Here is a 48117-nt window from a genome sequence, read left to right as displayed (position 1 = left end):
CGCCCGGTTACATTTCGAACCCGGAAGCTAAGCCTTTCAGCGCCGATGGTACTGCAGGGGGGACCCTGTGGGAGAGTAGGACGCCGCCGAACAATCTTTGTGGACCCTCGGTCCTGGCCAAAGCGCTGGGACCGGGGGTCCTTTTGTTTTTTAGCGTGGTGCACGGTTCGCGAACTGGTACGAGAGACTGGCACTACGGCAGCACAAACGACAGGAGTCACGTCGATGTCCAACTCGCCCGAGGAACGGCCTGATCGGCCTGAGCGGCGCGCTCCGCGCCAGGGCGGCGACCGGGGTGGATACCGCAGCGGCGGCCCCCGGCGCGAAGGCGACCGGGCCGGCGGCGGTTACCGCCGCGACGACCGTCCGCGTGGGCGGTCCGAGGACCGGGGTCGTGATGACCGTCGTGACGACCGCGGTGGGCCCCGCCGCGACGACCGGCCGCGCGATGACCGGCGCGATGACCGCGGTGGGTTCCGTCGCGATGACCGGCCGCGCTATGACCGTCCCCGTGACGACCGTCCGCGTGAGGACCGGCCGCGGTACGACAGGCCGCGGTACGACAGGCCGCGTGATGACCGTCGGGATGACCGCGGTGGGCCGCGTCGTGACGACCGGCCGCGCTATGACCGTCCCCGTGAGGACCGTCCCCGTGACGACCGTCCGCGTGAGGACCGGCCGCGGTACGACAGGCCGCGTGAGGACCGTCGGGATGACCGCGGTGGGTTCCGTCGCGATGACCGGCCGCGCTATGACCGTCCCCGTGAGGACCGTCCCCGTGTGGACAGGCCGCGTGAGGACCGTCGGGACGACCGCGGTGGGTTCCGTCGCGATGACCGTCCCCGTGAGGACAGGCCTCGTGTGGACCGGCCCCGTGATGACCGTGGTGGGTTCCGCCGTGACGATCGCCCGCGCTATGACCGTCCCCGTGAGGACCGTCCCCGTGAGGACCGGCCGCGTGATGACCGTCGGGACGACCGTGGTGGGTTCCGTCGTGATGACCGGCCGCGGTACGACCGTCCCCGTGAGGACCGGCCGCGTGATGACCGTCGGGACGACCGCGGTGGGTTCCGTCGCGATGACCGGCCGCGCTATGACCGTCCCCGTGAGGACCGTCCCCGTGACGACCGTCGGGACGACCGGCCCCGTGGGCCGCGCCGGGACGACGACCGTGGTGGCTACCGTCGGGACGAGCGTCCCCGCGGCCCGCGTCGTGATGACGATCGGGGCCAGGGCGGCGGCCGGCGGCCGTACGTGCAGGGGCGCGGGCGGTTCGAGAACACCCGGGGCCGTGACGAGCGCCGTGAGGAGCGGGAGCCGGTCAAGCGGCTGCCCATCCCGGACGACGTGACGGGTCAGGAGATCGACCCCAGCGTGCGGCAGGAGCTCATGAGCCTGCCGAAGACGCTCGCTGAGGACGTGGCGCGCAACCTGGTCATGGTGGCCCGGCTGCTGGACGAGGACCCGGACCTGGCCTACGGCTACTCCAGGGTCGCGCTGCGACTCGCGTCCCGTGTCGCCGCCGTGCGTGAGGCGGCCGGCTTCGCCTCGTACGCCACGGAGCGGTACGCCGAGGCGCTGGCCGAGTTCCGGGCCTGCCGGCGGATGACGGGCACGGTCGACCTGTGGCCGGTCATGGCGGACTGCGAGCGGGGCATGGGCCGCCCGGAGCGCGCGCTGGAGATGGCGGGCGCGCCGGAGGTGCACAAGCTGGACCGCGCGGGTCAGGTGGAGATGCGCCTGGTGGCCGCCGGTGCGCGGCGCGACATGGGCCAGAACGAGGCCGCCGTCGTCACCCTGCAGAGCCCGGAACTGGCGTCCAACGCCGTGCATCCGTGGACGGCGCGACTGCGCTACGCGTACGCCGACGCGCTGCTCGCGGCGGGCCGTGAGGACGAGGCCCGGGAGTGGTTCGCCAAGGCGCTGGAGGCCGACCAGAGCGGCAGCACGGACGCCTCCGACCGGCTGGCGCAGCTGGACGGCGTGGCCTTCGTGGACGCGCTGGACGAGGGTGCGGACGAGGGCGCCGGGGCCGGCGCGCCCGTCACGGCGGATCGGGACGACGACGGCGACGACTCCGACGACGCCGCCGAGGACTCCGCGGATGCCGAGGCCTCCGACGACGAGGAGCACGAGGACCACGAGGCCGGTGACGCCGGTGACGCCGGGGAGCCGGACGTCGACCTGACCGACGAGGCCGATCCGACGGCGTTCCTCGACGACCCGTTCAAGGAGCCCGCCAAGGGCACCGAGGACTGATCGCCGGAGCAAGGGGAAGGGCGGCATCCGCGCACGCGGATGCCGCCCTTCGCGTTGTGCGGCTTCAGGCAGGCGTGCCGTCGAGTTCCAGGCTGCGCAGCACCAGGCCGGTCGCCGGCTTCGGGCCGAAGGAGGTCGACTTGCGCGGCATCGTCACGCCCTGCTTGGCGAGGTCGTGCACGACGCTCTCGCGCACCGGGTGGATGAGCACGGCCGTGCCGCCGTACTGCTCGGCGCGCTCGACCGCGGCCTGGGTGTCGTGGATGTAGTGGATGTGCTCGGGGGCGTCGGGCACTTCCCAGATCCGGTCCAGGAGCAGGTTGTGCAGCACGGTGGCGTCCAGCTGCCGCCATTCCTCGGGCCGGTCCCCGGGGATGGCCCGGTCGAGGGCCTCGGTGTCCGGCCGGTCCAGGAGGTGGAAGCGGCCGTCGCCGGTGAGCAGGAAGGCGTTGCCCTCGGCCGCCGCGGCCTCCAGGGCGGCCAGGGCCTCCGGGAGGGGGCCGGGCAGCTCTTGTACGCGGAAGGCGTGGCCGGCCGCCTCGACGGCCCGCGCAGCGGGCAGTTGCGGCAGCACGCGGTGGATGGCGCGGACCCGCAGCGGGTAGCGGGCGGTGTCGACCAGCAGCACCAGGCCGTAGTCCCAGGGGCTGGGGGCCTCGTGCTCGGCCTGCAGCAGCAGGTACGTGGCCCAGCGGTGGTGGCCGTCGGCGATGACGGCCTGGTGCCGGGACAGGTCGGCGTCGACCGCGGCGATCGCCCCCGGGTCGGTGATCGCCCACAGACGGTGGTGGATGCCGTCCTCGGTCGTCGTGGCCAGCAAGGGCGGCCCCGCGACGGTGCGTTCGACGACCTCGGCCGCCTCCCCGTCGTCGCCCCGGTACGCCAGCAGCAGCGGTTCGAGGTTGGCGGCCGTGGCACGCATGAGCGCGGCGCGGTCGGCGACCGGGCCGGGCATCACGTCCTCGTGCGGCAGCACGATCCGTTCCTCGGGCGGGGTCAGGCGCAGGGCACCGATGAGGCCGCGCTGCACCTGATCGCCCTCGCGCTGCTCGTACACGTACAGGGCGGGCTTGGGGTCGAGGGCCAGGACGCCCTCCTCCTGCCATTGGAACAGCGCCCATGCGGCCTTGCGGTGCCGGCCGTCCGGGGGCTCGGCGGTGGGCAGGATGAGCCGCACGACGTTGTGCGGGTCGGCTGTCTCCAGGTGCCGCTGCTCCTCGGGCCGGACGACGACGTCGTACGGTGGCGAGGTGACCGCGGCCAGGCTGCCGACCCGCTCGGGGACGTAGCGGAGCGCGCGGAACGGCGCCAGCCGCAAGCCCCGTACAGCGGGTCCGGAATTGCTCATCCGGGCATGCTACGCGGGTCATGTCCGCGAAGTGTGCCGAGTGATCGACGACATACGAGGAGCGACCGCCCGATGACCCACAGGACCGGCCCGGCCGGCAGTGAAAGCCCCCTTGACCAGGCGTACGACACCGCCCTGCTCGACCTGGACGGAGTGGTCTATGCGGGTGGTGACGCGATCGCGCACGCCGTGGAGTCGCTCGGCTCGGCGCGGGCCCACGGCATGCGGCCGGCGTACGTCACCAACAACGCCGCCCGCACGCCGCGGACCGTCGCGGAGCACCTGACGCGGCTCGGCGTGCCGGCCGAGGCCGAAGAGGTCATCACCTCCGCCCAGGCGGTGGCCCGGCTGATCGCGGATCAGGTCCCGGAGGGCGCACGGGTGCTGGCGATCGGCGGCGAGGGGCTGGTGGAGGCGCTGCGTGAACGCGGGCTCCAGCCGGTCGCCTCGGCCGACGACGACCCGGCCGCGGTCGTGCAGGGCTACTCGCCCAAGGTCGGCTGGGAGCAGCTCGCGGAGGCGGCGTACGCGGTCAACCGCGGTGTGCCGTGGTTCGCCTCCAACACCGACCTGACCATCCCGACGGCCCGTGGCACGGCACCGGGGAACGGCGCGCTCGTCGAGGTGGTCCGGATCGCGACCGGTGGCGAACCGCAGGTCGCGGGCAAGCCGCTGCCGCCCATGCACCGGGAGACGGTCATCAGGACCGGCGCGCGACGGCCGCTGGTGGTCGGCGACCGGCTCGACACGGACATCGAGGGCGCCCACGCGGGCGGCGTCGACTCGCTGCTGGTGCTCACCGGGGTCACCACTCCCGCGCTGCTGCTCGCCGCTCCGCCGCAGCACCGGCCCACCTACGTCGACGCCGACCTGCGCGGCCTGCTCACCCCGCAGCCCGAGGTCACGGACGCCGGTGGGGGCGCGTACCGCTGCGGTGGCTGGACCGCCTCGGCGGGCGACGGGGCGCTGCTGCTGGACGGCGACGGCGAGCCCGTGGACGGACTGCGGGCGCTGTGCGCGGCGGCCTGGACACGGGCCGGGGACGGCTCCTGCGACCTGGACGCGGAGAAGGCGCTGGACCGGCTGGGGCTCTAGAGGAGCTTGCGCAGCCGCAGCAGGTCGCGGAAGCCCGCCTCCAGCTTGACCCTGCCGCTGCCCCACGCCTTGGCGAAGTGCAGCTTGCCGTCGACGAGCGCGACGAGGTCGTCACCGGCCATGGTCAGCCTTATTTCGGCGCGCTCGGCCGGCGGGCCCTGCACGGTGACCACGTCCTGGATGCGGCCGTCCACCAGACGTCCCACGAAGGTGACGTCGAGATCGGTGATGCGGCAGCTCAGCGAGCGGTCGAGCGCGGCCGCGCTGCGCAGGTCGCCCTCGGTCCCGGCGAGGTTCTCGGACAGCCGCTCGAGCGCGCTGCGGCACTCCTCGATGGTCGCCATGGGTGGTGCGTCTCCCGTTCGGACGTCGGCGCGTGCTGGTGTTGATCGACCGTACCGCAGGGGACCGTCGGGGAGACGCGGCGCCATAGGCGGTAGCGTCGTGACCGACGAACTCTGGGGAACTGGCGAAGGCGAGGAGTGAGGGCGTATGCGGGACGCGTTGCGGACCTGTCTGCAGATCGCGGGCGGCCTGACCGAGGCCACCCGGCGACGGGCGGTCGGTGCGGCCAAGGAACTGCTCGACCAGACCGGGATAGACGTCGACGCGGTCCAGCGGAGCATCGGCGAGCGGATCCCGCCCGAGGTGCAGACGCTCGCGGACGAGCTGATGGCGTCGGGACGGGCCAACCGCGACCTGCTCGTGGGTCTCATCCGCGAGGAGATCGACAAGGCGATGAGCCGGGTCGGGCGGCTCGCGGACGAGGTCACCAAGGTCGGCGTCGTCCTGGAGGCCCTGGAACGCCGCATCCGGAACCTGGAGGACGACGACCGGGAGCCGGCCGGGGCCGACATGACGGACGAGGAGCCGGATCCCGGTCTGTACGTGCCGCCGCAGCCGCCGGTGGAGCACGCACCGGTCGCCAGGTCCGCGCCCGCGCCCGCGTCCGCGAAGAAGCCCACGGGGACGGGCGCTGCCGCCGCCACCCCGGTGGCGCGCAAGAACGCCGCGCCGGCGCAGCCTCCCGCCACGCCTGAGGTTGCTGTGGTTCCGGAGCCCGACATGGCCCCGGGCACGGCTGCCGTGCCGGTCGCGCGGAAGAACGCGGCCCCGCCGAAGTCGCCCGCGGCGAAGAAGGCGACCCCTGCCGCGAAGCGGACCGCCCCGGCCAAGAAGGCGGCCCCGGCGAAGACCACGGCCGCGGCGAAGAAGGCGACCGCCTCCGGCACCGCGTCCGCGGCCAAGAAGACCCCGGCAGCGCCCGGCGCGGCTGCGGCTGCGCCTGCGCCTGCGAAGAAGACGACGGCGGCCAAGAAGGCCGCCCCCGCCAAGAAGACCGCCGCGGTGTCCGGCACCGCTGCCCCCGCCCCCGCGAAGAAGACGACGGCGGCCAAGAAGGCCACCCCCGCGAAGAAGGCGGCCCCGGCGAAGACCGCGGCCGCGGCGAAGAAGGCGACCGCCTCCGGCACCGTGTCCGCGGCCAAGAAGGCGACCCCCGCCAAGAAGGCTGCGGGCCGCACGCAGGAGGTGAGGGGACGTGACTGAGAGCGGGCTCGAGGGCGTGGCACCCGCGCCCGCACCGGAGGCCGCGGTCCCGGCGGAGGCGGTCGCCGACGCGGGGCCGCGTCCGCTGGGGGTCGTGCTGGACACCACGGGGAATACCGAGGTGGACGCCGTCCTTGTCCGCCTGCGGGATGCCGACCTGCTTCCCACCGAGGATCACGTCGAGGTGTACGAGGATGTACACCGTGGGCTGCGCGACACGCTCACGGGACTCGACGCCGACAACAGGAGCTGAACCTCACGTGGCACGACGCCGACTCGACGCCGAGCTGGTGCGCCGGAACCTGGCCCGCTCGCGGGAGCACGCCGGGCAGCTGATCACCGCCGGCCGGGTGACCGTGGGCGGGACGACCGCGACGAAGGCCGCCACGCAGGTGGAGACCAGCGCCGCGGTCGTCGTCGCCGATGACGCCTCGGACCCGGACTACGTCTCCCGCGGCGGCCACAAGCTGGCCGGGGCGCTGGCGGCGTTCGTACCCCACGGGCTGCTCGTGGAGGGGCGCCGCGCACTGGACGCCGGGGCGTCCACGGGCGGCTTCACCGACGTCCTGCTCCGCAACGGCGCGGCGCACGTCGTCGCCGTCGACGTCGGCTACGGGCAGCTCGCGTGGTCGCTGCAGAGCGATGAACGCGTCACCGTGAAGGACCGTACCAACGTCCGCGAGTTGACGCTCGAGCAGATCGACAACCAGCCGGTGGACCTTGTCGTCGGCGACCTGTCCTTCATCCCGCTCGGGCTCGTCCTGCCCGCCCTCGTACGCTGCGCCGCGCCCGACGCGGACCTGGTCCTGATGGTCAAGCCGCAGTTCGAGGTGGGCAAGGAGCGACTGGGCAGCGGCGGTGTCGTCCGCAGCCCTCAGCTGCGCGCCGAGGCCGTACGACAGGTCGCCGGACAGGCGGCCGTACTGGGACTGGGGGTGCTGGGCGTGACCGCGAGCCCGTTGCCGGGACCGTCGGGGAATGTGGAGTACTTTCTGTGGCTGCGCGCCGGGGCGCCCGAACTGGACCCGGCGGATGTCGACCGCGCTGTGGCGGAGGGGCCCCGTTGAGCGAGACGCACGAGACGCACGAGGTGCACGGGACGTCCGGCCGCACCGTCTTCCTCCTCGCCCACACCGGGCGGCCGGCGGCCATCCGCAGCGCCGAGCGGGTGGTCCAGGGGCTGAAGCGCTGCAACATCGGCGTACGGGTGCTGGCCGAGGAGGCCGAGGACCTGACGCTGCCCGGGGACGGCGGGGTGCAGCGGGTGCAGGAGATCGGCCCGGAGACCGTCGCGGACTGCGAGCTGATCATCGTCCTGGGCGGTGACGGCACGCTGCTGCGCGGCGCGGAGTTCGCGCGCGCCTCCGGGGTGCCGATGCTCGGGGTCAACCTGGGCCGGGTCGGCTTCCTCGCGGAGGCCGAGCGCGACGACCTGGACAAGGTCGTCGACCGCGTGGTCACCCGCGACTACGAGGTCGAGGAGCGCATGACGATCGACGTCCTGGTGCGCAACGATGGCCAGGTCGTCCACACCGACTGGGCGCTGAACGAGGCGTCGGTGGAGAAGCAGGCGCGCGAGCGGCTGCTGGAGGTCGTCACGGAGGTGGACGGCCGTCCGGTCTCCCGCTTCGGCGGCGACGGGGTGGTGATGGCGACCCCGACCGGGTCGACCGCGTACGCCTTCTCGGCCGGCGGGCCGGTGGTCTGGCCCGAGGTGGAGGCACTGCTGATGGTGCCGATCAGCGCGCACGCGCTCTTCGCGAAGCCGCTGGTGACCTCCCCGAAGTCGGTGCTGGCGGTGGAGGTGCAGCCGAAGACTCCGCACGGAGTGCTGTGGTGCGACGGGCGGCGCTCGGTGGACCTGCCGGCCGGCGCCCGCGTGGAGGTCCGGCGGGGCGCGGTGCCGGTGCGGCTGGCGCGGCTCCACCACGCCTCCTTCACGGACCGGCTGGTCGCGAAGTTCGCGCTGCCGGTGGCCGGCTGGCGGGGCGCGCCGCACTGAGTTTGCCCTCAGGGGTGAGGCCCGTCGCGCGGCGGCCCGCAAACCTCGTATGGTCGTATCCGTGTTGGAGGAAATGCGGATCCGGTCGCTGGGAGTCATCGAGGACGCCGTGGTGGAGCTGTCGCCCGGCTTCACCGCGGTGACCGGCGAGACCGGCGCGGGCAAGACCATGGTCGTCACCAGTCTCGGGCTGCTGCTGGGCGGCCGTGCCGATCCCGGTCTGGTCCGGATCGGTACGAAATCGGCGTCGGTCGAGGGGCGGATCACGCTGACGGCGGGCGCGCCCGCCGCCGTGCGGGCCGAGGAGGCGGGCGCCGAGCTGGACGACGGTGCGCTGCTCATCAGCCGTACCGTCTCGGCTGAGGGCCGCTCCAGGGCCTTCGTGGGCGGGCGCTCGGTCCCCGTGGGGCTGCTGGGCGAGCTGGCGGACGAGCTGGTCGCCGTGCACGGCCAGACCGACCAGCAGGGCCTGCTGCGGCCGGCCCGCCAGCGTGAGGCGCTGGACCGGTACGCGGGCGACGCCGTCGCCGTGCCGCTGGCCAAGTACGCGGGCGCCTACCGGCGGCTGCGCGAGGTCGCGGGCGAGCTGGACGAGCTGACCACGCGGGCCCGGGAGCGGGCCCAGGAGGCGGACCTGCTGCGCTTCGGCCTGGACGAGGTCGCCGCCGCGGAGCCACTGCCCGGCGAGGACGCCGACCTGGCCGCGGAGGCCGAGCGGCTGGGCCACGCCGAGGCGCTCGCGTCGGCCGCGACCCAGGCGCACGCCGCGCTCGCGGGGAACCCCGAGGACCCCGAGGGCGTCGACGCGGGCATGCTCGTCGCGGGCGCCCAGCGCGCGCTGGACGCCGTCCGCTCCCACGACCCGGCGCTGGCCGCGCTCTCGGACCGGATCGGCGAGATCGGCATCCTCCTCGGTGACGTCGCCGGCGAGCTCGCCGGGTACGCCGACGACCTGGACGCCGATCCCCGGCGCCTGGCGGTCGTGGAGGAGCGGCGGGCCGTCCTCGCCCACCTCACCCGCAAGTACGGGGAGTCCATCGACGCCGTCCTGGCGTGGGCCGAGCAGGGCGCGGCCCGGCTGGGCGAGCTGGAGGGCGACGACGAGCGGATCGGGGAGCTCACCGGGGAGCGCGACGCGCTGCGCGCCGAGCTCGGTGACCTCGCCCAGGCCCTCACCGACGCCCGGGGGGAGGCGGCGGACCGTTTCGCCGCGGCCGTCACGGCGGAGCTCGCGCAGCTCGCCATGCCGCACGCCCGGGTCGGTGTCGCCCTCCGGCAGACGGAGGACGAGGAGGGCGTCGAGGTCGGCGGCCGCCGGGTCGCCTACGGCGCGACCGGCGCCGACGAGGTCGAGCTGCAGCTCGCACCCCACCCGGGCGCCCCGGCCCGGCCGATCGCCAAGGGTGCTTCCGGCGGTGAGCTGTCCCGGGTGATGCTCGCCGTCGAGGTCGTCTTCGCCGGGTCGGACCCGGTGCCGACGTATCTGTTCGACGAGGTCGACGCGGGCGTCGGCGGCAAGGCGGCGGTCGAGGTCGGCCGGCGCCTGGCGCGTCTGGCGCGGACCGCGCAGGTCGTGGTCGTCACGCACCTGCCCCAGGTGGCCGCGTTCGCGGACCGGCAGCTGCTGGTCGAGAAGACGAACGACGGGTCCGTGACGCGGAGCGGGGTGCGCGTGCTGGAGGGTGAGGAGCGGGTACGCGAGCTGTCGCGGATGCTCGCGGGGCTGGAGGACTCGGAGCTCGGGCGGGCGCACGCGGAGGAGTTGCTGGCCGCGGCCCGCGAAGCGCGCTGACGCGCGCCGGGACCGGGGGTACCCGGTGTGCCACCGGGCCCGTGTGCCCGGTGGCGCGGCCGCTGTCGTGGGCCCCGGGCCGGGAGGGCCGTCGCTCCGGCCACCGGGTGTGCGGGTCGCGGGGCGGCTGCGGGGCGTGGCCGGGGTTCCGCGCTGGTGCGGTTCGTCGCCGGGAGGGCGTCTCGTCTTCGCCACTGGGGGTGCGGCCTTGCCGCGGCGGGTGGCCGACCGCCGTCCCCGGTGTGACGGGGTGCCCGTCCCGCCTGCCGGGCGCCGTCCGGCAGACCCCCGGGAGGTGTTCGCGCGCACCGCACCCGGGGCGGAGGCGGTCGGCAACGCCGCCGGCCGGTCCGTGGCTGGTCCGTCGGGGGCACCGCCGTCCCCAGCCGTGGCCGTGCGCCGGCGCGTCCCACGCCCGGGGGCGGGTACTCCCGCTTGCGGGTGCGGGGTCGGCGTGATGGGGGAGCGGGGGGCACTCGTAAGGGTGGTCCCGCGTACGTGTGGCCGGGTGGGGGTGGGGCATCGCTCCCTGGATGGCCTATCGGCCTGGCATCCTTGAGGGAGCAAGCCCCGCCGCCCTCCGCACGATGCCGAGTCAGGAGCCCTACCCCGCGTGAGCAGTTCACCGAGCCCCTTGCACGGGCAGCTGCACGCCGTCCACGTGCTGGGCGAGACGGCGCGGGCCCATGTCGCCTCCGTGGCGAGCGGGTTGGTGGCGCGCGGCGTGCAGGTGACGGTCTGCGGCCCGGCCGAGGCCGAGGAGCGGTACGGGTTCGGGGCGGCGGGAGCGCGGTTCGCTCCGGTCGAGATCACGCGGCGCGCGCAACCGAGGGCGGACGCGGCCGTGGTGACGGCGTTGCGGGCGGCCTGCGCCGGGGCGGACGTGGTGCACGCGCACGGGCTGCGGGCCGGGCTGCTCGCCACGATGGCGCTGAGCGGGCGCCGTACGCCGCTGGTGGTGACCTGGCACGGCGCGGTGCTGGCGGAGGGGGCGCAGGGGCGGGTGCTGCGGTTGCTGGAGCGCCGGGTGGCGCGGGCGGCGGCGGTCGTGCTGGGCGCCTCGTCGGACCTGGTGGACCGGGCCCGTACGGCCGGGGGCCGGGACGCCCGGCTCGGGCCCATCGGGGTGCCGGCGCCGCCGCGGGTCGCGCCGTCCCCGGAGGCGGTGGCGGAGGCGGAGCGGCGCCGGCACAAGACCCGGGACGAATTCGCCGTGGGGGAGCGTCCGTTGCTGCTCGCGGTGGGCCGTCTGGAGCCGCGCAAGGGATATCACCTGCTGCTGGACGCGGCCCACGGCTGGGCGGGGCTCGACCCGGCGCCGTTGCTGGTCGTCGCAGGCGAGGGCTCGCTGCGTACGGAGCTCCAGGAGCGGATCGACACCGAGGAGCTGCCGGTGCGGCTGCTCGGCCGCCGTGACGACGTGCCCGAACTCCTCGCCGCCGCGGAGGTCGTGGTGCTGCCCTCGCGCTGGGAGGCGCGGTCGCTGATCGCGCAGGAGGCGCTGCACGCGGGGGCGCCGCTGGTGGCGACCTCCGTCGGCGGTACGCCCGAACTCGTCGGCGAGGCAGCGGTGTTGGTGCCCTACGGCAATCCGAAGACGCTCGCGGACACCGTCACGCGTCTGCTGGGGGACCCGGCGCGGCGGGCGGGGCTCGCCGCGGCCGGTCCCGTGCAGGCCGCCACATGGCCGACCGAGGATGACACGGTCGCCCAAGTGCTCAGCATCTACGACGAGTTGACCTCGCCCTGAGGGCCGCTCCGCGGGCGGCGGCGGTGCGGTCAGCCGCCGTACGCGCCGCTCGCGGTGAGCCGCAGCGCCGTGTCGATCAGCGGCACGTGGCTGAAGGCCTGCGGGAAGTTGCCGACCTGCCGCTGCAGCCGCGGGTCCCACTCCTCCGCCAGCAGGCCGAGGTCGTTGCGGAGCGCGAGCAGCTTCTCGAAGAGCCTGCGGGCCTCGTCGACCCGGCCGATCATGGCGAGGTCGTCGGCGAGCCAGAAGGAGCACGCGAGGAAGGCGCCCTCGTCGCCGGGGAGGCCGTCCAGGTTCTCGCCGCCGGGCGGGGCGTCGGTCGGGTAGCGCAGCACGAAGCCGTCCTCGGTGGACAGTTCCCGCTGGATCGCCTCGATGGTGCCGATGACGCGCTTGTCGTCCGGCGGCAGGAAGCCGACCTGCGGGATGAGCAGCAGCGAGGCGTCGAGCTCGCGCGAGCCGTAGGACTGCGTGAAGGTGTTGCGTTCCTTGTCGTAGCCCTTCTCGCACACGTCGCGGTGGATTTCGTCGCGCAGGTCGCGCCAGCGCTCCAGCGGGCCGTCGACCTCGCCGGACTCGATGAGCTTGACGGTGCGGTCGACGGCGACCCAGGCCATGACCTTGGAGTGGACGAAGTGCCGGCGCGGGCCGCGGACCTCCCAGATGCCCTCGTCCGGCTCGTCCCAGTGGTCCTCCAGGTACTGGATGAGCCGGATCTGCAGGAGGGAGGCGTAGTCGTTGCGGGCCAGGCCGGTCATGTGCGCCAGGTGCAGGGCCTCGGTGACCTCGCCGTAGACGTCGAGCTGGAGTTGGTGGGCGGCGCCGTTGCCGACCCGGACCGGGATGGAGTTCTCGTAACCGGGCAGCCAGTCCAGCTCGGTCTCGCCGAGCTCGCGCTCACCGGCGATGCCGTACATGATCTGCAGGTTCTCGGGGTCGCCGGCGACCGCGCGCAGCAGCCACTCGCGCCAGGCGCGGGCCTCGTCGCGGTAGCCGGTGCGCAGCAGGGAGGACAGGGTGATCGCCGCGTCGCGCAGCCAGGTGAAGCGGTAGTCCCAGTTGCGGACCCCGCCGATGTCCTCGGGCAGGGAGGTGGTGGGGGCGGCGACGATGCCGCCGGTCGGCCCGTACGTCAGGGCCTTGAGGGTGATCAGGGAGCGGACCACGGCGTCCCGGTAGGGGCCGTGGTAGGTGCACTGGGCGACCCACTCGCGCCAGAAGTCCTCGGTGGCCTCCAGCGAGGCCTCGGGCTCGGCGAGCGGGGGCGGCTCCTTGTGCGAGGGCTGCCAGCTGATGGTGAAGGCGATGCGGTCGCCGGGCGAGACCGTGAAGTCCGCGTAGGTGGTGAGGTCCTTGCCGTACGTCTCGACATCGGTGTCGTGCCAGACGGAGTCCGGGCCGGCGACGGCGACGGTGCGCTCGCCCACCTTGTGCACCCACGGCACGACCCAGCCGTAGCTGAAGCGCATGCGCAGCGCGGAGCGCATCGGCACCCGGCCGCTGACGCCCTCGACGATCCGGATCAGCTGGGGGGCGCCGTCACGCGGCGGCATGAAGTCGATCACACGGACCGTGCCGCGGGGGGTGTCCCACTCGGACTCCAGCACCAGGGAGTCGCCCCGGTAGCGGCGCCGGGTGGCGGCCGGGGACGGGGTGCCGTTCGCGTGGGCGGGGCCGAGCCGCCAGTAGCCGTGCTCCTCGGTGCCGAGCAGGCCCGCGAAGATCGCGGGGGAGTCGAAGCGGGGCAGGCACAGCCAGTCGACCGTGCCGTCCCGGCACACCAGGGCGGCGGTCTGCATATCGCCGATGAGTGCGTAATCCTCGATACGCCCGGCCACGTAGGTCTCCCAGTCGAACGACGGCGGCGCCCCTTGGGACTGGGGCGGTGATTGCGGTCTGTGGATCTGTCGACGAGCTCTTTCCCGGGAGCGGGCGGGGTAGTGCCGTGCCGGTTCACTCGCATCGAATCGATGTGTCCGAGCAGGATACGACGACAACGCGGGCTGTGCGGAAGCGACGACCGCCCCCGCTGGGCCGGTCGGGTGCATTTTGTCGTACCAAACTCCCGGTGACCGCGTTTTTCGTCAGAGAGCCGCCCGCACCGTCTGGTGCGCGTCACTGATACCCTGGTAGCCCGTGGGCCGGTGGCCTGAACCACTGAACCGCCGCGACGACACCCCTCTTCATCACCATGGTGCCGTCCCGACCACCACCTCGCGACCACGGGAGCCCCCTGTTGGCACTGCCGCCCAAATCCACGACGACCAAGCACCTCTTCGTCACGGGGGGTGTCGCCTCCTCGCTCGGCAAGGGCCTGACGGCCTCCAGCCTCGGCGCACTGCTCAAGGCCCGGGGTCTGCGCGTCACCATGCAGAAGCTCGACCCGTACCTCAACGTGGACCCGGGCACGATGAACCCGTTCCAGCACGGTGAGGTGTTCGTCACGGACGACGGCGCCGAGACCGACCTGGACATCGGCCACTACGAGCGCTTCCTGGACGTGAACCTCGCCGGCTCGGCCAACGTCACCACCGGCCAGGTCTACTCCTCGGTGATCGCCAAGGAGCGGCGCGGCGAGTACCTGGGCGACACCGTGCAGGTCATCCCGCACATCACCAACGAGATCAAGTCCCGCATCCGGCGCATGGCGACCGAGGACGTGGACGTGGTGATCACGGAGGTCGGCGGCACCGTCGGCGACATCGAGTCGCTGCCCTTCCTGGAGTCGGTGCGGCAGGTCCGGCACGAGGTCGGCCGGGACAACGTCTTCGTGATGCACATCTCACTGCTCCCGTACATCGGCCCCTCCGGCGAGCTGAAGACCAAGCCGACCCAGCACTCCGTGGCCGCGCTGCGCAGCATCGGCATCCAGCCCGACGCGATCGTGCTGCGCGCCGACCGCGACGTGCCGACCTCCATCAAGCGCAAGATCTCGCTGATGTGCGACGTCGACGAGGAGGCCGTGGTCGCGGCGATCGACGCCCCGTCGATCTACGACATCCCCAAGGTGCTGCACACCGAGGGCCTGGACGCGTACGTGGTCCGCAAGCTGAACCTGCCCTTCCGCGACGTCGACTGGGCGCAGTGGGACGACCTGCTGGGGCGGGTCCACCAGCCCGAGCACGAGGTGAAGGTCGCCCTCGTCGGCAAGTACATCGACCTGCCGGACGCCTACCTGTCGGTGACCGAGGCGCTGCGCGCCGGCGGCTTCGCCAACAACGCCAAGGTCAACATCAAGTGGGTGACCTCGGACGAGTGCAAGACCGCGGCCGGCGCCGCCCGTCAGCTCGGCGACGTGGACGCGATCTGCGTGCCCGGCGGCTTCGGTGACCGCGGTGTGGAGGGCAAGGTCTCGGCGATCACCTTCGCCCGCGAGAACCGCATCCCGCTGCTGGGTCTGTGCCTGGGCCTGCAGTGCGTGGTCATCGAGGCGGCCCGCAGCCTGGCCGGCATCCCGGACGCCAACTCCACCGAGTTCGACGCCGCGACCGCCCACCCGGTGATCTCCACCATGGCCGAGCAGCTCGACATCGTCGCCGGTCAGGGCGACCTCGGCGGCACCATGCGGCTGGGCCTGTACCCGGCGAAGCTCGCCGAGGGTTCCATCGTCCGCGAGGTCTACGGCGGCGAGCCCTACGTCGAGGAGCGGCACCGCCACCGCTACGAGGTGAACAACGCCTACCGCGGCGAGCTGGAGAAGAAGGCCGGCCTGGTGTTCTCCGGCACCTCCCCGGACAACACGCTGGTCGAGTACGTCGAGTACCCCCGCGACGTGCACCCGTACCTGGTGGCCACCCAGGCGCACCCGGAACTCAAGTCCCGCCCGACCCGTCCGCACCCCCTGTTCGCGGGTCTGGTCGCGGCCGCCGTCGAGCGCCTCAAGGGTTGATCGATACGGTTGCGGGGGCGGGCCGGCGAACGGCCCGCCCCGGTACCGCGTACGGAGGGCAGCATGCTGAAGGACACTCCCGAGGAGTGGCGGGTCACCGCCACCGCCACCCCCTTCACCGGGAAGAAGACCAGCGTCCGCACCGATGACGTCGTCATGCCCGACGGCGGCGTCGCCCGGCGCGACTACCAGGTCCACCCCGGCTCGGTGGCCGTGCTCGCCCTCGACGACCGGGACCGGGTCCTGGTCCTCAAGCAGTACCGCCACCCCGTGCGGATGAAGCTGTGGGAGATCCCCGCCGGGCTGCTCGACGTCCCCGGCGAGAACCCGCTGCACGCCGCCCAGCGCGAGCTGTACGAGGAGGCCCACGTCAAGGCCGAGGACTGGCGGGTGCTCACGGACGTGTACACCACGCCCGGCGGCTGCGACGAGGCCGTGCGGGTCTTCCTGGCGCGGGGCCTGTCCGAGGTGGAGGGCGAGCGCTTCGAGGTGTCGGAGGAAGAGGCCGACATGGAGTTCGCCCGGGTCCCGGTGGACCAGCTGGTCCGCGGCGTCCTCGCGGGGGAACTGCACAACAACTGCCTCGTGGTGGGCGTGCTCGCGCTGCAGGCCGCCCGGGCCGGGGACGGCCTGGAGGCGCTGCGCCCCGCCGAGGCCGAGTGGCCCGCGCGACCGTTCTCCGTGTGACCCGTTCGGTCTGACCATCCGATCGTCCGAGAGGGTGATCATTGACCGGATCCGCCGCGTCGCGCAGGGGGGTTGGACCCATACCGTGAACTAGGCTCTTGCCGTTCGTAGGAGAACGGGAGTGGGCCCGTGGCGGATCACGTGCTGGACGCCGACGCATCGGCGGCGGCCTCTGACGACGGCCCGTGGGGGCCGGCGTCGCAGACCCCGGCACACGGCACGCTGCCCCCCGGCCTGCCGGGGTTCGTCGGCCGCCGCCGCGAGCTCGAGGAACTGCGCGCCGACATCGACCGGCCGGGCCTGGCGGCCGTGCGCGGCCAGACGCCCGACGGCAGCCGCGTGCTCCTCGTGGCCGGCCGGCCGGGCTCGGGACGGACGGCGCTGGCCGTGCGGCTCGCCCACGAGGTCGCCGACCGCTACCCCGGCGGCCAGTTCTACGTGCGGCTCAGCGAGAACGACGGCCGTCAGGTGCCGCCCGAACAGTCCGCCCGCTCGCTGCTGCGCGCGATGGACGTCGAGGTCGAACCGGCCGCGGAGCGCGAGGAACTGCAGGCCGCACTGCGCACCGCCCTGAACGGGCGCAAGGCCGTCCTCGTCCTGGACGACGTCGTGGACCCCCGCCAACTGCTGGACCTGATGCCCAAAGGCTCGGGGAACCTGCTGGTCGCCACGGCCGAGGGTCCGCTGCCCGGCGTCCACGACGTACGCCCGTGCACCCTGGGCGGGCTCGACCCGGTGGCGTGCGTCGACCTGCTGGCCGAGGCCGTGGGCCGGGTGCGGATCACCAACGACCCCCGGGCCGCGGAGGGCCTCGCCCAGGAGTGCGGCGGCCATCCCGCGGCGCTGCGCCTGGTCGCCGCGTGGCTCGCCGCTCAGCCCCGCACCTCCGTCGCCGAGGCCACCCGCAGGCTGCACGCCGACGCCGCCGAGCCGGCCGCGGGACCGGCCACCCCCGCGGCCTCCGCGGGCGGCACGGCCACCCGGGGCGACGGCACGCTCCGCGCCGACGTCGGGTACCGCACGGGCAGCGGCCCGCTGCCGGAGGCGCTGCGCGGCCTGGCCGCGGACGGGCAGGCGAGGGTGCTGCGCCGGGCGGGCACGTCCGCCGACCCGACCGCGCGGAAGTCCGGCGGCGCGCGGGACGCCGGCGGTTCAGGGGAAGCGGAGGAGAAGGCGAACGCCGCCCCGCCGCCGACCCCGCGCGCCACCCCCGCGCCGGAGCTGCTGCGCGCCTTCCGCTTCGTCTACGGAGCGCTGTCGCCCGCCGTGGCCCGCATGCTGCGTCTGCTCGCGCTCGCCCCCTCGGGCCTGACCGACGCGCAGACCGCCTCCGCCCTGGGCGGCTGCTCGGTCGAGGCCGCGCAGGCCACGCTCGCGGACCTGGCCGGCTGCGGGCTGCTGCACCCCGAGCCGGCGGCCGGCGACCTGCCGGCGCAGTACCGCGTGCCGGGCTGGCTGACCCCGCCGCTGCGGGCACTGCTGGAGAGCACGGAGAAGCCGTCCGAGGTGCAGCTCGCCCGCGCCCGGATGCTGGAGCGCACGGTACGGCTGCTGCACGCGTGCCGGATGTGCCTGGAGGGCGAGACGGAACCGGACGGGCTGCCCAAGTCGCTGCGCTTCCCCAGCCGTCCGGTCGCGGCCGGGTGGCTGCGGCTGCGGCTGCCGGTCCTGCTGGCCTCCGCACGGCTGGCGGTCGCGGACGGCGAGCTGGACACCCTGGCCCGCCGCCTCATGGCCGGGCTCGTCCGGGCCCTCGCCGCGGACCCCGACGGCGGCGCGACCGCGCCGGAGCGCTACCGGCTCCACCACCTGGTGCTGGACGTGGCCGAGCGGCGCGGGCTGTACCGCGAGAAGGCGGCGGCCCTGCTGAACATCGGCGACCTGGACGTGGAGGCGGCCCGCCCGCTCGACGCCCTCGACCGCTACCGGGCCGCGCTGGTGGCCTCCCGGGAGGCCTACGACGGTGACGCCGAGGGCCGCGCGCTGGAGGCCATCGCCGGGACCTACCTGGAGCTGGACGACCCGCAGCGTGCCTCCGACTGGTACGGCAGGGCGCTGGCCCTGCGGCAGGCCCGGGGCGAGGTGGTCCACCAGGCGCGGCTGCACTCCAGGCTCGGCGCCCTGTTCACCTACGCCGCCCACTACGGCAACGCGCTGCGCGAGTGGCGTGCCGCGGCGGCCGCCCACCGCCGGCTGAAGGACCTGCCCGCGCAGGCCCGCGCCCTCAGCGAGGTGGCCCGGGTCCAGGAGTACGCGGGCCACCCCGAGGACGCCCTGCGGACCTGCCGCGACGCCCTGTACTGGGCCCGGCAGGCGGGGGAGCGGCGGCTGGAGGGCGCCGTGCTGCTGCGCATGGCCGACACCCTGGACCGGCTCGGGGACCCGGCGGGCGCCCGGCTCCAGCGGGCCGCGGCGCGCCGGCTGCTGCCCGCCGAGGAGATTCCGCAGCCCGAGGAGGACTGAGCCCCTCTGTTTCCGGGCCCAAGGGCCCACCGGGGGCCCTCAGATCACGCCGTTCGCGGGCCGTACCTACGAAACTGCCAATGCCTTCGCTGAAAGTAGTCACTTTGTAAGGCTGGACAGTGACTCTTCCTTCACTACACTTGGTCACACCGCAGCACAACGCGGTCAGGTCCGACGTACTCCGTTATGGGGTGACATGTCCGGAGACCTGCACAAACCCTCCACTCCCGTGAACAGGACCGTGATCGACGTGAAGGTCGGCATCCCCCGCGAGGTCAAGAACAACGAGTTCCGCGTGGCCATCACCCCCGCCGGCGTGCACGAGCTCGTCCGAGGCGGCCACGAGGTCTTCGTCGAGCAGGACGCCGGCGTCGGCTCGTCCATCCCGAACGAGGAGTACGTCTCCGCCGGTGCGACGATCCTCCCGACCGCCGACGAGGTGTGGGCCGCCGCCGACCTGGTGCTGAAGGTCAAGGAGCCGATCGCGGAGGAGTACCACCGTCTCCGCAAGGACCAGACCCTCTTCACCTACCTGCACCTGGCGGCGTCCCGCGAGTGCACCGACGCGCTGCTGGAGTCCGGCACCACCGCGATCGCGTACGAGACCGTCGAGTTCGCCAACCGCCAGCTGCCGCTGCTCGCCCCGATGTCCGAGGTGGCCGGCCGGCTCGCCCCGCAGGTCGGCGCGTACCACCTGATGCGCTCGGCCGGCGGCCGCGGGGTGCTCCCCGGCGGCGTCCCGGGTGTGGCCCCGGCCAAGGCGGTCGTGATCGGCGGCGGCGTCTCCGGCTGGAACGCCGCGCAGATCGCCGTCGGCATGGGCTTCCACGTCACCCTGCTCGACCGGGACATCAACAAGCTGCGCGAGGCCGACAAGATCTTCGGCACCAAGGTGCAGACCATCGTCTCCAACGCCTTCGAGCTGGAGAAGGCCGTCCTCGACGCCGACCTCGTCATCGGCGCGGTCCTGATCCCGGGCGCCAAGGCCCCCAAGCTCGTCACCAACGAGCTGGTCTCCCGGATGAAGCCGGGTTCGGTGCTCGTCGACATCGCGATCGACCAGGGCGGCTGCTTCGAGGACTCCCGTCCCACCACGCACGCCGAGCCGACCTTCGCGGTGCACAACTCGGTCTTCTACTGCGTCGCCAACATGCCGGGCGCGGTGCCGAACACCTCCACCTACGCGCTGACCAACGCGACGCTGCCGTACATCGTCGAGCTGGCCAACCGCGGCTGGCGCGAGGCGCTGCGCCGTGACGCCGCGCTCGCCAAGGGCCTCAACACCCACGAGGGCCAGGTCGTCTACGGCCCGGTCGCCGAGGCCCACGGCCTGGACGCGGTCGACCTGGCCGCCGTCCTCGGCTGACGCCGGCTGGTCGACTGATCGATTTTTCTCGCGTTGGCGTCAACTTGTCGCCAATCCGGTACGCACGGCCGGGTCTTGAGTCTCAAGGCCCGGCCGTTCGCGTGGAACCATACTGTTTTGCCGATTCGTCCCCCCGCGAAACATCCCCGGCGTCGTCGTTACACCCTTGACAGCGAGACGTTCGGTTGCCGACACATCGTGCCGTGTCCGGTGGATTGTGTTGCTGTGAACCACCGACACGCCATAGAGTCGCCAACCGTCGGCATGCTGCAACGCTGACCTATTGAGAAGTTTCCTGGTCACCAAGGAGGTAAGACGACTTGTGAATGAGTCGACATTTGCTCCCGGGGGTGGTCAGCCAGGAATGACCGTGCAGACCGACGGCTCCGCACGGCTCGAACCGGTGGCCTCCGTGGCCGTCCGGACGTTCGAGGCGCGCAGGACCGGGACAGACAACGAGACGCGTTACGCGAACCCCATGGCGCACTACGAAGAAGAGCTGCAGGACGGTCAGTTCTACGACCCCGACGCGGAGTACGAACCCGACCCCGAGTACGCGGCCACGCTGGCACCCGACGCGGCGCGGCAGCGCCGTGAGCGCGTGGGCCCCACCGGCCGCCCGTTGCCGTACTTCCCGATCCCCGGCCCACTGACGGACCACGGCCCGGCGAAGATCATCGCCATGTGCAACCAGAAGGGCGGCGTCGGCAAGACGACGTCCACCATCAACCTCGGTGCCGCGCTGGCCGAATACGGCCGCCGCGTCCTCCTGGTCGACTTCGACCCGCAGGGCGCGCTCTCCGTCGGCCTCGGCGTCAACCCGATGGAACTGGACGTCACCGTCTACAACTTGCTGATGGAGCGCGGGCTCTCGGCCGACGAGGTGCTGCTGAAGACCGCGGTGCCCGGCATGGACCTGCTGCCCAGCAACATCGACCTGTCGGCCGCGGAAGTGCAGTTGGTCAGCGAGGTGGCCCGCGAGTCCTCGCTGCAGCGCGCGTTGAAGCCGCTGCTGCCCGACTACGACTACGTCATCATCGACTGTCAGCCCTCGCTCGGCCTGCTGACCGTCAACGCCCTGACCGCGGCCCACCAGGTGATCGTCCCGCTGGAGTGCGAGTTCTTCGCGCTGCGCGGTGTCGCGCTGCTCACCGAGACCATCGAGAAGGTCAGGGAACGGCTCAACCCCGAGCTGGAGCTGGACGGCATCCTCGCCACGATGTACGACTCGCGCACCGTGCACAGCCGCGAGGTGCTGGCGCGTGTCGTCGAGGCCTTCGACGACCACGTCTTCCACACCGTCATCGGACGGACCGTCCGCTTCCCGGAGACCACGGTCGCGGGTGAGCCGATCACCACCTACGCCTCCAACTCGGTCGGTGCCGCCGCCTATCGCCAGCTCGCCAGGGAGGTGCTCGCCCGGTGTCACGCCGAGTGAGTCTCCCGGGGGCCGACGAACTGTTCCGCACCACCGGGGGGCGGGGGCTCCAGTCCGCGACGCCGCGGCAGCACGCCAACGGCGAGACTCCCGGCGCGGGCACCGGCGGCGGCCCCGGCACGGACTCCGGCGCGCCCGGCGAACGCCCGCTGCGGCCCGTGCCGGCTCCCGCCGAGGAGCCGGCGCCCGAGGAGGCGCCCGTCAGCGAGTCCGCGGCGCCCTCCGAAGCCGCCGAGCACGGCGGACGGGACGCCGGCACCGACCCCGGCACGGCGCCCGCCCCCGCGGGCCGCTCCGTCCCCGAGCAGGCGGGTCCGTCCGGTCCGACCGTCCGGCGCGGCCTGCAGGCCCCCGGAACGGGCTCCACGGGCCCCCAGGCGGCCCCGCAGCCGCCGCAGCCCCCGCAGCCGCGCCGCAAGTCCGGTCGGGCCCCCAGACGGCCCAGCGGGCGCGAGCGCCACGACGAGAAGATCACCGTCTACGTCTCCGCCGAGGAGCTCATGGACCTCGAGCACGCCCGCCTCGTCCTGCGCGGGGAGCACGGGCTCGCCGTGGACCGCGGGCGGATCGTCCGCGAAGCGGTCGCGGTGGTCCTGGCCGACCTCGAGTCCCGCGGCGACGCGAGCATCCTCGTACGCCGCCTGCGCGGCCGCTGACGCGCTCCGCGCGATACGGTGCCGTCCTCCGTACGGCCCCGTCAGCACCATCTGGACCCCGATGCCCCCCGACGACACCGCCAGCCCGCAGCGCTCCCGCCGCCTCCTCGGCCGCGGCCCCGGCGCGAACCCCGTGCCGCCCCCGGCCGTGGCCGACGAGGGCGCGGGCGACGCGGGCGGTGAGTTCGGCCACACCATGTCCGCGGCGGCGCCGTCACCCGACGGCGTCGAGGCCGCGGCGGAGGCCGTCCCGCAGCCCGAGGGGCACCTGCTCGTCGCGGACCCGCCGCCCGCACCGGAGGCGGGGGACGGCGAACCCCCGGCCGCGCCGGACGGGCAGGCGCAGTCTGCCGGCGAGCCGGGCGACGAGGGGAGCGCCGAGGAGGGCGCCGCCGCGAACGACGGCCGGTTCACCGTCCGGCTGGCGAACTTCGAGGGCCCCTTCGACCTGCTGCTGCAGCTGATCTCCAAGCACAAGCTCGACGTCACCGAGGTCGCCCTGTCCAAGGTGACGGACGAGTTCATGGCGCACATCCGCGCCATGGGACCGGACTGGGACCTGGACCAGACCACGGAGTTCCTGGTCGTCGCGGCGACGCTGCTGGACCTGAAGGCCGCACGCCTGCTGCCCGCCGCCGAGGTGGAGGACGAGGAGGACCTCGCCCTGCTGGAGGCCCGGGACCTGCTCTTCGCCCGGCTGCTCCAGTACCGCGCCTACAAGCAGATCGCCGCGATCTTCGCCGAGCGGCTGGAGGCCGAGGCGCTGCACCACCCCCGCACCGTGGGACTGGAGCCGCAGCACGCCGAGCTGCTGCCCGAGGTGGTGCTGAGCATCGGTCCGGAACGCTTCGCGCAGCTCGCCGTCAAGGCGATGCAGCCGAAGCCGAAGCCGCAGGTGTACGTGGACCACATCCACGCGCCGCTGGTGAGCGTCCGCGAGCAGGCGGAGCACGTCATCGCGATGCTGCGCGAGCGCGGCGAGGCGAACTTCACGGAGCTCACCTTCGACGCCCCCGACACCCTGACGGTCGTCGCGCGCTTCCTGGCCCTCCTGGAGCTGTACCGGGAGAAGGCGGTCGCGCTCGACCAGGAGGAGGCCCTGGGTACGCTCCGGGTCCGCTGGACGGGCGGCGAGGCGGCACCGGCCCAGCCGCTCGTCACCGACGAATTCGACCAGGTGCCGGCCGCCGCGAAGGACGGGAAGGATGGCTGACGTGACGGAGGTGACCGGGATGACCGGGATGACCGGGGTGACCGGGGTGACCGGGGCGGTCGAGGGGACCGGTGAGGCGGCGGAGGGCGCGCCCGCTGGGCTGCTGTCCGTGGCGGAGCTGGAGCTCAGGCCCGCCCTGGAGGCGGTCCTGATGGTCGTCGACGAGCCCGTCACCGAGGAGACCCTGTCCAAGGTGCTGGAGCGCCCGCGCCGGGAGATCGCCACCGCGCTCCACGACCTCGCGGAGGAGTACGCCGCGCAGGGCCGCGGCTTCGACCTGCGCCTGATCGCGGGCGGCTGGCGCTTCTACACCCGGCCCGCGTACGCCGCGGCCGTCGAGAAGTTCGTCCTGGACGGCCAGCAGGCCCGGCTGACCCAGGCCGCGCTGGAGACGCTGGCGGTCGTCGCGTACCGGCAGCCGGTGAGCCGGTCCCGGGTCTCCGCGGTGCGCGGGGTCAACTGCGACGGCGTGATGCGCACCCTTCTTCAGCGGGGTCTGGTGGAGGAGTGTGGGACGGAAGCCGAGACAGGTGCGATCCTGTACAGGACGACGAACTACTTCCTGGAGCGGATGGGCCTGCGCGGCCTGGACGAGCTGCCCGAGCTCGCCCCGTTCCTCCCGGAGGCGGCCGCCGTCGAGGCGGACTCCCTGGAGGGCGTCCCCTCATTCGACCCGGACTCGACGACGGATACTTGATGCGAAGCAGTAGCGGCAGCGGCAGGAACAGCGGCGGCAACCGGAATCCCCGGGGTGCCGATGGGGGCACGTCCCGGTCCAGGACCGGGGGGCAGCGCGACGACCAGCAGAAGCGCGCGGGCCGGCCCCGTCCGGAGGAGCGGCGCTACGACGTCGGCGGCAGCTCCGGCGGCCCCGGTGGAGCGGGCGGAGCCGCCAAGCGCGGCACCGGCGGCAAGCCGGGCGGCACCAGCGGCAAGCCGGGCGGTGCCTCCGGCAGGCCCCGCAAGTCCACACCCGCGCGCCCGCGCGAACTCGACGCCCAGATCGAGGAGCGCAACCGCGAGCGGCACAGCAAGCCCAAGCTGAACCTCCCCAAGACCTTCCCGGGCGCCGAGCAGGAGGGCGAGCGCCTGCAGAAGGTGCTGGCCCGGGCGGGCATGGGCTCGCGCCGCGCGTGCGAGGAGCTGATCGAGCAGCGCCGTGTCGAGGTGAACGGCAAGATCGTCACCGAGCAGGGCCTGCGCGTGGACCCGGACAAGGACGAGGTGCGCGTCGACGGGCTGACCGTCGCCACGCAGTCGTACCTGTTCTTCGCCCTGAACAAGCCGGCCGGCGTCGTCTCCACGATGGAGGACCCCGAGGGCCGCCAGTGCCTCGGCGACTACGTCACCAACCGCGAGACCCGGCTGTTCCACGTCGGGCGGCTGGACACCGAGACCGAGGGCATCATCCTGCTCACCAACCACGGCGAGCTGGCCCACCGTCTCACCCACCCCCGCTACGGCGTGCAGAAGACGTACCTCGCCGCGATCAACGGCGTGCTGCCGCGCGACATCGGCAAGCAGCTCAAGAGCGGCATCGAGCTGGAGGACGGCTGGGCCCGTGCCGACAGCTTCCGCGTCGTGCAGCAGACCGGCAAGAACTACCTCGTCGAGGTGACCCTGCACGAGGGCCGCAAGCACATCGTCCGCCGCATGCTGGCCGAGGCGGGCTTCCCGGTCGACAAGCTGGTCCGCACCAGCTTCGGCCCGATCGCGCTCGGCGACCAGAAGTCGGGGTGGCTGCGGCGGCTCACCAACACCGAGGTGGGCATGCTCATGCGCGAGGTCGACCTCTGAGCCGTCCGGTCCCCGCCGTCACGGGCCGGTCCGCGCCCCCTGCCGGACCGGTTTTCTGACCGGCTTCCCATCGGATAAGGACTTTCCCGGAGGACGCCGTTCCGGGAAGGATGGCGCAATGACCATCCACGCCGAACGTCTGCGCGGGGCCGGGCTGCCCGAACTCTCCCCGGCCCTCGCCCAGCAGGGACACCCGTTGCTGTTCGCCACCGTCTCCGGTGCGCACCTGTACGGCTTCCCGTCCCGCGACTCCGACGTGGACCTGCGCGGCATCCACCTCCTCCCGCTGTCCGACCTGATCGGGCTGCGGGAGGGCGAGGAGACCCAGACCCGCATGTGGGAGCAGGACGGCCTCGAACTCGACCTGGTCACCCACGACCTGCTGAAGTTCGCCCGGCTCATGCTGCGGCGCAACGGCTACGTCCTGGAGCAGCTGCTGTCCCCGCTCGTGGTGCACACCAGCGGCGTCCACGCCCAACTGGTCGACCTGGCACCCGGGGTCATCACCAGCCACCACGCCCACCACTACCGTGGCTTCGCCCGTACCCAGTGGGAGCTGTACGAGAAGACCGGCGAGCTCAAGCCGCTGCTCTACACCTTCCGGGTGCTGCTGACCGGCATCCACCTGATGCGCACCGGCACCGTCGAGGCGCACCTGCCGACGCTGCTGGAGCACGTCACCGCCCCCGGGTACGTCCGCGAACTCATCCACGAGAAGGCCGTCGCCGAGCACGGCCTCGCCATGGACCTCGACCCGCGCCGCGTCCACGCCGACGTCGAGGCCCTGCACGCGGGTCTGGACGACGCGCAGCGGGACACCCGGCTGCCCGGCGAGCCGGCGGCCTACGACGCCCTCCACGACCTGGTCGTCCGCACCCGGGTGGCCGCGGCGTGAGGCGGGCCGCCTCGGGGGCGATGACGGGGCTGGCGATCGGTGACGCGCTCGGTTTCCCCACGGAGTTCAACGACGTCCCGTCGATCCTCGCCAAGTGCGGTCCGTGGCGGGAGATGGAACTGCCCCGCCCGGCCTTCGTCACCGACGACACGCAGATGACGCTCGCCCTCGGCCGCGGGCTGCGCACGGCGATGGAACGAGGCCCCCTCACGCCGTCCCGGCTCGCCCGCCCGGTGCGCGAGGAGTACGTCGACTGGTACCACTCGCCCGACAACAACCGCGCCCCCGGCCGCACCTGCCTGGTCGCCTGCGAGAAGCTGGACCACCCGGACCGGCCCTGGCAGGAGGCCAGCCAGACCGGCTCCAAGGGCTGCGGCGCGAACATGCGGGTCGCCCCGGTCGGCCTCGTCCCCGGCCTGCGCCCCGACGAACGGGCGGGGGCGGCCCAGTTGCAGTCTGCGCTCACCCACGGCCACCCGACGGCGCTAGCGGCCTCCGACCTCACCGCGCACGCCGTCCACCTGCTCGCGCGGGGCGCGACCCCGGGGGAACTGACCGGCCTGCTGCGCGGTTACGCGGCGGAGCAGCGCGACACGTACCACGAGTGGTGGCTCGGGGACCTGTGGCTGCGTGCCCACGACCACGGCCCGGTGTCCTTCGTCCGCCGCGGCTGGGACGAGTGCCTCGGGGTGCTCGACCGCCTCGACGCGGCGCTCGCGGCCCCCGACCGGGAAGCCGACCCGTGCCTGGCCACCGGCGCCGGATGGATCGCCGAGGAGGCGCTGGCGACCGGCCTGCTGTGCTTCCTGCTCTTCCCGGACGAGCCCGTCACCGCGGTCCGCCGGGCGGCGTGCTCCTCCGGGGACTCCGATTCCATCGCCTGTCTGGCGGGCGCCTTCGCCGGCGCGCACCACGGCCTGGCGGCCTGGCCGGACGCCTGGGTGGAGCGGCTCGAGCACCGCGACGAACTACTCGCCTTCGGCGCCCTCTGGGACGGTGACGGCGGCTGACGCCCGCCGGACCCGGACGAGGAAGTCCTCGACGCGGGCCCGGTCCGGCTCGTCCGGGAGCGGGCTGCGCGGGGCGGCGGCCTCGGCCTCCCCGTACAGCCGGAGCATCCAGGACTCCGTCTCGGACCAGCCGACCTCGCCGCGCTTGACCGCCAGCAGCCGCTCCCGGTGGTCGCCGACCCCGATGCGCAGTTCGCCGGTGCGCAGCAGGTCGCGGGCGCTGATCAGCAGACGCAGCAGGTGCATGGCGTGCTTCCAGCGGGGCGCGCCGTGCGTGCGGACGTCCGCCTCCAGCTTCCGCAGCTGTCCGGCGGCGTAGCGGCCGAAGGACTCGTGGACGTGCCGGGACAGGAAGGCGCCGCGCAGGGCGAGCAGTTCCTTCCCGGTGTCGTCGACGTGCTCGACGAGGGGGGAGTGGAGGCACTCCAGGATGTTGGGGTTGGCGCGCAGCGCGAGCTCGCAGAACCGCTCCAGCTCCCAGGAGAACTGCTCGGGCTCCGGGCCGTCCACGTGGCGGGGCGGCTTGTCGAAGCGCCAGAAGAGCGGCGTGGGCGCCACGTACACCCCGCGGCGGTCGGTGTCGCTGCCGTCCGTGGCCAGGCCGAAGGCGCGTGAGCCCATCACACAGGCGTAGACGGTGTGCCGGCGTACGAGATCGTGGTCGCGCATGGACGGGGATCGTACGGGCTACACGAGGAAGATCTCGCCGCCTTTTTCGGTGATCTCCTCCGGGGGAAGCGGCTTCTTGGCCGGTCCGTGGGCCACCGAGGCGTCGGTGATGCGGAACTTGCTGCCGTGGCAAGGGCAGTTGATGGTGCCGTCGGAGACGGTGTTCACCAGGCAGCCCTGATGGGTGCAGACGGCGGAGAAGGCCTTGAACTCGCCGGCCTGGGGCTGGGTCACCACCACCTTCTTGTCCGTGATCACCGTGCCGCCGCCCACAGGCACGTCGGCCGCCTTCACCAGCACCTCGCCCTTCCCGGACGGGGGAGCGGAGGCCGGCGCCGAGGTCGGCGCGGAGACGGGCTCCGAGGCCGGTGGTGGCGCGGAGGTCGCCGCCGTGGGCGGCGCGCTCTCTTCGCCGTACTTGCTGCAACCCGCCAGCGCTGCAGTGGACAGCAGCACCATGCGTCGCTTCATGTCGTCACCCCGACCGTTCTGAAGAACCACAACGCGGACGTCAGCCACAGCACCGTCAGCGCCGTGAAGACCAGCCCGCCGACGACCGGCAGCAGCCAGCCCGGCAGTCGCTCGGCCCGCAGCAGCAGCATCTTTGCGGTGAATGCCCCGAAAAAGAAGCACCCGAGCAGCGAGTGCCACATCACGCGGCTGCTGTACGTCTGATAGCCCAACGCGTACAGGCAGTGCACGGCGACCGGGACGGCCAGCAGGAACGCGATCCGGCCCGACCAGCGGTGCAGCGCGCCGGTCCAGGAGGGGGCGCGGACGCCCGGCACCTTGCCGTACATCACCAGCGCCGAGACCGCCTGCACCACGGCGAAGGCGAAGGCGGCCGTGGCGAGCCAGGACTTGACCGCGCCCGTGCTGGAGAAACCGGCCAGGTTGAAGGCGGTGCCGGCCGGGTCGTGCACCCTGCCGTACGCGCCGAGGGCGACCGCGACCGCCGCGGCGGCGACCGCGGGGACGAGGAACACGGCGACCCGCCGCCGGGGGTGCGGTGACGGGGCCGGGAAGGACGTGGTGGCGGCGTTCGGGTCCACGTTCATGAGGCGCTCCTGCTCCTGCCTGCGGGCGGACGGTCAGGGGATCGGCCGTGCGGTGAGCTGGGTGCCGTCGACCGTCACGGCGCCGGTGGCGGGGTCGATGGCGGGCGCCGCCGACGGTTCGCCGTCGCGCGAGACGATCCCCACCTGCTTGCCGTTCGGCAGCACGATCCAGCCGCCGACGACCCGCGCGCCGCGCACCGAGGCGGTCGCCCGGTACAGACCGGACGGCTTCACCGCGCGCTGCGCGGTGAAGGGCTGCTCCACGCCGGGCAGCCGCACCTCGCCGGTGACGCGGCCGCCCTCCAGGGTGCCCTCCAGCAAGGCGCCGCGGTCGCCGGTCAGGCGCATGCCGCCGTCGTCCCGGACGTCGCCGCGCAGCCAGGCCTCCTTGGTGCGCCCGTCGCAGACGTACGCGACGGCCTTGCCGTCGCGCAGCGCGATCGCGACGCTCGCCGCGTCGTCGCCGGTGCGGCCCGCGTAGTCCGCGTCCGGGCGGGGGACCGCGGTGCTGCGGGACGGGGAGGCCGCGGGGGCCGACGACGGCGGGGCGGCGGACGGCGTCCGGCTCGCGGCCGGCGGGCCGCCGCCCTCCGTCCCCACCTGCGGCGGTTCCGTCGTCGCGTTGAGCGACAGCATGATCAGCGCGAGTGCCAGCCCCGCGAGGAGCGTGTAGAGCGGTCCGGAACGCTTCATGTCCGCCTCCCCCGAGGCCGCGCGGTCAGGGCACCATCGAAGCGGACGGCCCGCCCCGCGTCCAGGGGCGTGTCAGGACGAAGCGGCGCTCACGACCACACCGCCAGCGCCACCGCGCGGCCCTCCGCGTCCCGCTGCACCTCCAGCATCCCGACCACCGCGCTGCGGTTGATGCGCCCGTACACGTGCGGGAAGCGCGTCTCCTGCGGGACCCCCGGAGGCGGCACCGGATCGGCGTCCTCCCACAGCACACGGGCCTCCAGGGCCTCCTCGTCGATCAGCAGCACCATCAGCGGGCCCGGGGTGCCCCGGTAGAAGGCGTCGGCGACGGCGAGCGCAACCGCCTCGTCGGGCGCGCAGTGCACGAACCCGTCCTCGGCGAGCGACGAGGGCGCGTACGGACGGTCCGGGTCGCGCAGCCAGTCGTCCAGCGGAACAAGGTGGAAGATCATGCTTCATGGTGTACCGCAGCACCCCCGGCGTCTCGCAGGGCGGGCGTGTCCGCCGCGCCCCGTCCGCCCCGACTACGCTGACCAGGTACGTGCGCGCAGCAACACAGGGAGCGATGACGTGGCGGTACGAGCGGTCCGCGGAGCCGTCCAGCTGGAGCGGGACGAGGCGGAGCACATGCACGAGCAGGTCGCCGAACTGCTCACCGCCATCCTGGAGCGCAACGGCATCGCGGTGGACGACCTGATCAGCGTGTGGTTCACCGCCACCCCGGACCTCCACAGCGACTTCCCGGCGGTCGCCGCGCGCAAGCTCGGCATCACCGACGTGCCGCTGATCTGCGCGCAGGAACTCGACATCGCCGGCGCCATGCCCCGGGTCGTGCGCATCCTCGCCCACGTCGAGTCCGGCCTGTCCAAGGGCGAGATCTCCCACGTCTACCTCGGCGCCGCGGCCGCCCTCCGCAAGGACATCGCCCAGTGAGAACCGCCCTGGTCATCGGCACCGGCCTCATCGGCACCTCCGCCGCCCTCGCGCTCGCCGCGCGCGGCGTCGAGGTCCACCTGGAGGACCACGACCCCGCCGTGGTGCGCACCGCCGCCGCGCTCGGCGCGGGCACCGACGAACCCCCGTCCGGCCGGGTCGACCTCGCGATCGTCGCCGTGCCGCCGGCCCACGTCGCCGCGACCGTCGCCGACGCCCAGCGCCGCGGGCTGGCCCGCGGCTACCTCGACGTCGCCAGCGTCAAGTCCGGACCGCGCCGCGACCTGGAGGCGCTCGGCTGCGACCTGACCTCGTACATCGGCACGCACCCCATGTCCGGCCGCGAGCGCTCCGGCCCCCTGGCCGCGACCGCCGACCTCTTCGAGGGCCGACCCTGGGTGCTCACCCCGACCCCGGTCACCGAGACCGAGGTGCTCAACCTCGCCCTGGAGCTGGTCGCCCTCTGCCGCGCCGTCCCGGTCGTGATGGACGCCGACGCCCACGACCGTGCCGTCGCCCTCGTCTCGCACACCCCCCAGCTGGTCTCCAGCATGGTCGCGGCGCGCCTGCAGCACGCCGAGGACAGCGCGGTGCGCCTGTGCGGCCAGGGCATCCGCGACGTCACCCGGGTCGCGGGCTCGCAGCCCGGCATGTGGATCGACATCCTCTCCGCCAACCCCGGCCCGGTCGCCGACGTGCTCGCCGAGCTCGCCGCCGACCTGACGGAGACCGTCGAGTCCCTGCGGGCCCTGCAGTCCGCGGACGACGCCAAGCGCCGCGACGGCACCGCCGGCATCGAGGACCTCCTCCGCCGCGGCAACGCCGGCCGGGCCAAGGTCCCCGGCAAGCACGGCTCCGCCCCCAAGTCCTACGACGTCGTCGCCGTCCTCATCGGCGACCAGCCGGGGGAGCTCGCGCGGCTCTTCGCGGACACGGGGGCGGCGGGGGTCAACGTCGAGGACGTGCGGATCGAGCATTCGACGGGGCAGCAGGCGGGTCTGGTTCAGTTGATGGTGGAGCCGGCCGCGGCGGCGCGTTTGTCGGCGGCGTTGCGGGAGCGTGGCTGGTCGCTGCGCGCCTGAGCGGGGGGCCTGGGAATTCGTGGTACGGAGCCGAATGGGTGGGCCGGTAACCTTGTGGGGATGGCATTGCGCCAACCGTGTACCTGCTCCATGCACAAGGAAGGTCCCCCGACTGTGTCGAATCCGGTGATCGTCGCGATCGACGGCCCCTCGGGCACTGGCAAGTCCAGCACTTCGAAGGCGGTCGCGGCCAAGCTCGGCCTGAGCTACCTGGACACCGGAGCGCAGTACCGGGCGATGACATGGTGGATGCTGAGCAACGGCGTCGACGTGAACGACGCCGCCGCCGTGGCGACCGCCGCCGAGAAGCCGGTGATCGTCTCCGGGTCCGACCCGGCGGCGCCCACGATCACGGTGGACGGCGTGGACGCCTCCGGACCGATCCGCACCCAGGAGGTCACCGCGGCGGTCAGCGCCGTCAGCGCGGTGCCGGAGGTGCGCAGCCGCCTGGTCGGGCTGCAGCGCGACGCGGCCACCGCCGCGCCCGCCGGCATCGTCGTCGAGGGCCGGGACATCGGCACCACCGTGCTTCCGGACGCCACCGTCAAGATCTTCCTCACCGCCTCCCCGGAGGCCCGCGCCGCCCGCCGCGGCGGCGAGCTGAAGGCCACCGGCAGCGCCCAGGTCGACCTCGTGGCGACCCGGGAGGCCCTCGTACGGCGCGACGCGGCGGACTCCGGCCGCAAGACCTCCCCGCTGGCGAAGGCGGACGACGCCATGGAGGTCGACACCAGCGAGCTCACCCTCGACCAGGTCATCGAGTGCGTCGTCACCCTCATCGAGGAGAAGCGGGCGGCTTCGTGAGCGACTCCTCCGCGGTTCCGGGACCCAGGGGCGCGGCCGTCGGCCGCCGCATCGGCATCGGGATCATCAACAGCCTCTGGCGCCCCCGGGTGCTCGGCGCCTGGCGGTTGCCCGCCTCGGGGCCGGTGATCCTGGCCGTGAACCACTCGCACTACGTGGACGGGCCGGTGCTCATGGGCACCTGCCCGCGCCCGGTGCACTTCCTGATCAAGAAGGAGGCGTTCATCGGGCCGCTGGACCCGTTCCTGCGTGGGATCGGCCAGCTCCCGGTGGACCGCCACAGCACCGACCGCACCGCGGTGACCAGCGCGCTCGGCGTGCTGGAGCGCGGCGGGGTCCTGGGGATCTTCCCCGAGGGCACCCGGGGCGAGGGCGACTTCGCCGACCTGCGGGCGGGCCTGGCGTACTTCGCGGTGCGCTCCGGCGCGCCCATAGTGCCGGTCGCGGTCCTCGGCACGTCCCGGCCGGGACGGCTGATCCGCGGCCTGCCTCCGGTGCGCGGCCGGGTCGACATCGTCTTCGGCGACCCCTTCGACGCCGGCGACGGCAGCGGACGCCGTACGCGTACGGCACTGGACGCCGCCACCGTGCGCATCCAGAAGCACCTGAGCGGACACCTCGAGTACGCCCGGCGCACCACGGGCCGCGCCTCCTAGCGTCGGCCTGATCCACACTGGGGCGTGCAAGCCCCCGCACATTTGACGATCGACGGAGAAGCTTTCATGGACATCGAGAACGAGTACGGCGAAGTCGGCGCGCTCGACGACGCCGAGTACGCCGAGTTCATGGAGCTCGCCGCCGAGGAGGGTTTCGACCTCGACGAGGTCGCGGGCGACCTCGCGGCCGCGGGCCACGGCCCGCTGCCGGTCGTCGCGGTCGTCGGCCGCCCGAACGTCGGCAAGTCGACGCTGGTGAACCGGATCATCGGCCGCCGTGAGGCAGTCGTCGAGGACCGCCCCGGCGTCACCCGCGACCGCGTCACGTACGAGGCCGACTGGAACGGCCGCCGCTTCAAGATCGTCGACACCGGCGGCTGGGAGCAGGACGTCCTCGGCATCGACGCGTCCGTGGCCGCGCAGGCCGAGTTCGCGATCGAGGCCGCCGACGCGGTGGTCTTCGTGGTGGACGCCACGGTCGGCGCGACCGACACCGACGAGGCCGTCGTCAAGCTGCTCCGCAAGGCCGGCAAGCCGGTCGTGCTGTGCGCCAACAAGGTCGACGGCCCCTCGGGCGAGGCGGACGCCGCCATGCTGTGGAACCTCGGCCTCGGCGAGCCCTTCCCGGTCTCGTCGCTGCACGGCCGCGGCACGGGCGACCTGCTGGACGCGATGCTGGAGGCGCTCCCCGAGGCGCCGATGCAGTCCTTCGCCAACACCATCGGCGGCCCGCGCCGGGTCGCGCTGATCGGCCGCCCGAACGTCGGCAAGTCCTCGCTGCTGAACAAGGTGGCGGGCGAGGAGCGCGTCGTCGTCAACGAGCAGGCCGGCACGACCCGCGATCCGGTCGACGAGCTCATCGAGCTCGGCGGCAAGATCTGGAAGTTCGTGGACACCGCGGGCATCCGCCGCCGCGTCCACCTCCAGGAGGGCGCGGACTACTACGCCTCGCTGCGCACCGCGGCCGCCCTGGAGAAGGCGGAGGTCGCCGTCGTCCTGATCGACGCCGGCGAGACCCTCGCCGAGCAGGACACCCGCATCATCTCGCTGGCCGTCGAGGCGGGCCGCGCCATCGTCATCGCCTACAACAAGTGGGACCTGCTGGACGAGGAGCGGCGCTACTACCTCGAGCGCGAGATCGAGAAGGACCTCGTGCAGGTCCAGTGGGCGCCCCGGGTGAACGTCTCCGCCCGCACCGGCCGGCACATGGAGAAGCTGGTCCCGGCCATCGAGTCGGCCCTGGCGGGCTGGGAGACCCGGGTCCCCACCGGCCGTCTCAACGCCTTCCTGGGCGAGCTCGTCGCCGCCCACCCCCACCCGATCCGCGGCGGCAAGCAGCCCCGCATCCTCTTCGGCACCCAGGCCGGCACCAAGCCCCCGCGCTTCGTGCTCTTCGCCTCCGGCTTCCTGGAGGCGGGCTACCGCCGCTTCATCGAGCGCCGGTTGCGTGAGGAGTTCGGGTTCGTGGGGACGCCGATCCAGGTGTCGGTGCGGGTGCGGGAGAAGCGCGGCCGCAAGAAGTAGCCCCTGCGGGGGTAGGCGTGGTGCCGCCTGTCAGGTCGTCCTTGCGGGGGTGATCGGGCGGGCGGTTCTTCGTGGGGTCCGGGGGGTCGCTTCCCGGCTGTCGTTGCGGGTGCGGGAGAAGCGCGGCCGCAAGAAGTAGCCCTGCCGGGGCCGGACATGGTGCCGCCCGCCGGGTCGCCTCCCCAGGAGGGGCGATCGGGCGGGCGGTTCGCCGTGCGGGGTGGGTCAGAGCCCGCCGTGCATGCGGTTCTCCGCGAGGCCCGGGGGGAGGGCCGGGAGGTCGCCGCGGTGGCGGCCGGAGCGGTAGGGGGAGTTGACACCACCGCGGTCGGCGAAGCCGTTGAACTGCAGGTCCTCCTCGCCGGTGCGGTCGCCGGGGAGGGTGCGGAAGAGCCTGCGGTACTCGGAGTAGAGCGCGTCGTAGATCGGCGTGCCCTCGCTCACGGACGCCTCCTGCGCGGTGCGCATGGGGGGGATGGGGCTGCGGTACTGGGCTCGTGAGGAAGCGTCAAAGGTGTGCACGTCGTGGCAACGAGCGGCTCATCTGCAGGGATGCGGGTCGTACGGATGAATCACGCATATGCACTGCCATAGGCCAAAGGCGCGTACGGGCAGCCGTACGCGCCTTTGGCCGGAGCCGGGGGGATCAGGTGCCGGACAGCGGCATCGTCGCCGCGACGAGGAGTCCGTGCCCGCAGGCGCGTTCCAGGGCGTCGCGCAGCAGGTCCTCGCGGGGCTGCTGGCCGATGGTGCCGTGCGGGGCGGCGTACACGTACACCTCGTTGGACCTGTTGACCGCCTGGCGCCATCCCTCGCTCACCGCGAGCGGCTGGTGCGCCTGCCACCACGCGCCGGCGGAGCCGGGCTGCAGGATGGCGTGCAGCTGCCCCATGGCCAGCAGCACGGACCAGCCGGGCAGCGGGCAGGGCGGTGTGGACAGGTCGTTCACGGGGAGGAAGCCCTGCTCGATGAGGATCGGCAGGAAGTCGTCGCCGGGGCCGCTGTCGCCGGGGCGGGCGATCGGGCCGGTGGGCTCGATGACCAGGGCCGGGCACACCTCCTCCTTGATGAGGACGAGGCCGCAGGTGATGCCGAGCACCGCCTGGCGCGGAGCGGCGGCCGACGCGGCGCCGGTCGGCTCCTCACCGGCGATGCTCTGCACCGCGCCCTGCAGTTGCTCCTCCGAGACGGGCACGACCTGGGAGGGGATGCAGGTCGCGTGGGCGAAGGCGAGCACGGCGGTCTCCTCGCCGACGAAGAGCACCGTGCTGGTGCGCTCCGTGGCGGTGTCCCCCGGGGTACGGCAGGAGGTGCAGTCGTACGTGCCGGGCGCGCTGTCGCCCGCCAGCAGGCGTGCCGCCTCCTCATCGCCGATCTCGGCTCGTACCTCGTCGCTGACGTCGAGCATGGGCGGCACTGAAGCCTCCTTGAAATGTACGGCTACGGGCTCCTTTGCCGGGCCTCGCCCGGCACATAGTGACAACGGCCGATCTGTGGCGGGAGTCACGGCCTTCTTGGCGCGTGCTCGTGCGTCCGCGTGCGGAGGGTGAGCGGCGGTGCGGAGCCGGTCACTCCAAGTCCCACCTTTCACCCCGGGAAGCCTCCGTGCCTATGAGTCGGGTCACATGGCGCATATGCGCTGTGCGGATATGCCGCAAAAAACACCATCAATCCGGTGTCCTCAATAGGTCTTTACTCCCGGTAACCCTCAAGTGGCCTGCGGCGTAAGGGGTTTGTTTGGCGACGGAACGCGACCCTGCCTAGATTTGCCCGCCGTGTGCAGAGAGCACCACCCGGGAGGGCTCGCACGGAGGGTGACCGTGGATCCGAAATCCATCGGTCGGCGAGCGAAGGGGACGGGGGCCGCGCCGGATGCGTGGGAACCCCGTCCGTCGGGTGCCGTACCGGAGGTACGGCGCCATGGGGGAACCCCGGGTCCGTGGAGAGGGATTCCATGGCCGTATCAGCCAAGTACCGTCAGTCCGCAGTCGTAGCCGGCGTCACCGTGCTGACCCCGCTGGCCCTCATGGCCGTCGCGGGGCCCGCGAAGGCCGCCGAGGGCGGGGTCTGGGACCGCATCGCGAGCTGCGAGAGCGGCGGGAACTGGCACATCAACACCGGCAACGGGTACTACGGAGGACTCCAGTTCTCGGCCGGGACCTGGCGCGCCTACGGCGGCACCGCGTACGCGGCGACCGCCGACCGGGCGAGCCGTGAGCAGCAGATCGCCGTCGCCGCCAAGGTGCAGCGGGCGCAGGGCTGGGGCGCCTGGCCCACCTGCTCCGCCCGCGCCGGCGCCTACGGGAACGCACCCGCCCGCGGCACCGCCCCGGCCGCGCCCAAGGCGAAGCGGCACACCGCCCCGGCGCCCGCGAAGCAGTCGCGCGGCAGCGGCGGTCACGCAGACCGCGGCCAGAGCCGGGCGAAGGGGCACGGCAACTACAGCGTCCGCGGCGGCGACACCCTGAGCGGCATCGCGGCCGCCCACGGGACGACCTGGAAGAAGCTGTACGCCGTCAACCGGTCCGTGATCGGCGCCGACCCCAACCTGATCTACCCGGGACAGCGGCTGTCGGTCTGACCTCCCGCGCACTCCCGGCCCACCCGGCGGCCGTGCTCCGACCGGGTGGGCCGGGGGGCGCGCACGGCGCGGCGGGCGACGGCGCCCGCCGCACCGTGCCTAGCCTGGCCCGCATGTCCCGTCCCCGCCGTCTCGCGGTGACCGCTATCGCTCTGCTCGCCACGTGGGCGGCCCCGGCTCCCGGAGCGCGGGCCGACGGGCACGCCCCCGTCTGGCTGGAACTGGCGACCTGCGAGAGCAGCAACCGCTGGAAGACCAACACCGGCAACGGCTTCTACGGCGGGCTGCAGATCTTCCAGCCCACCTGGGTCGAGCACGGCGGTCTCGACCTGGCCGCCCGACCCGACCGCGCAACCCCCGACCAGCAGATGACCGTCGCCGAGGAGATCCTCCGCGACCAGGGCTGGGAGGCCTGGCCGACCTGCGCGCAGCGCCTGCGGCTGGCCGGCCGGGCGCACGCGGTCCAGTCCGGCGAGACCCTGGAGGGCGTCGCCCGACGCTTCAACGTCAGCGGCGGCGCGGCCGAGCTGTACCGGCTCAACCAGGACGTCATCGGCTCCGACCCGACCCGGCAGCTCACGCCCGGGACACTGCTGCGCCTGCCGCGCTGAGCCCGGTGGACCCTGGCCGGGAACGGCGGGTCCTGGTCACGATGTGCCTGAATTCATGTCACCTTATGGCCATGTCAACCGATTAGTGGAAATACGCCGTGGGCGGCAATACCCTGAACGGTCCGTCCGCCCCGAGCCGCGATGTGCGCCGCCCGCCGGTCCCGCCGCGCTCTCGGGTGCTCGCCGAACCGTCCGTCACCCGTCGGGCCCGTCCGTCCGTAGCCCGGTGGAGTGACGCGGCGAGCGGCCGCCGGGGCGGCCGGGTGACGGAGGGGGGCGACATGGAGCGCAATTGCTTCGACGTGCCGCAGCTGAGCCACCGTGCCCGACGGGCGCGATCCGGAATGATACCGACCGGTCACAAGGACATCACAGTGCGTACACGACGAGGGGCAGGGAAGGTGGACGAACGCAACCTAAGGGCCGGGGCGGTCGTCTTGCCTGCACTAAGTGCGGGCGGGAGTCCGCGGGGAGCGGGAGAACACGGGGACGTATGCGCATTTCCATACTGATTCACAACGCCTACGGGGTCGGTGGCACCATCCGCACGACCTACAACCTGGCCGGCGCCCTGGCCGAGCGCCACGAGGTCGAGATCGTCTCCGTGTACCGCCACCGCCACGAACCTGCTTTCTCCCTCGACCCCCGGATCCGGCTGCGGCACCTGGTGGACCTGCGCAGGGGCAGCGCCGCGTGCGACCTCGACGACCCGCTGTACCACCGGCCGGCGAAGGTCTTCCCCACCGGTGAGAACCGCTACGAGCAGTACAGCGCCCTCACCGACCAGCGGATCGCCGCCCACCTCGCGGCGCTCGACGCCGACGTCGTCATCGGCACCCGCCCCGGGCTGAACGTCCACATCGCCCTGCAGGCGCCGCGTCACGTGGTCCGGATCGCACAGGAGCACCTGACGCTCGACACCCACTCGCTGGCGCTGGTCCTCAGGCTGCGCCGGCTCTACCCCCGGCTGGACGCGGTCACCACCACGACCGAGGCCGACGCCGTCTCCTACCGCCGCAGGCTGTGGCTGCCCGGCGTACGGGTGCTCGCCCTGCCGAACAGCGTCCCCGACCCGGGTGTCGCGCCCAGCGCCCTGGACGCCAAGTACGTGGTCGCGGCGGGCCGGCTGGCCCCGGTCAAGCACTACGGCGACCTCATCAGGGCCTTCGCCAAGGTCTCGGCCGAACGCCCGGACTGGGGCCTGCGGTTATACGGCACCGGTGGGCAGAAGGAGAAGCTGGATCAGCTCATCGAGCGCCTGGAACTCGGCGACCGGGTGACGATGATGGGGATGGCGACGCCGATCGAGCCGGAGATGGCCAAGGGCTCGCTGCTCGCGGTCTCCTCCAGCATGGAGTCGTTCGGCATGACGATCGTCGAGGCGATGCGCGTGGGGCTGCCGGTGGTCAGCACCGACTGCCCGCTCGGTCCCGGCGAGATCATCAGCGACGGGGTCGACGGCCTGCTGGTGCCGCCGCGTGACGTCGACGCCCTCGCCGCGGCCATGCTCCGGCTGATCAACGACGACGAGCTGCGCCGCCGGATGGGCCGGGCGGCCCTGGACAAGGGCGCCAGGTACGACCCCGCGGAGATCGCCAGGAGCTGCGAACGCCTCCTGGAGGAGCTGCTGGCCCGCCGGGCGGGCCCCTCGGGGCGGCTGCGCGCGGCCGGGCGCCACGTCGGCGGAGTGGGGATGGGCGTGGTGTACGCGGGCAAGGACCTCGCCCGCGCGGCGAAGCGCCGGGCCAGCAGACTGCGCAAGAAGCTGCGGGCCGCGGTGCGCAGGCGGCTCGGCGGGCGGCCGCGGAGGGGCTGAACCCCGGGCGGGTGACGGTGCTGCCGGTGCAGCTACCCGCTCCGTCAGTCCTGGCCGCCGGCACCGGGCTCGACGGCGTCGCGGCGGCCGGTGGAGCGTGCCTGGTCGAGGGCGGCGACCTCCGGGTGGTGCAGGTCGAAGGCGGGGGACTCGGAGCGGATCTGCGGCAGCGTCGAGAAGTTGTGCCGTGGTGGCGGGCAGGAGGTCGCCCATTCCAGCGAACGGCCGAAGCCCCAGGGGTCGTCGACCTCCACGCGCCGGCCGTACTTGGCGGTCCGCCACACGTTGTAGAGGAACGGGAGGGTGGACAGGCCCAGCAGGAACGACCCGATCGTCGAGATCGTGTTGAGCACGGTGAAGCCGTCCGCCGCCAGGTAGTCGGCGTACCGCCGGGGCATGCCCTCCACACCCAGCCAGTGCTGGACGAGGAAGGTGGTGTGGAAGCCGACGAACAGCGTCCAGAACTGGATCCTCCCCAGCCGCTCGTCGAGCATCTTCCCGGTGAACTTCGGCCACCAGAAGAAGAAGCCGGCGAACATCGCGAAGACCACCGTCCCGAAGACCACGTAGTGGAAGTGGGCCACCACGAAGTACGAGTCGCTGACCTGGAAGTCCAGCGGGGGCGAGGCGAGGATGACTCCGGTGAGGCCGCCGAACAGGAAGCTCACCAGGAAGCCGACGGCCCACAGCATCGGTGTCTCGAAGGACAGCGAGCCGTGCAGCATCGTGCCGATCCAGTTGAAGAACTTCACCCCGGTCGGCACCGCGATCAGGAACGACAGCAGGGAGAAGAACGGCAGCAGCACGGCGCCGGTGACGAACATGTGGTGCGCCCACACCACCATCGACAGCCCGGTGATGGCCGTCGTCGCGCCCACCAGCGTCGCGTAGCCGAACACCGGCTTGCGCGAGAACACCGGGATGACCTCGGTGATGATGCCGAAGAACGGCAGCGCGATGATGTAGACCTCCGGGTGGCCGAAGAACCAGAACAGGTGCTGCCACAGCAGTGCCCCGCCGTTGCCCGGCTCGAAGACCAGCGACCCGAAGCGCCGGTCCGCCTCCAGCACCAGCAGCGTCGCCGCGAGCACCGGGAAGGCCATCAGCACCAGCACCGAGGTGAAGAGCACGTTCCAGGTGAAGATCGGCATCCGGAACATGGTCATGCCCGGCGCGCGCATCCCCACGATCGTCGCGACGAAGTTGACCGCGCCGAGGATGGTGCCGAAGCCCGACAGTGCCAGCCCCATGATCCACATGTCGGCGCCGATCCCGGGCGAGCGGGTGAGGCTGTTCAGCGGCGCGTAGGCGAACCAGCCGAAGGAGGCGCCCCCGGTGGGCGTCAGGAGGCTCCCGAGCACGATCAGGCCGCCGAAGAGGAACAGCCAGTACGACAGCATGTTCAGCCGGGGGAAGGCGACGTCGGGCGAGCCGATCTGCAGCGGCATGATCTCGTTGGCGAAGCCCGCGAAGGTCGGGGTGGCGAAGAGCAGCAGCATGACCGTGCCGTGGATCGTGAACAGCTGGTTGTAGCCGTCGTTCGACATCAGCTGCAGGCCGGGGCGGGCGAGCTCGGCGCGCATCAGCAGCGCCATGAGTCCCGCGGCGAGGAAGAAGCCGAACGACGTGATCAGGTAGAGGTGCCCGATCTTCTTGTGGTCGGTGGTGGTCAGCCAGTCCACCAGCAGCCGTCCCGGCCGCCGGGGCGCCGCCGCCCGATCGGCCGCGGTCTGCGCTGCGTACGTCCCCATCGGCGCGTTCCCTCGCGGTAGGAGATCCTGCCGGCACTCGGTCTTCCGTACTCGTATCTTCCGTACATTCTCGGGCAGACGACCCGTCATATGCTGGACCGGGACGGAACGGACGTGCCGCGCGCCGTCGGCGCGCCATTGAGTGGAGGGTCGAACGAAAGTACGATAAAGGGGCCATGCCGTAGCGCACCGAGGGGGCACCCCGTGACGCATCCGGACCACGACCGCGCGCTGGAGTGCGCGCTTGCCGCCGCGCGGCGCGGCTTCCCCGTCATCCCGCTGTCGCGGACCAAGCTCCCGGCGGTCCGTTCGCCGCACCGGGGGGAGACCGGGCGCGGGATGTGCCGCGGCCAGTGCGGACGGCTCGGCCACGGAGTGCACGACGCCGCCACCGAGCCCGCCCGGATAGCCGAGCTTTTCGCGGCGGCCCCCTGGGCCGCCGGGTACGGGATCGCGTGCGGGCGCTCACCGCACTACCTGATCGGCCTCGACCTGGACCGCAAGGACGGCGTCGACGGCGTGACCGACCTGGTGGACCTGGCCGCCCGGTGGGGCTTCGCCGTGCCGTGGACGCGCACGGTCATCACCCCGAGCGGCGGCCGGCACCTGTGGCTGCGCGGCCCGGCCGAGGCGATCGTCCCCAACTCCGTGCGCCGGCTCGGCAACGGGATCGACGTGCGCGGCAGCGGCGGCTACCTCGTGGGACCCGGCTCGGTGACCACCGCCGGGCTCTACCGCTGGGACCCGCCGACGGCTTCGATGCCGCCGGCCGCCGTGCCCAAGCGGCTGCTGCGACTGCTGCTGACCACCCCCCAGCGCCGTGCCGCCCGCGCGGCGGCGGGCGCCGGGTCGGGTGCCGGGTCGGGTGCCGGGACGGGCGGGGGCACGGCCGAGCCGCTGATCCGTTTCGTGCTGGGCTCGTCGGTGGGGGAGCGCAACGAGCGGCTGTTCTGGGCCGCCTGCCGGGCCTTCGAGAACGGCCACGGCGACCGGGTCGCCGCGGAGATGGTCGGGGCGGCCGTCAGCACCGGCCTGTCGGAGCGCGAGGCGGAGTCGACGGTGGGTTCCGCCCGCCGGCATGTCCTGCGGGGGTCTGGCGGGCGGCGCTCGGCGGGAGCACTCTGACCCCATGACCTCTATCGCACCGAGGGCCGGCCGGGTCGCCGTCACCGAGGAGGCCGCGGGGCTGCTGCGGCGTCTCGCCGACCAGCACGGCCCGTTGATGTTCCACCAGTCCGGCGGCTGCTGCGACGGCAGCTCGCCCATGTGCTATCCGCGGGGGGAGTTCCTCACCGGGGACTCCGACGTGCACCTCGGCGACCTCGACGTCCTGGGCATCGACCCGGTGGCGGTGTGGATGTCGCGCGACCAGTTCGCCTACTGGAGCCACACGCATCTGACGATCGACGTGGTGCCCGGGCGCGGCAGCGGCTTCTCGCTGGAGGCGCCGACGGGCAACCGGTTCCTCATTCGGTCCCGGTTGCTGACGGATGAAGAGCTGTCGACGCTGGGGATGTGATGTGAGGGAAGTGTGTGGACCGTTTCCCGGAATTCCGTGGCGGCCGGTCCGGCCGCTTTTCGGCGGCCGGGTCCGCAAATTCGGCGGGTGATTGGAAAAGTCGCCACCAAAGAGTGAACGGTGCACGCCAAACGCTGCCCTGGATTCTGTGACAGAAGTGTGACGATCAAGTCGGCCGCCGCCTTCCGTCACGGCTCGTGTGCGCCTACGGTTGCTCTCATGGCAACCGATCCGAGTGCCGCACGGCAACCGCAGGACGAACCGGACACCTACGTCGGCCTCGGCGCCGACGAGGCCGAGCGCCGGGCCACCGAACGTGGCTGGAGCATGGTGCGCGCCCTGCCGCCGGGCGCCGTCATCACCATGGAGTACCGGGTGGGCCGGCTCAACTTCACCGTCGAGGGCGGCCGGGTGACCCGCTGCTGGAGCGGCTGAAGGCCCCTCTCCCCACATCCCCGCACGACGAAGGCCCCGGCCGCCCCCAAAGAGGGGCGGCCGGGGCCTTCGTACGGGTGCGGGCGGGGCGGGAGGTGTGCGTACCTGCCCCGCGGGCCGTCAGCCGGTGGCGCCGCGGCCGCGGGCCACGCCGGCCTGGCCGATCGGTGCCGGGCGGCCGGGCCGGTCCGCGGGCGGGCGGCGGCTGCCCGCCGGGGTGACCGGGGTGCGTTCGTGACGGGTGGTGTGCGGACGTGCCGGGTGGTGCGGTACGCCGGACGCGGGCGTCGTCGCGCGGCCGCTGAGAACGACGGGCTCGAGTACGCCGTCCGGGTTGTCGGAGAGCTGCACGGAGGCCAGTGCCGTGTTCGCGGCGGGGGCCGTGGCGGGCGCCGTGCGGGTGCCGCGGCGGCGCGCCCAGGCGGCCGTGATCCGCTGTTCGGCCGAGGCCATCAACGGCTCGAACCAGGGCAGTGCCAGCAGGATGAGCAGGCCGGCCGCCCAGCCGAGCAGGACGTCGCTGACCCAGTGGGTACCGAGGTAGATGGTGGTCATGCCGACGCCCAGCGCCAGCAGCGCCGCGATCACGGAGGTGACCCGGCGGACCCATGGGGTGGTGGCCAGATAGGCCAGGACTCCCCAGGTCACCACGGCGTTCGCGGTGTGACCGGAGGGAAATATATCGCCGCCGGCGAAGAGCTCGGCCGATCCGGCGCTGGTCGCGTAGTGCGGGCCGAGCCTGCCGAGGCCGTACTTCACCGAGCCCACGGTGACGTTCAGCAGGAGCAGCGACGTGCCCAGCACCAGCAGTGGGTGCAGGGTGCGATGGCGCCAGGCGCGCCAGCCCAGCCAGGAGGCGACGATCACGGCCGTCGGGCCGCGCTGGCCCAGGACCACGAAGTAGTCCAGGAACGCGTGGATCTGCGGCCACTGCTTGTAGGGCCGCCACATCATGACCTGCCAGTCCAGGGTCACGAGCTTGGACGTGGTCAGGACGGCTACGACGATGGCCACATAGGCCACGAGCGTCGAACCGAACAGCAGCACGCGTGTCCGGCTCATGCCCGGTGGCGCCTGGGCTGTCTCGGGCTCCTCCATGAGGCGAAGCTTGTCATCGGTACGCACTCAATCGACGTTACAGCGTGTGATGGCGGAGTTCGGCCGGAAGGCCGGGTTCGTAATGACGATGTGATGTGGACTGCGTCTCACTCCACCCATTGGCCGTAGTGCGGACGTGCACATTGAGCCGAATGCGGGAACTCCTTGATTTTATGTTTCGAAGTGCATGTGGAAGATCTTGGGAAATCACGCGTTCGATTTCTGTATGCCCTGTTTATCTTTGATTACCCGTCACTTCTCCTGGAGTTCGCCTGACCTTCCGGCAGGCCGGTCCGGTTCCCCGCGCGCCGTCCGTCGCGGCACCGGATCGCGGCCGTGACCTGGGAGATTCCCGATCGGCGGGCGCGTGAACGCATGCGGCGGGCGTACGCGTTGGACCGCGCGCCCCGCGCTCGCGGTGCATACGACCGGAACGGGCGGGTACACGCCACCGGGTCGGCGGGCGGGGCCGTTCCGTTCCCGGCGGGAGGCCCGGTGCCGCGGTACCGGAAATGTCCGGCAGGTCTCCGGCGGATGGCCGCCACGTGACGACGGCCACGTCGGAACGTGACCCGCGCCACCCACCATCGGCGCGGACTCGCGTAGTCTGACGACTTCACTCGCCCTCGTCGCTGGGTTCCCCCGGGACCGTTCCCCTCGTCCTGCCCAGGGACACCGCGAGCGCACCGCTGGGAGGTACGTACATGACAGGGACGTCCTCGGCCGGCATTCCCGGGTCGGCCGCCGTCCCACGGCACACTCGGCCGGTCAACCGCTGGACCGTGCTGATCGTCCTCTGCGTCAGCCTGCTGCTCGTCGCCCTCGACGCGACCGTGCTGCACGTCGCCGTTCCGGCGGTGAGCGAGGACCTGCGCCCCGGCGCGATAGAGCTGCTGTGGATCGTCGACGCCTATCCGCTCGTCGCCGCGTCCCTGCTCATCCTCTTCGGCACCCTCGGCGACCGCGTCGGAAGACGCCGGATCCTGCTGCTCGGCTGCACGATCTTCGCGGCCGCCTCGGCGGCGGCCGCCTTCGCACCCGACCCGCGCGTCCTCATCGCGGCCCGCGCCCTGCTCGGCGTCGGCGGCGCGATGATCATGCCGGCCACGCTGTCGATCCTCCGGCAGGTCTTCCCCGACCGCCGTGAGCGGGCCGTCGCCATCGGCGTCTGGAGCGCCGTCGCGGCGGTCGGCGCCGCCGTCGGGCCGGTCCTCGGCGGCTTCCTCGTCGAGAACTTCTGGTGGGGCTCGGTCTTCCTGGTCAACATCCCCCTGATGGCCGTCATCCTTCCGGTGGCCCGCTGGCTGCTGCCGGAGTCCCGCGGCGAACTGGACGGCCCCTGGGACGTCCTGGGTGCGGTCATGGCCGCGCTGGGCATCCTCGGCGCCATCCTCGGCGTCAAGAGGGTCGGCGGCGGGGCGGCCCCGTACGAGCCCTCCGCGCTCGTCCCGCTGCTCGTCGGCCTGACCCTGCTGGCGCTGTTCGTGCGCCGGCAGCGCGGGCGCGAGCACCCGCTCATCGACATACGCATGTTCGTCAGGCCCGCCTTCGGCACCTCCGTCGGCTGCATCGTGCTGGCGCTGCTCGCCCTCGTCGGCCTGGAACTGATCGCCGTCCAGTACCTGCAGCTGGTCCTCGGCCTGAGCCCCCTGCAGACGGGGCTGCGGCTGCTGCCGCTCACCCTCGCGGCCATGGGCGCCGGCCTCCTGGGCTCCCGGATGCTCGGCCGCTTCGGGCCGCGCGTCATGGTGAGTTCCGGTTTCGTCCTCACCGCCTGCGCGGTGCTCGTGCTGACCCTCATGGGCCAGCACGACCGGCCGGGCGTGCTGACCACGGGCTTCGTCCTGCTCGGCTTCGGGCTGGAGACCACGCTCTTCGGCGCGTACGAGTCCATGCTCAGCGACGCCCCCGCCGAGCAGGCGGGCGGCGCCGCCGCGATCGGCGAGACCTCCTACCAACTGGGTGCCGGCATCGGCATCGCGCTGCTGGGCAGCGTCATGAACGCCGCCTACGCCCCCGGCGTCGCCCGGGTCCCCGGGGTGCCGGCGGACGCCCGCGTCTCGGCCGGGAAGTCGCTCGGCGAGGCCTACGAGGTCTCCGACCACCTCGGCGGTACCGCCGGGGCCTCCCTGCGGCACGCCGCACGGCACGCCTTCGTCCACGGGATGCACATCACCTTGGTGGTCAGCGCCGGTCTGCTGCTGCTCGGCGCGGTCGCCGCGCTGCGGCTGCCCCGCCGCATGGAGTGCGGCACGGAGGCACCCCAGCGGTCCGCCGCCCCCGGTATCCCGGCACCGCGCGAGCACGCCCTCGCCGGGGCCGACGTGTCGCGCTGAGCACACCGTCGGGGGCTTTACCCGCCCCCGCCACGGAAGTAGCTTCGTCCGCGAAGCGCAGTGATCACCGGAGAGGACGACGATGTCCGCTGGAAAGCCGCAGTTCGACCCGTACGACCCGCTCGGCATCGACGACCTGCTCGACGACGAGGACCGTGCCGTGCGGGACACCGTGCGCGGCTGGGCCGCCGACCGCGTGCTGCCGTACGTGGCGGACTGGTACGAGCGCGGCGAGCTGCCCGGGATCCGCGAGCTGGCCCGCGAGCTCGGCTCGATCGGCGCGCTGGGCATGTCGCTGACCGGCTACGGCTGCGCGGGCGCCACGGCCGTCCAGTACGGCCTCGCCTGCCTGGAGCTGGAGGCCGCCGACTCCGGCATCCGCTCGCTCGTCTCCGTGCAGGGCTCGCTGGCGATGTACGCCGTCCACCGGTACGGCTCCGAGGAGCAGAAGCAGCGGTGGCTGCCCCCGATGGCCGCCGGCGAGGTCATCGGCTGCTTCGGGCTCACCGAGCCCGACCACGGCTCCGACCCGGCGGGCATGCGCACCCACGCCAAGCGGGACGGTTCCGACTGGGTCCTGAACGGCCGCAAGATGTGGATCACCAACGGCTCGGTCGCCGGCGTCGCCGTGGTGTGGGCCCGCACCGACGAGGGCATCCGCGGATTCGTCGTGCCCACCGACAGCCCCGGGTTCTCCGCTCCCGAGATCAAGCACAAGTGGTCGCTGCGCGCCTCCGTCACCAGCGAGCTGGTCATGGACGACGTGCGCCTGCCCGCCGACGCCGTGCTCCCCGAGGTCACCGGCCTGCGCGGCCCGCTCAGCTGCCTGAACCACGCGCGCTACGGCATCGTCTGGGGTGCCATGGGCGCCGCGCGCAGCAGCTTCGAGGCCGCCCTGGAGTACTCCCGCACCCGGGAGCAGTTCGGCCGGCCCATCGGCGGCTTCCAGCTGACCCAGGCCAAGCTCGCCGACATGGCGCTCGAACTGCACAAGGGCATCCTCCTCGCCCACCACCTCGGGCGGCGCATGGACGCGGGCACGCTCCGTCCCGAGCAGGTCAGCTTCGGCAAGCTCAACAACGTGCGCGAGGCGATCGAGATCTGCCGCACGGCCCGGACCGTGCTGGGCGCGAACGGCATCTCCCTGGAGTACCCCGTCATGCGGCACGCGACCAACCTGGAGTCCGTGCTCACCTACGAGGGCACCGTCGAGATGCACCAACTCGTGCTCGGCAAGGCGCTCACCGGCCTCGACGCCTTCCGGTAGGCAGGCGGGCCGTGGGGGGGGGGGCCGGGGGGGGGGGGCCCGGCCCCCGGGCGGGTGGGGTTTTGTAAAACGAGGC

General features: G+C 73.0%; 45 protein-coding genes and 1 rRNA gene. 34 read left to right on the top strand and 12 right to left on the bottom strand.

Going from position 1 to position 48117, the window contains the following annotated elements:
• From rrf to ACFV3E_RS19235, 3 genes are all read left to right on the top strand, one after another.
• A 5S ribosomal RNA gene (rrf, locus tag ACFV3E_RS19245) occupies positions 1 to 92 on the top strand; the annotation flags it as partial.
• A 479-nt stretch (positions 93 to 571) separates the two neighbouring features.
• Positions 572 to 1351 (top strand): hypothetical protein, encoded by a 780-nt coding sequence (locus ACFV3E_RS19240; RefSeq protein WP_500535689.1) that lies wholly within the window; start codon positions 572 to 574, stop codon positions 1349 to 1351.
• Between the two features lie 23 nt (positions 1352 to 1374).
• Positions 1375 to 2259 (top strand): hypothetical protein, encoded by an 885-nt coding sequence (locus ACFV3E_RS19235; RefSeq protein ID WP_500535698.1) that lies wholly within the window; start codon positions 1375 to 1377, stop codon positions 2257 to 2259.
• Between the two features lie 64 nt (positions 2260 to 2323).
• Here the strand turns inward: ACFV3E_RS19235 and ACFV3E_RS19230 are convergent, their stop codons facing one another.
• On the bottom strand, positions 2324 to 3607 hold the full coding sequence (locus ACFV3E_RS19230) for a DUF1015 domain-containing protein (protein ID WP_500535688.1): 1284 nt from the start codon (positions 3605 to 3607) through the stop codon (positions 2324 to 2326).
• Between the two features lie 72 nt (positions 3608 to 3679).
• On the opposite strand from ACFV3E_RS19230, the gene ACFV3E_RS19225 reads away from it, so the two are divergent.
• A complete protein-coding gene (locus tag ACFV3E_RS19225) occupies positions 3680 to 4702 on the top strand; it encodes an HAD-IIA family hydrolase (RefSeq protein WP_500535687.1) in 1023 nt (340 codons plus the stop codon).
• Here the strand turns inward: ACFV3E_RS19225 and ACFV3E_RS19220 are convergent.
• A complete protein-coding gene (locus tag ACFV3E_RS19220) occupies positions 4699 to 5046 on the bottom strand; it encodes a sterol-binding protein (protein WP_499511093.1) in 348 nt (115 codons plus the stop codon). The genes ACFV3E_RS19225 and ACFV3E_RS19220 overlap by 4 nt on opposite strands.
• Before the next feature lie 148 nt (positions 5047 to 5194).
• Here ACFV3E_RS19220 and ACFV3E_RS19215 point away from each other — a divergent pair, with 148 nt between their 5' ends.
• The 6 genes from ACFV3E_RS19215 (at position 5195) to ACFV3E_RS19190 (ending at position 11794) form a co-directional block, all read left to right on the top strand.
• Entirely contained in the window at positions 5195 to 6250 is a 1056-nt protein-coding gene (locus ACFV3E_RS19215) for a histone (protein ID WP_500535686.1), read from the top strand.
• Positions 6243 to 6503: a hypothetical protein gene (locus ACFV3E_RS19210; protein WP_500535685.1), complete on the top strand. Its 261-nt coding sequence runs from the start codon at positions 6243 to 6245 to the stop codon at positions 6501 to 6503. Before ACFV3E_RS19215 ends, ACFV3E_RS19210 begins: the two co-directional genes overlap by 8 nt.
• Before the next feature lie 7 nt (positions 6504 to 6510).
• On the top strand, positions 6511 to 7317 hold the full coding sequence (locus ACFV3E_RS19205) for a TlyA family RNA methyltransferase (RefSeq protein ID WP_500535684.1): 807 nt from the start codon (positions 6511 to 6513) through the stop codon (positions 7315 to 7317).
• On the top strand, positions 7314 to 8252 hold the full coding sequence (locus tag ACFV3E_RS19200; RefSeq protein WP_499511089.1) for an NAD kinase: 939 nt from the start codon (positions 7314 to 7316) through the stop codon (positions 8250 to 8252). The genes ACFV3E_RS19205 and ACFV3E_RS19200 overlap by 4 nt, the downstream gene beginning before the upstream one ends.
• A gap of 49 nt (positions 8253 to 8301) precedes the next feature.
• Entirely contained in the window at positions 8302 to 10044 is a 1743-nt protein-coding gene (gene recN, locus ACFV3E_RS19195) for a DNA repair protein RecN (protein ID WP_500535683.1), read from the top strand.
• A 613-nt stretch (positions 10045 to 10657) separates the two neighbouring features.
• Entirely contained in the window at positions 10658 to 11794 is a 1137-nt protein-coding gene (locus ACFV3E_RS19190; protein WP_500535682.1) for a glycosyltransferase family 4 protein, read from the top strand.
• A gap of 29 nt (positions 11795 to 11823) precedes the next feature.
• Here ACFV3E_RS19190 and ACFV3E_RS19185 read toward each other — a convergent pair whose 3' ends face one another.
• Complete coding sequence (locus ACFV3E_RS19185; RefSeq protein ID WP_500370311.1) at positions 11824 to 13632, bottom strand: glycoside hydrolase family 15 protein; 1809 nt, start codon at positions 13630 to 13632, stop codon at positions 11824 to 11826.
• A 404-nt stretch (positions 13633 to 14036) separates the two neighbouring features.
• On the opposite strand from ACFV3E_RS19185, the gene pyrG reads away from it, so the two are divergent.
• From pyrG to ACFV3E_RS19130, 11 genes are all read left to right on the top strand, one after another.
• Positions 14037 to 15683, top strand: coding sequence for a CTP synthase (pyrG, locus tag ACFV3E_RS19180; RefSeq protein WP_500535697.1), 1647 nt, complete (start codon positions 14037 to 14039; stop codon positions 15681 to 15683).
• Positions 15684 to 15746: 63 nt separating this feature from the next.
• On the top strand, positions 15747 to 16370 hold the full coding sequence (locus ACFV3E_RS19175) for an NUDIX domain-containing protein (RefSeq protein ID WP_500535681.1): 624 nt from the start codon (positions 15747 to 15749) through the stop codon (positions 16368 to 16370).
• 129 nt (positions 16371 to 16499) lie between these two features.
• Positions 16500 to 18833 carry a tetratricopeptide repeat protein gene (locus ACFV3E_RS19170; protein ID WP_500535680.1) on the top strand — a complete coding sequence of 778 codons (2334 nt, stop codon included), beginning with the start codon at positions 16500 to 16502 and terminating at the stop codon, positions 18831 to 18833.
• 250 nt (positions 18834 to 19083) lie between these two features.
• The gene (gene ald / locus ACFV3E_RS19165) at positions 19084 to 20199 is read left to right on the top strand and encodes an alanine dehydrogenase (protein ID WP_500535696.1); all 1116 of its coding nucleotides are present in this window, start codon (positions 19084 to 19086) and stop codon (positions 20197 to 20199) included.
• A 364-nt stretch (positions 20200 to 20563) separates the two neighbouring features.
• Positions 20564 to 21637 carry a ParA family protein gene (locus ACFV3E_RS19160; RefSeq protein ID WP_500535679.1) on the top strand — a complete coding sequence of 358 codons (1074 nt, stop codon included), beginning with the start codon at positions 20564 to 20566 and terminating at the stop codon, positions 21635 to 21637.
• Complete coding sequence (locus ACFV3E_RS19155) at positions 21622 to 22293, top strand: hypothetical protein (RefSeq protein ID WP_500535678.1); 672 nt, start codon at positions 21622 to 21624, stop codon at positions 22291 to 22293. Before ACFV3E_RS19160 ends, ACFV3E_RS19155 begins: the two co-directional genes overlap by 16 nt.
• Positions 22294 to 22354: 61 nt before the next feature.
• Entirely contained in the window at positions 22355 to 23506 is a 1152-nt protein-coding gene (locus ACFV3E_RS19150; RefSeq protein WP_500535677.1) for a segregation and condensation protein A, read from the top strand.
• A gap of 28 nt (positions 23507 to 23534) precedes the next feature.
• A complete protein-coding gene (gene scpB / locus ACFV3E_RS19145) occupies positions 23535 to 24203 on the top strand; it encodes an SMC-Scp complex subunit ScpB (RefSeq protein WP_500535695.1) in 669 nt (222 codons plus the stop codon).
• Positions 24203 to 25303: a pseudouridine synthase gene (locus tag ACFV3E_RS19140; protein WP_500535676.1), complete on the top strand. Its 1101-nt coding sequence runs from the start codon at positions 24203 to 24205 to the stop codon at positions 25301 to 25303. Before scpB ends, ACFV3E_RS19140 begins: the two co-directional genes overlap by 1 nt.
• 118 nt (positions 25304 to 25421) lie before the next feature.
• Positions 25422 to 26198, top strand: a complete 777-nt coding sequence (locus ACFV3E_RS19135) for a nucleotidyltransferase domain-containing protein (RefSeq protein WP_500535675.1) — start codon at positions 25422 to 25424, stop codon at positions 26196 to 26198.
• 20 nt (positions 26199 to 26218) lie between these two features.
• On the top strand, positions 26219 to 27208 hold the full coding sequence (locus tag ACFV3E_RS19130) for an ADP-ribosylglycohydrolase family protein (RefSeq protein WP_500535694.1): 990 nt from the start codon (positions 26219 to 26221) through the stop codon (positions 27206 to 27208).
• Here the strand turns inward: ACFV3E_RS19130 and ACFV3E_RS19125 are convergent.
• The 5 genes from ACFV3E_RS19125 to ACFV3E_RS19105 form a co-directional block, all read right to left on the bottom strand.
• Positions 27167 to 27877 (bottom strand): nucleotidyltransferase domain-containing protein, encoded by a 711-nt coding sequence (locus ACFV3E_RS19125; protein ID WP_500535674.1) that lies wholly within the window; start codon positions 27875 to 27877, stop codon positions 27167 to 27169. The genes ACFV3E_RS19130 and ACFV3E_RS19125 overlap by 42 nt on opposite strands.
• Before the next feature lie 18 nt (positions 27878 to 27895).
• Positions 27896 to 28348 (bottom strand): Rieske (2Fe-2S) protein, encoded by a 453-nt coding sequence (locus tag ACFV3E_RS19120; protein WP_500535673.1) that lies wholly within the window; start codon positions 28346 to 28348, stop codon positions 27896 to 27898.
• Positions 28345 to 28935 (bottom strand): DUF6529 family protein, encoded by a 591-nt coding sequence (locus ACFV3E_RS19115; RefSeq protein ID WP_500535672.1) that lies wholly within the window; start codon positions 28933 to 28935, stop codon positions 28345 to 28347. Before ACFV3E_RS19115 ends, ACFV3E_RS19120 begins: the two co-directional genes overlap by 4 nt.
• A gap of 33 nt (positions 28936 to 28968) precedes the next feature.
• Positions 28969 to 29628, bottom strand: a complete 660-nt coding sequence (locus ACFV3E_RS19110; RefSeq protein WP_500535671.1) for a hypothetical protein — start codon at positions 29626 to 29628, stop codon at positions 28969 to 28971.
• Positions 29629 to 29717: 89 nt separating this feature from the next.
• Positions 29718 to 30080, bottom strand: coding sequence for a DUF952 domain-containing protein (locus ACFV3E_RS19105; protein ID WP_500370322.1), 363 nt, complete (start codon positions 30078 to 30080; stop codon positions 29718 to 29720).
• Between the two features lie 118 nt (positions 30081 to 30198).
• Here ACFV3E_RS19105 and aroH point away from each other — a divergent pair, with 118 nt between their 5' ends.
• The 5 genes from aroH (at position 30199) to der (ending at position 34627) form a co-directional block, all read left to right on the top strand.
• On the top strand, positions 30199 to 30561 hold the full coding sequence (gene aroH, locus ACFV3E_RS19100) for a chorismate mutase (RefSeq protein WP_500328547.1): 363 nt from the start codon (positions 30199 to 30201) through the stop codon (positions 30559 to 30561).
• The gene (locus tag ACFV3E_RS19095) at positions 30558 to 31643 is read left to right on the top strand and encodes a prephenate dehydrogenase (RefSeq protein ID WP_500535670.1); all 1086 of its coding nucleotides are present in this window, start codon (positions 30558 to 30560) and stop codon (positions 31641 to 31643) included. Before aroH ends, ACFV3E_RS19095 begins: the two co-directional genes overlap by 4 nt.
• Before the next feature lie 90 nt (positions 31644 to 31733).
• Positions 31734 to 32447 (top strand): (d)CMP kinase, encoded by a 714-nt coding sequence (cmk, locus tag ACFV3E_RS19090; RefSeq protein ID WP_499511069.1) that lies wholly within the window; start codon positions 31734 to 31736, stop codon positions 32445 to 32447.
• Positions 32405 to 33103, top strand: a complete 699-nt coding sequence (locus tag ACFV3E_RS19085) for a lysophospholipid acyltransferase family protein (RefSeq protein ID WP_500535669.1) — start codon at positions 32405 to 32407, stop codon at positions 33101 to 33103. Before cmk ends, ACFV3E_RS19085 begins: the two co-directional genes overlap by 43 nt.
• A 66-nt stretch (positions 33104 to 33169) precedes the next feature.
• Positions 33170 to 34627 (top strand): ribosome biogenesis GTPase Der, encoded by a 1458-nt coding sequence (gene der / locus ACFV3E_RS19080; RefSeq protein WP_500535668.1) that lies wholly within the window; start codon positions 33170 to 33172, stop codon positions 34625 to 34627.
• A 225-nt stretch (positions 34628 to 34852) separates the two neighbouring features.
• On the opposite strand, the gene ACFV3E_RS19075 is transcribed toward der, so the two are convergent.
• Together ACFV3E_RS19075 and ACFV3E_RS19070 are read right to left on the bottom strand one after the other, a co-directional pair.
• The gene (locus tag ACFV3E_RS19075; RefSeq protein ID WP_500370326.1) at positions 34853 to 35095 is read right to left on the bottom strand and encodes a hypothetical protein; all 243 of its coding nucleotides are present in this window, start codon (positions 35093 to 35095) and stop codon (positions 34853 to 34855) included.
• A 178-nt stretch (positions 35096 to 35273) separates the two neighbouring features.
• Entirely contained in the window at positions 35274 to 36044 is a 771-nt protein-coding gene (locus tag ACFV3E_RS19070; protein WP_500535667.1) for a DUF8842 C-terminal domain-containing protein, read from the bottom strand.
• A 537-nt stretch (positions 36045 to 36581) separates the two neighbouring features.
• On the opposite strand from ACFV3E_RS19070, the gene ACFV3E_RS19065 reads away from it, so the two are divergent.
• The 3 genes from ACFV3E_RS19065 (at position 36582) to ACFV3E_RS19055 (ending at position 39635) form a co-directional block, all read left to right on the top strand.
• The gene (locus tag ACFV3E_RS19065) at positions 36582 to 37208 is read left to right on the top strand and encodes a LysM peptidoglycan-binding domain-containing protein (RefSeq protein ID WP_500535666.1); all 627 of its coding nucleotides are present in this window, start codon (positions 36582 to 36584) and stop codon (positions 37206 to 37208) included.
• Between the two features lie 113 nt (positions 37209 to 37321).
• Positions 37322 to 37819 carry a transglycosylase family protein gene (locus tag ACFV3E_RS19060; RefSeq protein ID WP_500535665.1) on the top strand — a complete coding sequence of 166 codons (498 nt, stop codon included), beginning with the start codon at positions 37322 to 37324 and terminating at the stop codon, positions 37817 to 37819.
• A gap of 493 nt (positions 37820 to 38312) precedes the next feature.
• The gene (locus ACFV3E_RS19055) at positions 38313 to 39635 is read left to right on the top strand and encodes a glycosyltransferase family 4 protein (RefSeq protein ID WP_500535664.1); all 1323 of its coding nucleotides are present in this window, start codon (positions 38313 to 38315) and stop codon (positions 39633 to 39635) included.
• 44 nt (positions 39636 to 39679) lie between these two features.
• Here ACFV3E_RS19055 and ctaD read toward each other — a convergent pair whose 3' ends face one another.
• Positions 39680 to 41386, bottom strand: a complete 1707-nt coding sequence (gene ctaD, locus ACFV3E_RS19050) for an aa3-type cytochrome oxidase subunit I (RefSeq protein ID WP_500535663.1) — start codon at positions 41384 to 41386, stop codon at positions 39680 to 39682.
• Positions 41387 to 41590: 204 nt separating this feature from the next.
• Between ctaD and ACFV3E_RS19045 the strand changes: the two genes are divergently transcribed.
• The 3 genes from ACFV3E_RS19045 to ACFV3E_RS19035 all read left to right on the top strand — a co-directional run bounded on the left by ACFV3E_RS19045 (position 41591) and on the right by ACFV3E_RS19035 (position 43340).
• Positions 41591 to 42511: a bifunctional DNA primase/polymerase gene (locus ACFV3E_RS19045; RefSeq protein ID WP_500535662.1), complete on the top strand. Its 921-nt coding sequence runs from the start codon at positions 41591 to 41593 to the stop codon at positions 42509 to 42511.
• A 4-nt stretch (positions 42512 to 42515) separates the two neighbouring features.
• Positions 42516 to 42905 (top strand): DUF779 domain-containing protein, encoded by a 390-nt coding sequence (locus tag ACFV3E_RS19040; RefSeq protein ID WP_499511059.1) that lies wholly within the window; start codon positions 42516 to 42518, stop codon positions 42903 to 42905.
• A 219-nt stretch (positions 42906 to 43124) separates the two neighbouring features.
• Positions 43125 to 43340, top strand: coding sequence for an I78 family peptidase inhibitor (locus tag ACFV3E_RS19035; RefSeq protein WP_499511058.1), 216 nt, complete (start codon positions 43125 to 43127; stop codon positions 43338 to 43340).
• Between the two features lie 120 nt (positions 43341 to 43460).
• On the opposite strand, the gene ACFV3E_RS19030 is transcribed toward ACFV3E_RS19035, so the two are convergent.
• Positions 43461 to 44465 carry a phosphatase PAP2 family protein gene (locus tag ACFV3E_RS19030; RefSeq protein WP_500535661.1) on the bottom strand — a complete coding sequence of 335 codons (1005 nt, stop codon included), beginning with the start codon at positions 44463 to 44465 and terminating at the stop codon, positions 43461 to 43463.
• 677 nt (positions 44466 to 45142) lie between these two features.
• Here ACFV3E_RS19030 and ACFV3E_RS19025 point away from each other — a divergent pair.
• Together ACFV3E_RS19025 and ACFV3E_RS19020 are read left to right on the top strand one after the other, a co-directional pair.
• Positions 45143 to 46774 (top strand): MFS transporter, encoded by a 1632-nt coding sequence (locus tag ACFV3E_RS19025; protein ID WP_500535660.1) that lies wholly within the window; start codon positions 45143 to 45145, stop codon positions 46772 to 46774.
• Between the two features lie 82 nt (positions 46775 to 46856).
• The gene (locus ACFV3E_RS19020) at positions 46857 to 48041 is read left to right on the top strand and encodes an acyl-CoA dehydrogenase family protein (RefSeq protein WP_500535659.1); all 1185 of its coding nucleotides are present in this window, start codon (positions 46857 to 46859) and stop codon (positions 48039 to 48041) included.
• Positions 48042 to 48117 lie beyond the last annotated feature (76 nt).

This window comes from Streptomyces sp. NPDC059718 (assembly GCF_042733315.1).
Lineage (GTDB): Bacteria > Actinomycetota > Actinomycetes > Streptomycetales > Streptomycetaceae > Actinacidiphila.
The sequence above is the reverse complement of the archived record's forward strand: the minus strand, read 5'-3'. Positions and strand labels throughout refer to the sequence as shown.

Bases quoted from the DNA above. Each gene is read 5' to 3' on its own strand.
- ACFV3E_RS19055 (WP_500535664.1), top strand. From the start codon at position 38,313: ATGCGCATTTCCATACTGATTCACAACGCCTACGGGGTCGGTGGCACC.
- ACFV3E_RS19175 (WP_500535681.1), top strand. From the start codon at position 15,747: ATGCTGAAGGACACTCCCGAGGAGTGGCGGGTCACCGCCACCGCCACC.
- recN (WP_500535683.1), top strand. From the start codon at position 8,302: ATGGTCGTATCCGTGTTGGAGGAAATGCGGATCCGGTCGCTGGGAGTC.
- ACFV3E_RS19025 (WP_500535660.1), top strand. From the start codon at position 45,143: ATGACAGGGACGTCCTCGGCCGGCATTCCCGGGTCGGCCGCCGTCCCA.
- ACFV3E_RS19035 (WP_499511058.1), top strand. From the start codon at position 43,125: ATGGCAACCGATCCGAGTGCCGCACGGCAACCGCAGGACGAACCGGAC.
- ACFV3E_RS19040 (WP_499511059.1), top strand. From the start codon at position 42,516: ATGACCTCTATCGCACCGAGGGCCGGCCGGGTCGCCGTCACCGAGGAG.
- ACFV3E_RS19110 (WP_500535671.1), bottom strand. From the start codon at position 29,628: ATGAAGCGTTCCGGACCGCTCTACACGCTCCTCGCGGGGCTGGCACTC.
- ACFV3E_RS19230 (WP_500535688.1), bottom strand. From the start codon at position 3,607: ATGAGCAATTCCGGACCCGCTGTACGGGGCTTGCGGCTGGCGCCGTTC.
- ACFV3E_RS19215 (WP_500535686.1), top strand. From the start codon at position 5,195: ATGCGGGACGCGTTGCGGACCTGTCTGCAGATCGCGGGCGGCCTGACC.
- ACFV3E_RS19140 (WP_500535676.1), top strand. From the start codon at position 24,203: ATGCGAAGCAGTAGCGGCAGCGGCAGGAACAGCGGCGGCAACCGGAAT.
- ACFV3E_RS19060 (WP_500535665.1), top strand. From the start codon at position 37,322: ATGTCCCGTCCCCGCCGTCTCGCGGTGACCGCTATCGCTCTGCTCGCC.
- cmk (WP_499511069.1), top strand. From the start codon at position 31,734: ATGCACAAGGAAGGTCCCCCGACTGTGTCGAATCCGGTGATCGTCGCG.
- ACFV3E_RS19120 (WP_500535673.1), bottom strand. From the start codon at position 28,348: ATGAAGCGACGCATGGTGCTGCTGTCCACTGCAGCGCTGGCGGGTTGC.
- ACFV3E_RS19220 (WP_499511093.1), bottom strand. From the start codon at position 5,046: ATGGCGACCATCGAGGAGTGCCGCAGCGCGCTCGAGCGGCTGTCCGAG.
- ACFV3E_RS19160 (WP_500535679.1), top strand. From the start codon at position 20,564: ATGACCGTGCAGACCGACGGCTCCGCACGGCTCGAACCGGTGGCCTCC.
- ACFV3E_RS19135 (WP_500535675.1), top strand. From the start codon at position 25,422: ATGACCATCCACGCCGAACGTCTGCGCGGGGCCGGGCTGCCCGAACTC.
- der (WP_500535668.1), top strand. From the start codon at position 33,170: ATGGACATCGAGAACGAGTACGGCGAAGTCGGCGCGCTCGACGACGCC.
- ACFV3E_RS19075 (WP_500370326.1), bottom strand. From the start codon at position 35,095: ATGCGCACCGCGCAGGAGGCGTCCGTGAGCGAGGGCACGCCGATCTAC.
- ACFV3E_RS19150 (WP_500535677.1), top strand. From the start codon at position 22,355: ATGCCCCCCGACGACACCGCCAGCCCGCAGCGCTCCCGCCGCCTCCTC.
- ACFV3E_RS19130 (WP_500535694.1), top strand. From the start codon at position 26,219: ATGACGGGGCTGGCGATCGGTGACGCGCTCGGTTTCCCCACGGAGTTC.
- ACFV3E_RS19105 (WP_500370322.1), bottom strand. From the start codon at position 30,080: ATGATCTTCCACCTTGTTCCGCTGGACGACTGGCTGCGCGACCCGGAC.
- ctaD (WP_500535663.1), bottom strand. From the start codon at position 41,386: ATGGGGACGTACGCAGCGCAGACCGCGGCCGATCGGGCGGCGGCGCCC.
- scpB (WP_500535695.1), top strand. From the start codon at position 23,535: ATGACCGGGGTGACCGGGGTGACCGGGGCGGTCGAGGGGACCGGTGAG.
- ACFV3E_RS19065 (WP_500535666.1), top strand. From the start codon at position 36,582: ATGGCCGTATCAGCCAAGTACCGTCAGTCCGCAGTCGTAGCCGGCGTC.
- ACFV3E_RS19115 (WP_500535672.1), bottom strand. From the start codon at position 28,935: ATGAACGTGGACCCGAACGCCGCCACCACGTCCTTCCCGGCCCCGTCA.
- ACFV3E_RS19125 (WP_500535674.1), bottom strand. From the start codon at position 27,877: ATGCGCGACCACGATCTCGTACGCCGGCACACCGTCTACGCCTGTGTG.
- ACFV3E_RS19225 (WP_500535687.1), top strand. From the start codon at position 3,680: ATGACCCACAGGACCGGCCCGGCCGGCAGTGAAAGCCCCCTTGACCAG.
- ACFV3E_RS19020 (WP_500535659.1), top strand. From the start codon at position 46,857: ATGTCCGCTGGAAAGCCGCAGTTCGACCCGTACGACCCGCTCGGCATC.